Origin of the sequence: Paenibacillus woosongensis, from assembly GCF_009725165.1 — a bacterium.
GTDB classification, from domain to species: domain Bacteria; phylum Bacillota; class Bacilli; order Paenibacillales; family Paenibacillaceae; genus Fontibacillus; species Fontibacillus woosongensis.
The window spans coordinates 57,672-115,342 of sequence record NZ_WNZW01000012.1 but is presented as its reverse complement, the minus strand read 5'-3'; the positions used below and the strand labels follow the sequence as shown (position 1 = coordinate 115,342).

Here is a 57,671-nt window from a genome sequence, read left to right as displayed (position 1 = left end):
AGATATCCGATTAAATAATCCATAGCTGTAATTCCGTTAGAAGTTTTGAGCCAGCCGAGCAGTCGGCTGGTTTTTTGCAATAACTCAAACGGATGGATTTTTTTGGAATAAGGAGGATTTTGAGCGAAGGACGGCGAATTTAATTAAAGGTGTTAAGAAAACGTTTATTGTAGTGTATGTTATGGCTTCTATCGTCGAACTCATCATCTTTACATAGGACAAAACCAACGAATCATTATTCATAAATCATTGAGTCAGGCAGAGATAGGGGGGATATGATGCATACGGAAGAATTCGGAAAGTTACTTAACAAAATCGTAAAAGACTATCAGAATCATTTGGAAGAGGAGCTTGCGCCAACCTTAACCACATCCCAATTGTCGGTGCTTGAAGTATTAGAGCAGAATGGCCAGTTGAAGCCGTCGGATCTGATTCCGTTTCTAGCAACGACCCCGGCCGCGGTAACGATGCTTCTGGACCGGATGGAGAAGGCAGAGCTGATTCGCCGCGACCGGGACGAGGAAGACCGGCGGATCGTCTGGATATCGATTACGGAGAAAGGCAAGACGGAGGCCGACCGGGGAATTTCGATCCGTCACGCCTATTTGGACGGTGTGCTCAGCCGCATTTCTACGCATAATCAGCAGCTGCTTGTTTATTTAATGGGTAAAATTTCAGGAATGAAGTAGGTAATTTCTTAGAGACGTGTGATCCTCTATCCGAAGGGTCACACGTTTTTGTTGTTTTATATAGGGCTAGTAAAAATATTGCACGATAATCCTATGCCGGATCGAGCAGCCTTCCTTCTTATACTTAAGTTATGAATTAGCTTTTCTAGCAGGAGGAGATTGGGACGCTATCTCTAGGTCAACTGAAGATTATTATTTGACCCGACCAAGCCAATTATTTAGGGGATGGCAAGCATCTGTTGTTAGTCTAGTCCGAGGTAGATGGTCACGTTGTGGTAACCTGAGGGAATATACGCGAGTTCACATCCGAATTAGAGGGGGCTAGCAAGGTAGCTACTCTCTAACTCGAATCCCTAATTTTACGAAAATATCATAAAATTCGTCGTGATGTGCTAAGCGCATACAATATATAACTATTGGGTAAAAATAAGGAATTAGCTTGCAAATAATCAAGATTATTTTAAATCTCACCTACCCAAAGGGGTAAATAGAAGGGTAATTAAATATTCTAAAGTTGGTAAATACCATTACTCATATAGAAAGGTAGAACACTATAAGAAAAATGGGCAAGGAAAGAAAATCTGGGGATCAACTTTTTAAGGAGATATTATGAGATTAAAATGGATGATGTTGTTGGGCTTTTGTTGTCTTTTAATCATAAGTACGCTTTTTGTGTTGAAATCACAAAAAATACAGTAAAGAATTGGGATCAGTTAAAGGAGATCGGGAGAGAGGCATGCTGGTGCGAATTCTAAAGTCTCCTGATGATGCTATACATTTTGATGAAATCAACCTAGATGGGTTTGATTGGAAGAATCACAATCTAATTGTAACTAAAGGTTGGAAGTTGAAGAAGGTTTCATACAGCACTTTTCAACCAACTAGTAGAGTAAAGGAAAAGTTAGTGAAAATTGTATTGCATGAACAGAGTGATGATAACTTGCTGTGTTATTATCAGATTAAGAAGATAGATATCTTTTTAGATGAGCATTATGCAAATGGTGGAATAACATTTGAATAGGTTTAATCTTATTAACCACATGCGAGTGTAATAACTCCATGTGGTTTCTTTCTACAAGCAAACTCTTGAACTTGCTTCGATGGTGAATAGGATTTTTAGGAATTGCCGTATCGGATCAGCGTGTGAAGGGGTGCAAGTAGACGTGCGCATTGATGCTTCCGTCTACTTGATAGTTTATTTCATGATGAAAATCAGAGCAGCCGCGCCAGCTCCTCGTAGGTTTGCCTGTTCCACAGGCTCCAAGGAGCTTCATCCGGCGGCAGGGAGGTAATATGAATCTGCTCCTTCGATACCGGATGCGGGAAGCCGACATACAGTGACCACAGAGCGATCTGCTGGCCCGGCTTGTTGAAGGCCTGGCCATACTTCTGGTCGCCGTACAGCGGGCAGCCGATATGGCTGAGCTGTACCCGAATCTGATGGGGGCGTCCGGTGAGCAGGGTAACCCTAATCAGCGTCAGATTGTCGCCTGCAGCTGTCCCAATGACCTCATAATCAAGAATGGCCTCTTTGCCGCCAGACGTTCCCTTCGTGACGACCGACACGGTATTCGTACGCTCATTTTTCAGCAGTGTATTCGTTAGACGTCCTTGCTGCTTTAGAGGCGTGCCGTGCACGATGGCAAGGTACGTCTTGTCGAAGCTGCGGCTGCGGACGGACTCCGATAACCGGGAGGCGGCCTTTGACGTCTTCGCAAAAATCATTGCGCCGCCGACGGGCCGATCCAAGCGATGGACGAGCCCTAAATATACATTGCCTGGCTTCTGATAACGTTCCTTGATATCCTCCTTCAGCAAGGACAGCAGGTCAGGATCGCCGCTGGCATCCCCTTGGGTCGGGATGTTAACCGGTTTGACGATCCCCAGCAGATGGTTATCTTCGTATAAAATATCGAAGTCCGACTCCATCATATTCCGGCCCTCGTTGTTGTTCTTTGTAGTCATCGGTTAATCCTCCCAGCGGCCAAGGATCCCGCAAGGAAGGTTCAGTCCCGAATTCGTAATAGGCAGCCCGATTTCGCCGGCGGAAATACTTCCCCCGTAGCGCTTCTTGACAGTCATCGACAGAATGTTATGAAGCACGGTTGGCGAGATGCCTGTCGTATAGGAATTGATCAAGAAGAAGAGAGGGTTGTCCGACAGAATGGACAAACACGACTCCACGAACGGATACAAGCTGGTCTCTAGCTTCCACATCTCGCCGCCAGGCCCCCGTCCATAGGAAGGAGGGTCCATGATGATGGCGTCATAGCGATTTCCGCGCCGCTGTTCACGCTGGACGAATTTGAATACGTCATCCGTAATATAACGGATTGGCCGTTCACTAAGACCGGATAGGGCGGCGTTCTCTTTAGCCCACTGCACCATGCCTTTAGCCGCGTCAACATGCACAACGGATGCGCCTGCGGAAGCAGCTGCAACCGTAGCGCCTCCCGTGTAGGCAAACAGGTTAAGCACCTGAATTGGCCGTCCGGCGCGCTGAATTTTGTCCATCATCCAGCTCCAGTTTGCCGCCTGCTCTGGGAATAGACCCGTATGCTTGAAGTTCGTAGGCCGAATGTAAAACTTAAGCTGCTCGTACGATATTGTCCACCGCTCCGGGATTTGCTTCTTCATCTCCCATTGCCCGCCGCCCGAGGAGCTGCGGTGGTAATGGCCATGTACATTTCTCCACTGTTGTGATTCGTGATGAATCGGCCAGATGATCTGCGGATCAGGGCGGCGTAAAATGATGTCCCCCCAGCGTTCCAGTTTCTCTCCGCCCCCGGCGTCAATGATCTCGTAATCTTCCCACTTGTTTGCTACATGCATGAGTTCATCCATCCTTCCAATATCCTCTAGAGGCATCCTATCAAATGAAAACGGACAGGCCGTTTCATATGGCGCTGCTTACGCTTGTAAACCTACGGATGTTATTGTACCTCATTATTCCATCTCCATGCTACCAATTAAAGAAATAGCAGTCTGAAAGTTGTGTCAAAAAAATATTTCAATAAAATTTAAAAATTCCTGTTGACGTGTAAGCGCTTTTAAAATACAATAAAAACGTATTAGCAAAACGTTTTAGCAAAACGTATTAGCAGTGCATGATCCTGAATGGTGTGTTAATTAATTGATTTAATCTCGTTTGAACCTATACAATGGATTAGGATATTTTGCCAATATGAAGAAAATGATGAGGTGTTATAAGCATGGCAAGCATTAAGGAAATAGCCCAACTTGCTAAAGTATCGCAAGGCACGGCCTCCATGGTGTTGAATGGCAAAGGGGACAAGTACCGGATATCCGCCGCAACGCAAGCGAAAATATTAGAAGCTGCCCGAGAGCTTAACTATCAGCCGAATATTTCGGCGAGACGATTGCGGAGCGGAGGGGAAACGGTGCTGCCGATCATCGCCCTGTTCTGGACGCTGGATACGCGGACAGCGCTTGTCGGCCGGTACCTGAAAGGCTTTCAGCACGCCCTTAACGAGCTGGAGGATGAGTACGAGCTATTGATCCAGCCATACGTTGGCACCAAGTTGAATGAGGTGAGAAGCTTAGTAACAGGAACCCGGTTTAACGGGGCGATCATTGCGAACTCCACGGAGGAGGATGACGAGTTCCTTGAGCAGGCTGATTTGAACGTTCCGATCGTGCTGCACCAACGCGAATCCAGCAAATATTCATCCGTAAATGTCGATAGCCGCAGAAGCGGCGAGATGGTTGCGGAGAGGTTGTATAAGCGGAACCACAAAAAGGTGGGACTGATTATCCCTGACGTTTCCTCCAAGGCAATCATGCTGCGCAGAGAAGGATTTTTGGATAAGGCGGCCAAGCTAGGATTGGAAATCGATGAAGAGCATTTGATGTATGAAGACTTCTCAGAGCAGGGCGGGTATGAAGCGGTGATGAGAATGAAGGAGCAATCCGGCTTCATGCCGACAGGTGTATTTGCGATTAGCGATCAGATGGCTGTAGGCGCACTCAAGGCACTGAATGAAATCGACATCAAAGTGCCGGAGGACATGGAAATCATTGGCCATGATAACGACGAAGTAACCAATTATACTATACCTACATTATCTACAGTTCATTTGCCGGTAGAAGAGATGGCGAAAGAGAGCTTGAGAATGCTGACGGATATGATGCTGTACAAAACGAATGTGAAGGTTCATAAAATGTTCGATACGCATATCGTGACCCGCAAATCCTGCGGAGAGTAACCCGGTGAGAACCGGCGGTACATCAGCTTGGTTATACGTCTAACCGGGAGGAGCGGCAAATCGTCTTCTCCCTGGTTAGCACCAAATATAAGGCATTACTCTATAATTCACAACCTGAAAGGGGGTGAGCGTTAAATCTGAACCGCATTAAAGAAAGCGCTTACACTTATAGTTTGACAGGCAAATCTTCATTAATCTTGAGAATCCTTAGAGGGGGATGTACATGAGAACAAAGAGATGGCTTGCAAGTTTTCTTACTGTAATGTTGTTGGCTTTACCGTTGGCAGGTTGTGCGGCCGACCCCAAACCACAAGCGACGAACTCACCGGCCTCGGCAAATGACGGCGGCAGCGGTAAGGTTGTGAATATTGATTTCTGGGGCGGATGGACAGGACCTGACCTCAACACGATGGAAGGACTAGTTAACAAGTTCAATCAGGAACAAAGCGGCATTCATGTTGAATTTACTTCCCTGCAATGGACTCCGCTGTTCACCAAGTTTTTGACGGAAATGAAAGGCGGGAATCCGCCGGACGTATTGGTCATGCATCCATTTGAGCTGGGACAGTTCGTTGAGATGGGCGTCCTGGACAACGCGCCGATCGCCAACGTCGGCATGGAGACGGGAAATTATTCTTCCTTTGCCTGGGGCGGAACTTTCTATAAAGGCGAGCAATATGCGGTTCCGTTAGACGTTCATATGCACGGACTTTACTATAACAAGGATCTTTATAATGAAGCGGGAATAACGCAGCCCCCGATGACCGGCGAAGAGCTGATCGCGACAGCCCAGAAGCTGACGGTCGACAACAAAGGCAAGCGTGCCGACGAAGCAGGCTTCGACGCGAACAATATCGTGCAATACGGACTTGGTTTCTCTATGAACCACCATGTATTCTATCAAATCTATGCTCTATTGAATCAGCAAGACCATAACCCGTTTACCGAAGATATGAAAGCGGTTGAATTGGATGAAGAGAAGATGGCGAAGGCGATTGCCTTCCTGCAAGACCTTGTATTTAAATACAAAGTCGTGCCTAAAGGCGAGAAATCCCCGGTCGATGATTTCATGGGCGGCAAAGTAGCGATGTTCGTGGACGGACCATGGCAAATGCCGAAGCTGGAGGAATCCAATATCCAATGGGCAAGCGCTCCTTATCCTAAAGTGTTTGATAAACCGGCTGCTTGGGGAGCTGCAGAAATCCTTACTTTCCCACTGAAGAAAAACAATGATTCCGATAAGGCCAAAGCAGCGATCGAATTCGTTAAATGGCTGGACAATAACTCCGGCGAATGGGCGAAATCCGGGCAGCTTCCATCAAGCAACGTCGGCATGCAAACCGCTCAGAGCATGGAAGGCCGGGAAGCGTTCATTAACAGCTTAGACAGCAGCGTTCTGCTTCCATCGCATCCGAAGGCGGCGCAAATCTTCTCCAGTACAGCTCCGAGCCCGATATTGACAGCCGCTCAGGACGCTATTCTGAACAACAAGGATCCACATGATATCGCCAAGCAGTTAAAGAAAGATATGGACAGTCTGCTGCAAGAGTAGCATCTGTTGCTCGCGAGCAGCCACTGAAATTGACACAAAAATGAACCGATACGGCTGGTCAGAAGAAAATTGCGCATGGTTGATTGACCACCATTGTAAGATGCCAGGCACCGCACGCAGGGATCCTTGCCGTATCGGTTTCATGTACCACTCTATTAAGACTAGTAATATCACCATAGTGGTAGAAAGGTTGACGACTTCATGAAATCACAAGGAAAAGTCGCGGCGCTGTTCTTGCTGCCTTATCTGCTCGTATTCCTTGTCTTTCGCTTTGGACCGAGTATAGCAGGGCTGTTCATCGGCTTTATGAAATGGAATATCGTCGGCGACGCCGAGTTTGCCGGATTAGCCAACTTCAAGAAGCTGTTCAATGATCCGATATTTTGGGTCTCTCTGAAAAATACACTGCTGTTTCTCGTATTGACATTGCCGCCGCTGATTGTGTTCAGCCTCCTGATGGCCGTGCTGTTGAACCAGAAGCTGCGCTTCCGCAACGCTGTAAGAACGATTTCAATCATTCCCTACGTGTTGATCCCGGCCGTCGTCGGTATCATTTGGAACTGGCTGTACGATAACAACTTCGGGATTCTCAACTACTATTTGAAGCTGGTTGGCCTTGGGCCGATTGAATGGCTGACGAGTGAGAAGTGGGCGTTATTCTCAATTGCCCTTGTTACTGTATGGTCGTACCTCGGCTACAACATGATTCTATATCTTGCCGGTCTGCAGGATATTTCCGCGGATTTGTACGAGGCGGCCAAAATTGACGGGGCCACGGGCACACAGGCATTCATGAGGATTACCTTGCCGATGCTGAAGCCGATTACCTCGATGGTGATCACACTTACCCTCGTGAATACGATTCAAATATTTGACCAAATATTCGTCATGACGAACGGCGGTCCGGGAACGGCTACGCTCACATTGGTGCAATATTTATACGGAACCGCATTCCAGAACTACAATCTCGGCTACGGCTCTGTGCTTGGCATCGCGACATTGGTCATTTTAATCGTATTTGTGCAAATTCAATCCAGATTGCTGAAGCTGGATGACTAGGGGAGGCTCACGGCATGAAATTAAAAAACACTTTGATCTACATTGTCATGGCGTTTATCGGTGTCATATTCCTGTTTCCCTTGCTATGGTCAGTCGTTTCTTCGCTGAAGCCGGAAGCGGAAATTATGAACTATCCGCCGAAATGGATCGCCGATTTCACGCTCATCAATTATAAATCCGTGCTGGCCCAGTATCCGTACACCGGCTGGATGATGAACAGTTTGATCATTACCGTATTGTCGACGTTGTTTGTGCTCGCGTTGACGACGCCTGCAGCTTATGCGTTTGGGCGGCTTAACTTCAAGGGGAAAAAGGTGATTTTTACGCTCATCGTCTCCATGCTGCTTATTCCGATTCAGGCCTACATCGTTCCGTTATTCCTGCTCGTTTCTGAATTGAAGCTGCTGAATACATTTGCCGCGCTCATTCTGGTTGCTGGCGCGAACGTCATCAGCGTGTACATCTTGACCAGCTTCTTCAAAGGAATCCCTAATGAGCTGGAGGAAGCCGCGAGAATCGACGGCTGCAAGGATTTCGGGATCTTCTGGAAGGTGATGCTGCCTTTAACGAAGCCAGCTGTGTCCACGGTCACGATTCTGATGTTCATCTCGAACTGGAACAACTTCCTGTGGCCGATGATCGCGATTCGCGCGAATGCCTTGAAGCCATTGACGGTAGGGATTGCGCAGTTTATGGGCGGAGCGAATTCCACCGCGCAATTCCAGTATGGCACTTCGCTTGCCGCGGCCTGTATGGCCATCATACCGTCTGTTATCGTGTTCTTGTCTTTACAGCGTTATTTCGTAGAGGGAATTACAAATTCCGGGATCAAAGGCTAGTCAACCAGGCCGCAAATGCGGCAAGTTGATTTCTCAGGAGGGAATTACGGACATGTTCAATGAGATCACGAATGAATTGATCATGGGAACGGACAAACCGTTTGCCAGCTGTCATGCTTCACATTTGGCGGTGCTGCCTGGCGGCGATATCCTCGCCGTCTGGTTTGCGGGGAGCAAGGAAGGCGCGGATGACAGTGCAATCTGGTGCTCCCGCAAGACAGGCGGGAGCTGGTCGCGGCCGCTGCAAATAGCGGCGGGAGTAGAGGAGCCCTGCTGGAATCCGGTACTTATGAATCTTCCGGGCGGCGAGCTGATGCTATTCTATAAAATCGGCCGATGGATTAAGGAATGGCGAACGCTCTATAAAATCTCCAAGGATGAGGGGAGAACCTGGTCGGCGGCGAGTGAGCTCGTTCCTGGTGACCGGGGAGGCAGAGGCCCAGTTCGCAATAAGGTGATCGTTCTCGCGGACGGCACTTGGGTCGCTCCGGCTTCTGCCGAGGACGGAATCTGGACTTCGTTCGCTGATCGCTCGCAGGATCAGGGCTTGACCTGGCAGCGGAGCGAGGAGATCGGCATCGCTGGTATTCAACGGAGTGACATCCAAGCGGTAAAGAGCGATATTCCGGTGTCGGAGCAGTCATTTTACGGCCGGGGGGTTATTCAGCCATCGGTATGGGAGTCCGAGCCTGGCCAGGTTCATATGCTGATGAGAAGCTCGGAAGGATTCATTCACCGCAGTGATTCGCAGGACGGCGGCGTCCATTGGAGCGCGGCGTATCCAACGAGCGTTCCGAATAATAACAGCGGGATGGATGTTGTCCGCATGGAGGATGGAACCCTGGTGCTTTGCTGCAATCCTGTCGGCGTCAATTGGGGACCGCGCACGCCGCTTGTATTGATGGCGTCCACGGATAATGGGCTGACCTGGACCCAAGAGGCTATGCTGGAAGACGGCGAGGGGGAGTTTTCCTATCCGGCAGTTCTTGCGTATGGAGACCAGCTCTACCTGACTTATACCTGGAACAGAGTCAATATTGCCTTTAGAAAGTTTAGCAGAAGGGCGAAGTAATACGGTTATTGCTGTAAACTATGGTACAAATTTCACAGCGGGAAATAGCAGTGTTTAGCAGTGGAGCAGCGGATAGGAATTGTTGTTATTGACTACGTGCGTGGAGGGACATAGATGTTGAATCAATTACAATCACATATACCGGACGGTGTATGGCCAACCATGGTTACGCCGTTCAAGGAGAACGGAGAAATCGACTTCGTTGCCCAGGAGCGGGCGGTTGAATGGTATATCCGGCATGGTGTAGACGGTCTGTTTGCAGTTTGCCAATCGAGTGAAATGTTTCACTTAAGTTTGCAAGAGAGAGTGAAGCTGGCCTCTTTTATTAAAGAAAAAGCAGCCGGACGCGTGCCTGTTATAGCTTCAGGCCATATTTCCGATGATTTTGACGACCAGGTTAAGGAACTGACGGCCATGGCTGCAACCGGGATCGATGCTCTTGTGCTGATCACGAACCGATTGGCGAACGAGGATGAGCCGGATGAGGTATGGAAGGCCAACTTAGAGAAGCTGCTCAGCAGGCTGCCGGAAGATATTCCGCTAAGTTTTTATGAGTGTCCATTTCCCTACAAAAGAATTATTTCACCCGAGCTGCTGCAATGGTGCGCAAGCACGGGGAGATTCCACTTTCTGAAAGATACTAGCTGTGATACGGATAATATTCGGCAGAAGCTCGAAGCCGTACAGGACAGCTCTTTGAAAATATATAATGCGAATTCAGCGACGCTGCTGGAGACGCTTCGGCTTGGCATCGCAGGGTATAGCGGGGTGATGGCGAACTTCCATCCGGACTTATACGTATGGCTGCTGAAAAATTGGGAGAATGAGCCGAAGCGGGCGGAGACGCTCACGAATCTCCTCAGTATGACCTCTCTAATCGAAAGGCAATTATACCCGGTCAACGCCAAGTACTATTTAATGCTGGAAGGCGTCTTTGATAACTATTACTGCCGGGTGAAGAACCATCGGGACTTTACGGCAACGAACCGTTTAGAAATCCGCCAGCTGCATCAATTGTCCAAGCAGTTGTCCGGGCAATTCATTATATAACAGGAGGAATGATCATGAGTACACCAATGATTGTAAACCGTTTGGAGGGCGCTATGCCCAAAATAGGCATTCGTCCGGTCATTGATGGACGGCGCGGCGGGATCCGCGAATCACTGGAGGAGCCGACGATGAATCTGGCTCTCGCTTGCGCCCGCTTTCTATCGGACAATCTCCGCCATGCTAATGGTTTGCCTGTGGAATGCGTAGTAGCGGATACGACGATTGGCGGGGTGCGGGAAGCGGCCAGCACGGCCGAGAAATTCCGCCGGGAAGGCGTGGGCGTAACGATTACGGTAACTCCGTCCTGGTGCTATCCGCTGGAGACGATCGATACCGATCCGTGGATGCCGAAGGCGATATGGGGCTTTAACGGAACGGAGCGTCCAGGAGCGGTCTATTTGGCGGCCGCGCTTGCGGCCCACAACCAGAAGGGATTGCCTACGTTCAGCATTTATGGACGGGATGTGCAGGATATTGGCGATGATACCATCCCAGAGGACGTACAGGGTAAATTGCTGAATTTTGCCAAGGCCGGGCTTGCTGTAGCGACGATTCGCGGCAAATCCTATTTGTCGATGGGAACGGTGTCAATGGGGATTGCCGGCTGTATTGTGGACGAAGGCTTCTTCCAAAACTATCTTGGCATGCGCAATGAATATGTGGATATGACTGAGTTTATCCGGCGGATGGAGCGGGGGATTTACGATAAGGAAGAATATAAGCGCGCGCTGGAGTGGACGAAGAAGCACTGCAAGGAAGGGGAGGACGTTAACCCGCCGGAGCGCCAAAGATCTGCAGGGCAGAAGGCGCAGGATTGGGAGACGGTAGTCAAAATGGCGCTCATAGCCCGCGACCTCATGGTCGGCAATCCGAAGCTGGCGGAAATGGGCTACGGCGAAGAAGCAGAAGGGCGGAATGCCATTGCCGCAGGATTTCAGGGACAGCGAGCGTGGACGGATCATTTGCCGACCGGTGACTTTATGGAAGCTATTCTGAGCAGCTCCTTTGATTGGAACGGCATTCGCGAGCCGTTTATGCTGGCCACGGAGAATGACAATTTGAACGCGATCACCATGCTGCTCGGGCATCAGCTGACAAATGCCGCGCAAATTTTTGCCGATGTGCGTACGTACTGGAGCCCGGAAGCCGTCGAGCGGGTGACCGGCAAGAAGCTGGAAGGACAGGCAGCAGGCGGAGTGATCCACCTGATTAATTCGGGCCCGGCTTCCCTGGATGGCACAGGCCAGCAGTCGCTGAACGGTCAGCCGGCTATGAAGCCGTTCTGGGAAATCAGCGAGGAGGAAGCCCAGAAGTGTCTGGATGCGGTAGCCTGGTGCCCGGCCAAGGATTTCTTCCCGTCGGGCGGATTTTCCACGGATTTTACGACACGGGGCGGTATGCCGCTGACAATGGCTCGGATCAACCTGATCCATGGCATCGGCCCGGTGCTGCAAATTGCCGAGGGGTATTCTGTGGAATTGCCGGAGGATGTGCATGACGTGCTGGACCGCCGGTCTGATCCGACATGGCCGACGACATGGTTCGTGCCGAGATTGACTGGATCGGGGGCATTCAAGGATGTTTATTCGGTCATGAACCATTGGGGCTCCAACCACTGCGCAGTCAGTTACGGCCATATTGGCTCCCAACTGATTACGCTTGCTTCGATGCTGCGTATTCCGGTAAATATGCACAATGTGCCTGAAGAGGATATTTTCCGGCCAAGCGTATGGTCAGCTTTCGGCGCAGACGATGCGACCGGAGCGGATTACCGGGCGTGTGCCGCCTTTGGTCCTCTATATAAATAATCGCCAGCGGGGGAGATGGGAGAAATGAAAGAGGAGCAAGAGAGAAGGAGGCAAGAAGCATGAATATGGATGTTCGCTATGTTCTTGGAATCGATTATGGCACCGAATCGGGACGTGTTGTGCTTGTGGATGTCCGCGACGGCCGGGAGGTTGCCTGGCATGTGACGCCTTATCCTCACGGGGTTATGGATGTCGAGCTTGCGGGAACTGGAGTCAAGCTGGGCGCGGAGTGGGCGCTGCAGCATCCTCGGGATTACGTGGAAGTGCTGCGGCACTCCGTTCCGGAAGTATTAAGGATTTCCGGCGCCTTGCCGGAGCAGATCATTGGCATCGGGGTTGATTTTACTTCCAGCACCATACTTCCCATAGATCAAGAAGGCAATCCGTTATGTTATGCCGAGGAGTACCGTCATGAGCCGCATGCCTATGTGAAGCTGTGGAAGCACCATGCGGCCCAGCAGGAGGCCGATCTGATCAATGAACTTGCCGCTGCGCGGGCAGAGAGCTTCATTGGACGGTATGGCGGCAAGGTGTCCTCGGAATGGATGACGGCGAAGGCTCTGCAGGTGCTGCGGGAACGCCCGGATATTTATGATGCGGCAGATCGCTTCGTGGAGGCTGCGGATTGGATCGTATTTGTGATGACCGGGATGTTGAAGCGCAATAGCGGCTGCGCGGGTTATAAGTCGCTTTGGCATCGGCAAGAGGGATATCCGCAGCGGGATTTCTATCAACATCTGGATTCGCGGTTTGCCGCCTTCGCCGAGACGAAGCTCCGGGGAGATATCGTGACACTAAGCGAGTCTGCGGGCGTGCTTACGGAAGAGGCGGCTGCAATGATGGGCTTGCGCCCAGGCATCGCCGTGGCGCCGGGCATCATTGACGCTCATGCGGCTGTGCCCGGCGCCGGCGCGACATCACCTGGGGATATGGTGCTATCGATGGGAACCTCGTTATGTCATTTGCTGCTAAGTGAACAGGAAATTCAAGTGGAAGGCATTTGCGGTGTCGTAGAGGACGGTATTATACCTGGGTTGTATGCATATGAAGCGGGACAGCCTGCCGTTGGAGACATGTTTGGATGGTATGTGAAGCAGGCCGTGCCTGCTTATGTAGAAAGGGAAGCCGGGCAGGCGGGCGTCTCTGTTCATGAATGGCTGGAGGCGGGAGCGGCTAAGCTGCTGCCTGGCGAGAGCGGGTTAATCGCGCTCGATTGGTGGAACGGGAATCGTTCAAATCTGGTCAATTCCGAGCTGAGCGGCATGATTGCCGGGCTGACGCTGCAGACGAGACCCGAGGAAATATACCGTGCATTACTGGAAGCAACAGCATTCGGCACTCGCCATATTATTGAGGCTTTCGAAGCTGCCGGGGTTGAGGTGAAGGAGTTGTACGCCTGCGGCGGCCTGCCGCAGAGAAACAAGCTGCTAATGCAGCTGTATGCGGATATCACAGGCCGGGAGATCAAAATCGCCGCTTCAACACAGACTCCGGCGCTGGGAGCCGCGATGTTTGGAGCGGTAGCAGCAGGTTCCCTGCGCGGCGGCTACGACACCATCGAGGAGGCGGCCAGGCATATGGCTCACCTCCAGGAGAAGAGCTATACACCAACTGCCGTGCATCAGGCTATGTATGATGAGCTCTATAGGGAGTATCGTCGGCTGCATGATTATTTTGGCCGAGGCGGCAATGAAGTTATGACTAGGTTAAAGCAGCTGCAAAAAAAAAGGCCATGACCTCTTCCTGACTCCTTGAAGACAAAATGACAGCAAGCGTTTGAAGAACCGCATCCGGGAAAGGAAGGAACAGCCATGATGCTGGGGGATATCAGAAACCTGGATCAAGAGAAGCATTTATACCCTTCCGCTGTGCGAAGAGGGCTGGAATACATTAAGCTGCATCAGCTAGAGAATGCTTCGCCAGGCAGATATGAACTGGAAAGCGGAAAGATGTTTGCTATTGTTCAGGAATATACGACACAGCCGGTTAGCGGTCAGCAGTACGAATCTCACTACAGCTATATAGATATTCAGTATTTGGTGAGCGGTACGGAACGGATTGGCTGGAAAAGATACGATGACCGGCTGAAAATTAGCCTGAACCGCTTAAGCGAAGACGATATACAATACTATGAATCCGAAGCGGAAAAGGAATTCGAAGCTGTTCAGCGGAGAGAACGGAGGGCGGGACAGGATGAAGGCAGTGACTTGATCATGGAGCCGGGACTATTCGCCGTTTTCTTTCCAACGGATTTGCATCGCCCATGCGGCCACGTGCACAGAGAGAGCTGCATTCGCAAAATCGTCATCAAAATACACCGAAGTCTCGTCGGGTTGTAAAGCTTAGAACCGAGCTCTGTAACCGTTAAATATATGAACGACTAGCCCCGATATTTTCACATTTGTCATCGTCTATATCACCATCCTTCGCTCAAAATGAGGACATTCCATGCACATTCCTGGCTTGACAAGTTTATTCCAGCGAGTTAGCTTTGTAAATATTATAGGGCAGCAATCTAAGCCCATCATTAAGAATAGGGACAGAACGGAAACCAGTTAAGTCAGGGAGGCGTTGTAGATGAGTGATTCGAACCGGTCGGAGGGTTTTAGTCAAGTGATTGAGATGCAGAATGTAACATGGCGGCGGGACGGCAAAGTTGTGCTGGACGGGATAGACTGGCAGGTCGCGCCTGGCGAGAATTGGGCTTTGTTTGGGCTGAACGGGTCGGGTAAAACGACATTGCTTAATATGATCAACGGGTACATTTGGCCGACAACGGGCACGATTTCCGTACTGGGGCATAAATATGGCGAAGTGGACGTCAGGGAAATGCGTAAATCGATCGGGTGGGTCAGCTCTTCTCTGCAGCAAAGAATTCATGCATCCGAGAAGGTGCAGGATCTGGTTGTGAGCGGGAAATTTGCATCGATCGGGTTGTATGAAAAGCCGTCCAGCGAGGATTTTGACCGGGCGGAGGCATTGATGCATCAGTTAAGATGCGGCCATTTGCTGGATCGCACATATCAGACCTGCTCCCAGGGCGAGCAGCAAAAGCTGCTCATTGCACGGGCATTGATGGCAGAACCCAAACTGCTGATTTTGGATGAAGCTGCGAACGGCCTCGATTTCATCTCGAAGGAAGGGCTGCTGGACAGCATTCAGGAGCTGGCGGTACAGCCCGACGCTCCGCATATGATCTATGTTACTCACCATACGGAGGAGATCGTTCCGGCCTTTGCCAAGACGCTGCTTCTCCGGCGCGGTGAAGTGTTCATGCAGGGTAATACGAAGGAGCTGTTCCGCGGGGATACCTTGTCAGACTTCTTCGAACTGCCGGTCGATGTCACTTGGAGAAATGACCGCGCCTGGCTTTCTAGAAAGTAAAAGTTTCATGTGAAGTAATTGAAAAATAGAACTTCCATTATTATTTGGAAGTTCTATTTCATTGTATAGTCTTATTTAACTAAACTAAAGCACCTCATAGTTTATTTGTAGACCCTCACAATCTTAACTCATTCACCAGCTTAGATGGACGCTTCTTCCGCCAGAGGTTATTGTTATATTACCTACGGTAATCGCTCCTACAGCTTCACCATTAAAAATTTTATCAATAGCAGCAGCTGTCTGATTGACATCCCCACTTCCACCTAATTTATTAGCAACCTCTGCGGCAACAGTAAAATTATCGAAACTGCCAGAATTGAAAACAACTAATATATTATTAACATAAGCTTGGTTAATGCCGTTACCTCCGGCAAAATATTCGTTAATATCTCCTTCAAATTTAGCACCAGTATTTTCATAAATACTCTGTACTTCCGCAAGCACGCTGCTCGGCTGATTAGGTTGTATTTCAATTTTCCCACCGATAAATACCGTTTTTGTGGATGGTTCCCACTGAACGTCTTCTCCTAATGCTTCTCCAATAAATCGCAATGGAACCATTGTACGATTCTTGATCGTTTTTGCTTCCACGTCTAATTTGTGCAGCTGATCATTGATTTTAGCATGATTAGAACCAATAATTAGTTCAATCATTTGATTGTCTTTTGTAGCGGTCACTTTTTTCTCTACCTGGTTCCAATTCACTCTAGCACCTAATGTTTCAAAAATGCCGCGCAACGGGACTAATGTTCTTCCTTGATATAAAACGGGTGGTTGATCATATTGTTGCTTCTCTCCATGGATAATAACTGTAATTTCCTGTGCAGCAGATTGAGTTTGTGTTGGCCATAAAACGATTGAAAAAATAAGCATGGATAATAAAAGAATCAGTTTTCGTTTCATTCTTTCTCTCTCCCATATTTATTATTTTATTAACTTATTATATTACCACGTTTTTGAGGGATAGAATTGCACTTCACGGTCCCTTGTGACTAAAACAAATACTTATTCGTTCCTAAGGCCGTTTCTTGTGCTATCTCCACGTTTACGGGGCCTTCCGATTCAAAGTCTGGACAATGATAACCAATTCTTGTTTACGTTCAGATATTTTTGAAGGGAGTTTTGTTACCTTTTGCCTGGTGATGCGTATTATCCATTAACGGCGCCAAGACAGCCGGCGAGCGATACACATAATGTGGAGGGGATCTATCATGGAAGCAGTACCTAACAAACCAAGGAAAAACACGGGATACAAAGGGATAGCTGCAATCGCAGTGATCGTGATTTTGGCATTTGTAGGGATGAACAGTGTGACGCAGGTGCAGTACGGCCATGTTGGGTTGTATAAAACTTTTGGAAAACTCAACGACAATATTTTGTCGCCCGGCATTCATTTGAAGATTCCTTTCATTCAGACGGTGATTCAGGTAAATACCCAGGTAACGAAGACGGAAACGGATACGACCGCATCGTCCAAGGATTTGCAGCCGGTATCGACGCATGTCGTCGTCAACTATTCCGTCAATAAAGAGTCGGCCTACAATTTGATGAATAATGTTGGGGGAGCTTATGATTCGGTCATCATTAACCCGGCGGTGCAGGAAGTCGTCAAGGAGGTTACCGCACGGTACCCCGCTGAGGACTTGATCGCAAAGCGTGATATCGTAGCCGGAGAGATCAGCGAGCATTTGACGGCAAGGATGGCTAAATACGATTTGATTGTAAATGAAATCAATATTGTGAACTTCAAGTTCTCCGAAGCGTTCGACAATTCGATTGAAGCGAAGCAGGTCGCTCAGCAGCAGGCGCTGAAGGCGGAGAACGATTTAAAGCGGATTGAAATCGAAGCGAAGCAAAAGATCGCCCAGGCTCAAGCTGAGGCCGAGTCCCTCAAGCTGAAGAAGCAGGAGGTTACGCCAGAACTGGTACAACTGAAGCAAATCGAAGTGCAGGAGAAGGCTCTCGAGAAGTGGGATGGACGTCTGCCTGCAGTGAGTGGCGGAGCTACTCCGTTTATCGATATTCAATCCTTTGTGAGTCAAAATCAGTAAGCTGTTGCTGATTATACGGAAGGAAGTACATGGACCGTCAAGCTGAGGCTTGGCGGTTTTTCATTTTAGCGAAAAATGCGCGCAGATAAGAGTGAATGCGTGTTACGGAATACGGCAATCGTGCGGAAATACCAATCAGCCGCCAAGAGGGTCGAGAGAATGATGTAACAGCCTCACGGCCCCTTCATGGAACTGGAGTCTTTCCCTTCATAAATTTAACTCTGGTTTAGTTACTGTACCTGGACGTTCAGGTTACAGATTTCTAACTGTTGCTAGATGGTCGCGAGTTAGTTAACTAGATGTATTTCATGCAGTTAGTTTATCGGTTTTGGCTCTGTCGAGGAGAACTAACTGCAAAACCTGCATTTAGTTTTAAGCTATTTCGGCGAACAGGCTCTTAGCAGGCAAACTAATTGCATGTTATACATTTAGCACATGTTTTTCTGACAAAAAGAGCTTAACTAGCTGTATAAAATACATTCCGTTTTAAAATGATCCGTGTATGGGTACTTGCGTGTTACATGAGCTTCTGGAAGGTGAAGAAAATGTATATGGGTACAGGTTACTTGCCGATGTCATTCCACGGGGAGGCTTCAAGAGACCGGATCGTAAGCGGCCCTCACCAGTTATGGCAACTGGATGCGAAGTAAATACAAGAGGCATGTTGGTTCCTAATATAGCAATTATCAAAATTTGTATTGCCAGATTGCTAGATTTCTTATATCCTCCGTAGTAGGTCGAAAGAACCAAAACATCATGCGGAGGAAATCAAGTGACTAGAAACAGCACGAGCTATAGTAACACCAAAAACATTAGTAAAAGCACTAGTATAAGCACAAACACTAGCAACAGCACAGATACTAGTAACAAAGGCTGCAGTATAGGTGCATTCGGCGTCAACACTAGCAGCACTGGCCCTTATGGCGCTAATACTAGCAGTGTCAGCACTAGTAACGCCGACATCAGCCTCTTCAAAACTAGCAACACCAACAAGAGCAGCAGGCGCATCAGCACCGTGAACAGCTGGCATAACGCCAAGTTTTGGCTGCCCATCCTCGCTGCCATGCTGTCGTTGGCGATGTTAAGTTCTTTTACGTCTGCAAGCAGCGGGGATATCGTGCGAAGTGACACAGTTATGAGCTATGAGAGGATGACCTCGCATATTGCCGATTTGGCGGAGCGTTATCCGGAGACCATCGAATATAAGTCAATCGGCACAACGCCGCACGGCCGGGAGATTTGGGCGGTGAAATTGGGTCAGGGTGAAGCGGCCATTTTCATAAACGGATCGCATCACGCCAGGGAATGGCTAACGACGACGATAAATTTGCAGATGATCGAGCAATATGCCAAAGCTTACAGGGCAGGAACGGCGATCGACGGCTATGATGCGAGGAAGGTGCTGAACGAAACGACAATCTGGTTTGTGCCCATGGTCAATCCGGATGGGGTTACGCTTCAGCAATCCGGGCTTACGGCTTTTCCGGAGAAATCGAGGAATGCGCTGCTGCAGATGAACCAGGGCAGCAAAGATTTTACGCGCTGGAAAGCCAATGCCCAAGGCGTAGATTTGAACCGCCAGTATCCCGCAGACTGGAGTACGATACATAACAACGCGGCTGGGCCGAACTGGATGAATTACAAAGGGGCCAAGCCGCTGCAAACGACGGAGAATCAAAGTCTCGTAAATTTCACTTATGAGATTCAGCCGGAAATTGCCATTTCCTACCATTCAGCGGGGCGGATTCTGTATTGGAACTACAAGACAGCTCCGGCCAACCTGGCGCGCGACCGGAAGCTGGCCCACAGCTTTGCTGCCAAGACTGGATACAGCCTGGTCCAGCCGACGAGTAATCCTTCCGGCGGAGGGTACACGGATTGGTTCATCACGACATTCGGGCGTCCCGCTTTCACGCCGGAAATCGGCATTAAGACAGGCGAAGCGCATCTGCCGCTGTCCGCATTTGCCGAGGAATGGAAGCGAAATAAAGGGATCGGCATATGGCTTGCGGACGAAGGCTATAGACTGTGGCTGAGCCGCAATTGCAACCGGGCCGAGCAGCCGCTGGAAGAGGGGACTTTGACCCTAACCGAGGCGCGGGACGTATACAGCGAGCCGAATTTTCTGTCTAAGGCAACAACCCGTTTAAGTCCGCAAACCTTGCAAGCAGCGGCGAAGGCAGGCAACTGGTACAAAATCCAAACCGGTGAAGGTATGGGATGGATTTATGAACCTCATCCGCGGCTCGGTACGGCTGCCGAAGTGGATGCCAGCATAGAACTTAAACAGGATACCGTCTTTTATGAACAGCCATTCGACCGGACGGCAGAGAAGGGCAGACTTGCTCCGATGATGGTTCAGGCCAGCAAAAAGTGGGATGACTGGTATTTGGTCATGACACCGATTGGCGAGTACTGGATAGAGTGGGCGAACTAGCCGGTAGGTTTATGCAAATTTTATTGGATGAGAAGTGCTTAAGCGAAATGCTTAAGCATTTTTCGTTTTATTTTTGCGGGATTTTATTCCGTTGGCGGTCCAGTAGATCACTGGAATCACAAATTCAATAAAGATGAGCAGCGGGGGCAGCCCCTCAAGCAGCAAGTAATTTAATTCGATTTGGGAGCGAACGATCAGCATGGATAGAATGCAGGAAAAGGCTGTAAACGAAAGGGCGAGCGGTTTGTGATCCGGCAGTTTCACTAGCAGGGATATGGCATAGACGGCGATGAATATCATAAAAGAGACCTTAATAAACAGACTGGTCAGCCACAGGATGATTAAAATAGGGTCCAATGTTTCCACAAATGACCCGGTACGCAGGGAACGAACGAGATCCAGGTCGGGATAAGTCAGATTAGCCGCTAGCTGCGGACCTAGAATCATCAGGATCGGGATAATGTGAGACAGAATAATAACGGTCGAAGACAGGATGGTAAGAGCCACTGTCCGATAGACCTTTTTAGGTGTCTTAATGTAAGGCATAATCAGAAACAGGAAAGCAAACTCCCCAAAAATCGTGACGCAATCGTAAACGGTCGTGCCGACCTCTTTTAGATCCAATTGGTTAATCAGAGCGGGAAGCACTTCAATGCGCATGGCTTGCGTCACCATGAATGGAGTGCCGACAAAACCTAGAATACTAATAACAAAAATGCCCAGAGCTGCCCGGAAAATAGTCGTGACTCCGGAACGTACGCAATAGGCCACGCAGGACCCGAACATCAGAGCGATCAGCCATGATGGAGTTCCTGGCAAATAAACCTGAATGAGAAAATCCTCTAGTTCGCGAAGATTGAGCGCGGCGAGGAGCAGATTCATAACAGCAATCACCAGAATAAAAAAAGCATGCGGCACTTTGCCCACAATACTGCTGCCGTATTGGATGATCGTCTCGTTAGGACGAATTACGGTGACTCTGTAGGCAGGATACAGAAAAGGGATGCTGACCAAGCCTCCAATAATGATGCTTACCGGTGTGGAGTAGTGGCTGTTCTGGATGTACAAGCCCGATAAGAAGGCGATAGTCACCGTAAAAATATACAGATTATACATAGAAAATATTTGTAATCTGGTAATCTTATCCATTTATTGTTTCCTCCCGAGATGCATGCGGCATGTTAGAGCCATTGGCCCAAAAAACGGTATAGCCTGTGCAGGGCTTCTTCAAAATTCCAGTAATCCTTAACAAGGAAATAAACCTCCAGCAAAATGAGCAATATGGCCATTATCGTGATAAGCCGCCATAGCTTGGCCGTGCCATCATGACGCTTGCGCCAATCGAACCATTCATACAGCGCAATTAGAACAAAAACTAGGGCAGTCACAATCATGTGCCTTCTCCCCATTCCGTTCTGATTGACCGAAAGGCTTCACCGGTTCCGCGAATTCTAATTTTTACTGCAGCTTCGATGTCCAGCCCTTTGGCGTAAAATTCATTCCAGTTCGATTGATATTTATCCCAAATGTCAGGATGCTTCCATTTAATATAATTTCCCAATTGGAAAACATCAGCTTTGGCGGTGCGCGTCTTGTTAATCAGCTGCATGATCCGGCTTTTAATTTCCCGGTCCAGCTCTTTTTGCAGCAACATCAACTGTTCATCGTTCTGAAGATCAAGCTTGGAGTCGGAGGCCTGGACCGATGCTGTTCCTCTGGTTTCCAAGCGGATCCCGGGTGTATCATCCCTGACTTTTGCTTTAAACTTCGTGGTGATGTCTTCCACGTTGAAAGTGATCTCCTTCCCATCGGTAGGCGACTCTACGCGGATCGTCATTTCACGGATGTTGGAATAGAGCAATAAGGAGGTTTGCATCTCTACCTTATTTAACTGCTGGCCGATCATTTTTCCTTTTACAAACATAGCCGCTCCGTCAACGCCGAGCCAGATTTGGCTTTTCTCCTTTTTGGCTATTGTTTCTGGGGCTTTACTGAAAGACAGCGTAGGGATAAGAATATCCCCCGAGCCATATCTGGCAAGAAGAACGTCCCTAAGTGTAGCATCGATGGTCATCCGATGGGTAATATAGGAAGTTAGAATGACTGAGACGAAGCGCTCGAATGTCGTTGGGGTTTCCACCAGTTCCAGCACTTTTCCCGGAGTTACGAATAGATTGGCGCTAATATGGAAGTTGATACGCCGGCTGATAAATTCCAATACCGGATCGAGGCCATGCTTCGCCAGCGTGCTACCGATAACGAGTAACCGCGTTTGCCCAAAGGTAATTCTCCTTGATAAATCGTTTTGAATGTCTTGCAAGGCCTGCGGCAGCGTTGGCCCTGTTTTTGTAACATAGGCGAAAGGTTCCCTGCTAGAGCCGCCAGACCCGCCGACTTCTCCGGGAATCATGCGGTTCGGGAGGGGGAAGCCGAGAGTCAGTTCGAAATCTCCATCATCCGTCAGATCAACCAGTATCAGACTAACGAACGCCCGGTCATTGAGCTCTACCGAGGACCAGCAGCCGCTTGTAGTCAACACGATAATCATGGATAGTATGACAAGAAACAGTCTGGTTCTCAGCTTGTACAAGGCTCACTCCTCCTTTTGTTTCACCCAGCCGCGGGGATTTTTCTTCTGGCGTTGTTCATTAGGGGTTAGTGCTACAGGGCGTTGCTGCATCGCCCACCATGGGGCGCGGTATAATGTATCGTTCAAATCCGCTTTGGCTAATGGCGTGAGCGGGTACAAATAAGGTAATCCGAATGATTTGAGGTTAAGCAGATGGATATAAATAATGATCAGCCCGCAGGTAATGCCGAACAAGCCTAGCATCGAGGCTAAGGCCATGATCGGGAAGCGGAGCAGCCTGATCGTCAATCCAAGGTCGAAGTGCGGAATAATAAAGGAAGCAATTCCGGTCAGCGAGACAATGATAACCATGGCTGCCGAGACGATCCCTGCTTGCACTGCGGCCGTACCTATGATCAGCGCGCCAATAATCGACACAGCCTGTCCGATCGATTTCGGAATGCGAATGGAGGCTTCCCGCAGCGCTTCGAAGGACAGCTCCATAATGAACGCTTCGACAAAGGCGGGAAAGGGCACGATTTCTCTTGCCGCAGCGACAGTCATCAACAGCTTGAAAGGAATCATTTCCGGGTGAAACGTAGTAATGGCAATGTACAAAGACGGCAGCAGCAGGGAAGCAAAAAGAAACAAGAAACGGATCCAGCGAATCCAGGTGGCGGCGATATATCGCTGAAAATAATCCTCCGAAGTCTGCATCAGCATAGTTAGTGTGACCGGAGCAAGAATCGCGGAGGGAGTCCCGTCGACGATAATCGCTATACGTCCCTCCAGCAGCGATGCGCTGACGATATCAGGCCGCTCCGTATATTCAACCTGCGGAAATGGGGAGTAGGGCGAGTCCTCGATGGTCTCCTCGAAGGTCGAGGATCCTAAAACTGCATCAATATCGAGATATGACAGTCTTCGCTTGAGTTCCTGAATCAGCTCTGGCTTGCAGATTCCTTCAATATAGGCGATGACGAATCTCGTTTTCGTCTTGGTGCCGAGGCTATGCTCTTCCATCTTAAAATTTCTGCTCTTCAATCTTCTCCGCAGCAGCGATAGATTCATATCCAGACTCTCATTAAAGGATTCCCTCGGTCCGCGGATGACCGATTCGTTCGGCGCTTCTTCGATCGCCCGTGTAGTTAAGGCAGATACGGAAGGGAAAGTCATGATTCGGGGCTCTCCCTCAATCATGAGGACCACTCCGAAGCTAAGGACGGTCGTAATAGCCTCGTTGGTCTCCGTGACAATTTTGATTTCGGAGACGGATATCGCTTGGTCGTCAAACAGGTACCGAATCAGGTCGCTGTCCTCTGATCCGCTATAATCCAGCAGGCTGCGGAGAATAACCTCTTGAATCGTCGTCTGGTCTGCCGTGCTTCTCAAGTAGACCAAGGTACAACGATCGCCTGTTTTAATTTTGAATTGGCGAAAGACGATATCCGAACAATTCTCAAGCTGCTGCTTCATCCATGGGACGCGGTCATCCCGCTGCTCTACGCTGCTGGAAGGAGAAACTTCGCTATCTGAAGTCAAATTTGCAGGTAATGCCTTGTGTACATGCTTTGGGAGTTGAACGGAGCTGTTGTTTTTGCGTTGTCTCCGCAGCAGTCTTAACCATAATGACATAGGCTTGGCTCCTCCTTTTTGGAATCTGCAGGTAATATAAAGATTTGCTTAACGCTGATTTTTTATTCCGCATTGCCCTTGCAAACTGTTATTATAATTAAGGAAGTGAACGATGATGGATAGCAAGAGCCTGAAAGGACAGGGATCATCAGGCTAGATTGGAGGCATATATGAGAATGTCCTATCAGCAAATCAAATGGTTAATCCTGGCCACACCTACGATAACGATCGGGATTTGGGAGTTTGTACGGCATGAATATTTACTGTCTGTTATATCGATGGAACTGGGGAACTGGTTGTCCCCGGTGATCGTATTTCTGGTATCAGTATTATTGCTGACCCAGCTGTTCAAGATGATGGAGCAAATCCAGAAGGAGCTGAACGAGGCAAAGGAGCTTAAGGCGGCCTTGGAAGAACGGGAGAAGATCGCCCGCGAGATCCATGACGGAATAGCACAGTCTTTGTTCCTCTTAAATGCTCAAGTAAGCAAAGTGGAGAAGGCTCAGGTGAGTGATCAGGTTACTTTTGAGAAGCTGAAAAATAATATTCATCGTACGAATACCTATGTTCGCGAAGCGATTGCGAATTTACGCCATCCTGCCGCGCCGGACTCCATCTCCTGGATGCAGGGAATCGACAGCTTGATCCAGGAGCTTCAGAGAGATTCGGATTTGCGCTTTAAAATAAGCTGGAGCATTCCGGAGGAACGGCTATCGTTGCGGGATAAGATTGAGCTGCTTGCATTGATCCGCGAATCGCTCCTTAACATCCATAAGCATGCGAAGGCGAAGGAGGTGCATATTGAAGGCCATGTCATAGACGGGGGATGGCAGTGCTCCGTCACCGACAACGGGGTAGGCTTCGACATGAACGGCAATCCGGGCAGCCATAGCTATGGCATCAAAATCATGCGGGATCGGGCGGCCATGATGGGTTGGGATTTCGGGATCGAAAGCAGCGGGGGACAAACGATGGTAACGATTCAAAATCACGGATAACTTGACGAGTATTGTCGCAAGACATATAATGAGAACGATTATCAGTATCATTGGTGAATTATGGGAGGAATATATTTTGTATGCTTGCAGCATCAGCTTAGTGAATGTACATATGATGATGTCAGGCGTGCGGACCGCTTGCGGTTCAAGCACGAAGGGAGAGCGGGAGAGCTTCTTATGACGGAAATGTTAGAAACTACGCAGACGGAGAGAAATCTGCACATACCAAAGAAGCGGACAAGGCCGCTAGTCGTCTCTTTGATCCTGTTCGGGGGGATATTCGCTCTTATATTTGGAATTATGCTGTCGGTATCTTTCGGCGCAGCGGATATTGATTTCGCGACTGTATGGGAAGCGGTTTTCCGCTACAATCCAGAGCTGACGCAGCATCAAATCATTCAGGAAATCCGCCTGCCCCGTGTACTTGGCGGAGTCTTGGTCGGTGCAGGCTTCGCCGTTGCCGGCGCGTTGATGCAGGGAATGACCCGCAATCCGATGGCGGATTCCGGGCTGCTCGGCCTTAATTCAGGCGCAGGCTTTGCCCTGGCTATATGCTTTGCTTTTTTTCCGGGGCTATCGTTTGGTATGCTCATTTTATATTCCTTCCTGGGCGCGGGAGCGGGCGCCGGATTGGTCTTTGGAATCAGTTCGCTGGCCAAGGGAGGGGTCACTCCCGTGCGTCTTGTGTTGGCTGGGGCAGCGGTCAGCGCTTTGCTGGTAGCTCTGAGCGAAGGCGTTGCGCTGTATTTCCGGGTTGGCCAGGACCTGGCCTTCTGGTACGCGGGCGGTGTGGCCGGAACAAAATGGTTTCAATTGAAAATCATGCTTCCCTGGATCGGAGGCGCGCTGCTCGGCGCGATGATGCTGTCGCGTTCGATTACGATGCTAAGCCTTGGGGAAGAGGTGGCCGTGGGTCTCGGGCAGCGGACAGGGCTGGTCAAGCTGGCAGGGACGGTCATCGTGCTCATCCTGGCGGGCTCGTCGGTGGCCGTCGTCGGCTCTGTCGGTTTTATCGGGCTGATTATCCCCCATTTGACCCGGTTCCTGGTTGGCGTCGATTATCGGACCATCATCCCTTGCTCGGCCATCCTTGGGAGCCTGCTGGTTGTCTTTGCCGATCTCGCGGCAAGAATGATCAATGCCCCGGCGGAAACACCGCTGGGCGCCCTTATCGCGTTAATCGGCGTGCCCTTCTTCCTCTATCTCGCACGCAAAGAGAGGAGGGAGTTATAGATGGAACCAATACAGGGATTATCTCAGGCTTCTGGCAAACGCAGAACGCAGCGCGGCATCTTAGTGGTGGCGATTTTGGGCATTCTGATCGTCTGTGCTTTTATTGTGAGTATGAACACAGGATTCATCCGGCTGTCGCCGCTTGACGTGCTCAAGACGCTGTTCGGCATGGGAACGGATAAGCAATCGCTGATCTTGTTCGACTTCCGGCTCCCGCGCATCGTCATTTCCGTGCTCATCGGCGCTGGGCTGGCCGTCTCAGGCTGCATCCTGCAGGGGATATCCCGCAATCCGCTGGCGGATCCGGGCATCCTTGGCATCAACGCTGGCGCCGGGCTGATGGTGATGCTTTATGTTTCCTTTTTTCCAACGACATCGTTTCGTTCCATATTTCTGCTTCCGCTGCTTGCGCTTCTCGGTGCGGGGTTGACCGCTGCGCTCATCTACGCGCTGTCGTATAAGCGGAATGAAGGCGTGTCGCCGACAAGGCTCATTCTTACCGGGATTGGCGTAGCGGCTGGTATCAGCTCGGCGATGATCGTGCTGACGCTGAAGCTTGATCCGCAGAAGTATCAGTTTATGGCGACGTGGCTGGCGGGCAGCATTTGGGGCTCCAATTGGAAATTCGTGCTTGCACTGCTGCCATGGATCGTCGTGCTGCTTCCGTTGGCGTTCTACAAAGCCCGGGTGATGAACATTCTGAACCTGGGAGAGAACTCGGCGACAGGGCTTGGCATACCGGTGGAGAAGGAGCGGCTGCTGCTGTTAGCGGTAGCGGTTGGACTGGCTGGCTCGTCCGTTGCGGTTAGCGGCGGTATCGGCTTCGTCGGCCTGATCGCGCCCCATTTGGCGAGGCGGCTTGTCGGACCGAAGCATGAGCTGCTGCTGCCGGCATCGGCTATGACCGGTGCGCTGCTCGTCATCGTTGCCGATACGATCGGGCGCTGGCTGATGCAGCCTACGGAGATTCCAACAGGCATCGTTGTGGCCGTTATTGGGGCCCCGTATTTTCTCTATTTGCTGTCAAAAGTTAAAGGTTGAATCGCAGAAGCTGTGGCTTGCCCGGGAGAAACAAGCGGGAGGTCACAGCTTTTTTTATTGGAGAAATAGCCCTTGATTAATTTTGGGAAAACAGGTATATTACAAACACGCACTATATTTTGTATTAACGTCGGACTATGCACACCATATATAGTGTGGTGCTTGGAGGATTAGGAATTACTCCAATTTGAATGATGCTGCCGATGGCTCATCTCCTGCGGGTGGGCTATTTCTTTACGGGAGGGAAAAGCAATGCTTGTGGTTTATGATTCGAAGACGGGTAACGTCAAACGATTTGTCAGCAAGCTGGATGTAGAGCATGTCCAGATTCGAGACGGCTTGGTCGTTGATCGGCCATTTGTACTCATTACATATACGACAGGCTTCGGCCAGGTTCCTCAATCGACCCTGAAATTTCTTGAGGACAACGGAGAGCTGCTGCAGGGCGTTGCCGCAAGCGGCAATACGAACTGGGGCGTTCGCTACGGACTGGCCGGGGATCAGGTTGCACAGATGTACTCGGTCCCTTTATTGATGAAATTCGAGCTTAGCGGCACCAAGAAGGATGTCGAGAGATTTATACAGGAGGTTAAGCAAATTGACTACACTCATGCCAACTCAACCCGTTTCACAAACGCAAATTCCCAATTGGATACAGCTTAACAATGAAATCATGGTGCAAAAGAACGGGCAGTTCCAGTTCCATAAGGATCTGGAGGCAGCCCGCAGCTATTTCGTCGATTATGTGAATCAGAATACGGTGTTCTTCCACGACCTAAAGGAGAAAATCGACTATCTGATCGAGCATGACTACTACGAGGCGGAGCTGTTTGCAAAATACGAATTCGCCGATGTGAAGAAGCTGTACGAGGATCTCTATGCGCGCAAGTTCCGTTTCCCTTCCTTTATGAGCGCATTTAAATTTTATAATAACTATGCGATGAAAACGAATGACGGCTCAAAGTTCCTGGAACGTTATGAGGATCGCATCGCCGTAACGGCGCTGTTTCTCGGCGACGGCGACATCAAGAAAGCCGGGGAATATGCAGATGTCCTGATCTCCCAGGAGTATCAGCCAGCAACGCCAACGTTCCTGAATGCGGGCAAGAAGCGCCGCGGGGAACTGGTCAGCTGCTTCCTGCTGGAGGTCGATGACTCGATGAACGCGATCGGGTTTGCAATCAATTCCGCGCTCCAGCTTAGCAAAATCGGCGGCGGCGTCAGCCTGAATCTCAGCAAAATCCGCGCAGCCGGCGAGCAAATCAAAGGCCTGGACGGCAAAGCGAGCGGCGTGCTGCCCGTGATGAAGCTGTTCGAGGATGCGTTCTCTTACGCGAATCAATTGGGCCAGCGGGACGGCAGCGGGGTCGTCTATCTCAATTTGTTCCATGCGGACATTCATGAGTTTCTGGATACGAAGAAGATCAACAGCGACGAGAAAATCCGCATCAAAACATTGTCCCTTGGCGTTGTGGCGCCGAACAAGTTCTTTGAGCTTGTGGAGCAGGACAAGGATATGTATCTGTTCTATCCGCATACCGTCTACCAGGAATACGGCGTCCACCTGGACGATATGGATTTGACGGCGATGTACGATGAGCTCGTAAACAACCCGAAGGTCCGCAAGAAAAAAATCGTGGCGCGCGATCTGATCATCAAAATCGCACAAACACAAATGGAGTCGGGTTATCCGTACATTATGTACGTGGATAACACGAACGAACAGCATGCCCTCAAGAATATCGGGCGCGTGAAGTTCTCCAATCTGTGCAGCGAGATCGCGCAGCTGAGCGAAGTGTCGACGATCAACGACTATAACCAGGAGGATGTCATCCAGCGCGACATTTCCTGTAACCTGGGCTCGCTGAACATCGTCAACGTGATGAAGAACCAGCGGATGCGCGAGACGGTTCACCTGGCCATGGACGCTCTGACCGAGGTCAGCGACCGCACCGAACTGGAGATTGTGCCTTCCGTAGCCAAAGCGAATCGGGAGCTGCATTCCGTCGGCCTTGGGGCGATGAATTTGCATGGATTTTTGGCGCTGAACCATATTCCTTACGAATCCAAGGAAGCGATTGATTTTGCGCGTACGTTCTTTATGATGCTGAACTACTATTCGATCGAGCGCTCGATGATGATCGCCCGGGAGAGACAAGTGACGTTCAAGGACTTCGAGCAGAGCGAATACGCAAGCGGAGCTTATTTCAAGCGTTATGAGGACAATGACTACTCTCCGCGCACCGATAAGGTGAAGGCATTGTTCGCCGGCCATCATATTCCAACCCGCGAGGACTGGCTGCGGCTGAAGGAAGATACGATGAAGCACGGGCTGTACCATGCTTATCGCCTGGCGATTGCGCCGACGGGCTCGATTTCTTATCTGCAGTCGTCGACGGCTTCAATTGCCCCGATTACGCAGCGCATTGAAGAGCGGGAATACGGCGATTCCAAGACGATCTACCCGATGCCATTCCTGAACGAAAGCAATTACTTCTTCTATAAAGAAGCTTACGATATGGATATGTTCAACCTGATCGATCTCGTAGCCGAAGTACAGGTGCATATCGACCAGGCGATTTCCACAATTCTGTACGTGAAGGATAACCTGACGACAAGAGACTTGGCGAAATACTATATTTATGCGCAGAAAAAAGGGCTGAAGACCCTCTACTACACTCGCACGAGAAAAAGAACGATCGAAGAGTGCATCAGCTGCGTTATTTAATGGAGCAGGCTGCGTGGATGCGAGAAATGCAGCAATTGAACGGAGAAAATGGTGCAGCATTGGCATTGTGGCCTGATAGCAATGCAGCTAGGAGGATAACGAATAATGACGAAGTTCGAAGCGGTAAACTGGAACGCGCCGGAAGCGGATTATACGGAAATGCTGTGGACGCAGAATACGTCGCAATTTTGGCTGGACACGGAAATTCCGGTATCCAAGGACCTGAAGTCCTGGACCGAGCTGAGCAGCGCAGAGAAGAATACATTCATGAAAGTGCTGGGCGGCTTGACGCTGCTCGACACAGAGCAGGGGAACGTCGGCATGCCGCTGATTGCGCAGCATGTGGAAGGGAAGCAGAAGAAGGCGATCCTGATTTTCCAGGCGGCGATGGAGGAAATCCATGCGAAGAGCTACAGCACGATTTTTACAACCGTGGCCAGCAGCGAGATGATCAGCGAAACCTTCCAGTGGGTACGCAGCAATAAATATTTGCAGTACAAGACGCACCGAATTGATTCCTATTACCGGGATATCAAGCAGGGCGAACTGCTGAGCCTGTATCAGGCCATGGTTGCCTCGGTGTTCCTGGAGAGCTTCCTGTTCTACTCGGGGTTCTTCTATCCGTTATATTTGGCGGGACAAGGGAAAATGGTGGCGAGCGGGGAGATCATCAAGCTGATCATCCGCGACGAGAGCGTGCATGGCGTATTCGTTGGCCTGCTAGCTCAGGAGGTATTCCAGCAATTGAGCGCAGAGGAGCAGGAATTCGCCGAGAAGTTCGTGAACGACCTGCTGATGGATCTGTACAAGAACGAGCTGGCATATACCGAAGAGTTATATGATCCGATCGGCTTGACCCATGAAGTCAAGAAATATATCCGTTACAACGCAAACAAAGCGTTAATGAATCTGGGTATTGAGCCGGCTTTTGAAGAGGAAGAGATCAATCCGGTCGTGCTGAACGGAATCCGTACGGAGACAAGCACGCATGACTTCTTCTCCACGAAGGGTAAGGGGTACCAGAAAGGTACCGTCGAGCCGCTGCGTGACGATGACTTTGCATTCCTGGACCAAAGGGTGAAGAAATCGAATATTTGGTAATCGCATTGGCTGTACTTGCGGTTACAATAAAACATCCCATTACACTAGGCTGTGTGATGGGATGTTTGCTTGTTGGTGGAGTATTTGTGAGATGAGCTTGTTCGCTCGATCAGTCCATCGTTACATGGCACTTTCGCCGCTGTCGTGGCTGATCTGCCACTCGGTGCCGAACTTGTCCTTGACGCTGCCATAGCATTTGCTCCAGAACGTCTCCTGCAGCTCCATGCGCACCGTGCCGCCTTCCTTCAGCTTATGGAATACGGACTTGACCTCTTCGAGATCATCGCTGATGAAGGCTAGGGTGATGTTGTTGCCCTGCACGTAAGGCATTCCCGGAAATACGTCGGAGAACATTACGTTGCTTCCTTTGATGTTGATGCGTGCGTGCATGACTAGATCCTTTGCTTCATCGGGAAGTTTGTACTCCGGATTCGGCGGCGCTTCTGCAAAGGTCATGATATGCGGTGCTCCGGTGTTAAATACATCGGCGTAGAATTCTACAGCTTCGCGGCAGTTCCCGTTAAAATTGAAATACACATCAACAGCCATTTGCCACACTCCTTATTGGATTAGGATGATGCTTGACTTCCTTATTGTAGCATTTGGCGGAATGGAAATAAATTATGTTGAATTTTAAATTAGATTTTAAGTGTTGTGGTAATATGAATTTTTTGGTATATTACTCCTAGGAACATATGTTTGTATTGTCATATATCCGAACGAGCTGCCGCAGAAAATGTTTCTTAAAATCAATATTTTCTATACAAACTAAGTCGCTGAATAGCGGCTTTTGTTTATTGAAATCTTTGTTAGCGATAGCTTCGCTATAACCCCTCATTCTGGACGATTTTGTAATATAATGTAATGTAATAGAAAGGAGGCAGCCAAGTGAAAAGCTTCTTGGAAGATCTCTATTACGGAAAGCTGTACCCGGGCGAGCAGATCGTTTCCAATGATCCCAAATATCGTGCGTTAAACCGCGAAATATCGGAGATGATGCAGATGTGGAGGCAGAAGCTGTCGGAGGAGGATTTCAGGCAGCTTGAAGCGATGCTGGATCTACAAGGGGAGTCGAATTCGATTCACAATATGGAGACCTTTGTCCAGGGCTTTAAGCTGGGGGCTTCCATGATGATCGAGGTATGGAACGGGAAGGAGTAGCTTGATCTTAGGAAGTTCGTTGAGAAAGAACGGACTATTTGCCTAAAATACATAAACCGATACATACTATGATACACGAAAGCGATACAACCGCTGCCACCACTGCAACCACGGCAAGGGACTGTCCCAGAAGTCATTAGATGACGGAGGGACGCCTCTCTTTTTAGAAGGTTGTCCGTCTTAGTCGGAATCACATTCTCCTTGCCTGCATCCGGTTCTTTAGCTATCTTTTATCAGCTCTAGAACTCGAACACTAAATGGAATTCATGTATCTAATTATGCTCTAAACGAATGTTTCAGGGGAGTAGATGGATTTGATGCAGCTAGAATCAAGAACCCAGCCTATAATGGACAATTCCCTTCTTCTAACGACATGAACTCCATTTAAATCAGCTTTTCTTTCCTTGCTGTAGAAACTAACAACTATAAATCCATTTAGAACGTGAAATCGGCGATTCATGCTCGGCGTAAAGAGGATGTGGAGAGTGTGATTGGTCACATCAAGGATCAAGGGCAGCCGGCCGTTCGCAAAATGTTTTGCTGGTGATGGTGTTCCAAAGATTGCTTTTGGGACGGCCTCATAGGTTGTGCAGAAACTTTTTAGCAGCAGTCCGCGTCATATTTCTCATAGCAAGAAATTTTTGTAAGTGGTGAGGAGAGATTCAATGAATATTAAGCGCGGAAAATTTGGACGCGGCCGAGCAGCGCTCGCGGGAATACTGTTGTCTCTGTCCATGCTTATGCCTCTTACTGCTCAAGCAGCCCAAACGGAGCAGATGCCGAGTCAGAAAGGCAAATGGTTATCCGATGTCGTGGCGATCTCAGCAGGGGACTATGCCGTATATGCGATTAAGAAGGACGGAACCGCTTGGGCATGGGGAGGAATGAGAGACCGGGGATTGCTGGGAAACGGATCGATGGTTCCGGTCAAGACTCCGGTACGGATGCATATTGACAAGGTGAAGGATATCGCAGGCGGGCACATGCATACGCTGATATTGCGAAAAGATGGCACGGTGTGGGCCACCGGAGATAATAGCGATGGACAGCTTGGCATTGGTACGACCTCGTATCAACCTGTTCTTGAACCGGTTCAAGTTACAGGTTTGGACAATATTGTCGCTATTTCAGCGAACGGTAGTCAGAGTTTGGCGCTTGGTGCGGATGGGACGGTCTGGCAGTGGGGAAGAAAGAACAGTGTACATACACCGTCGCCTGTACCTGCGAAGCTGGAGGGGATCCCTGTCATTCAGGCCATTGCTACAGGTCATTTGACAGCCAGTGCCCTAGACAAGGATGGTCAGGTCTGGATCACCGGAACGGCTGTGACGGACATGAATCCTGATCGCCAATGGGAACCGACTGCAGTACAAGGCGATGCGATGGGTAAGGCAACAGCTGTTGCGACAGGAAGCCAGAAGGCAGCAGCACTGCTGGAAGATGGGACGGTTGCCATATGGAAAAGCTCTAAAACATACCCTACAGCGGGCGATTTATTAAGTCCCACAAAAGTGAAGCATGCTGACCAACTTACGCGATTGGAAGGGGGCAGCTTCTCGACGTTTAGCAGCATTAAGCAGGATGGCACAGTATGGGTTTGGGACAGCTTTATGGATGAGAACGAGTATACAGCTGTTCAGGTTGAAGGCATCACAAATGCAATTGATCTGGCAAATACGAGCATGCGGGAGCAGTATGCGCTGCTGAGAGACGGCACGGTGATGAAATGGAATTATTACGGCGGGTCAAGCAAGCCGTCCAAGCCGCAGCTCGTCGAGGATTCCATTCACGTTGAGATCAACGGAGACAAGCTAGATTTCACTTATCCACCGGCGCTTGTTAACAATGTGAGCTATGTACCGCTGCGCGGTGTTTTTGAGCATTTGGGGGCTAAGGTCACCTGGATGAATCAAACGAATACCGTTCACGTCAGCAAAGGAAGCATGAATGTCGTTATTAATCTATATACGCTGAACACGACGATCAACGGGAAGCAAATCTCAGACGACCTTAAGCCGTTCAACGAAAACTATACGACGATGGTGCCGCTGCGTTTCATCGCCGAGGCGCTGGGAGCCAAGGTAAACTGGGCCAAGGAGCAGCATACGGTCCGAATTGAGCTGCCGAATCCATAAGGTAGGAAGGCAAGAAGGACATCCTCATCAGAACGAGGGTGTCTTTTTTAATGTGGACAGATCGCCATCAGACGGGCCTACACCCGGGTCTGAGCCGGAGTGGTAAGGGTTGGTTCCTCTCTACTTTCCCGCCCCTCCTTATCTCGACGCCGCTCGCGGAGCAGCAGGGCTAGGGGCAAGCTGAGCAGCACCAGCAGGGCCGCAACAACAAAGGAGTCGTCGATGCCTAAAGTGTAGGCGGACAGGCGAATCCACTCAGCACTGGGGGTGGCGGCCGATTGCTGCAGCACGGTAATATGGAGGTTCTGACGCGCATAGAACAGCGAGGTGAACAGCCCAGGGCTAGAGCGCCGAAAATTTGCCGCAGCCAGTTAATTAACGCCGATGCGTGGCTATACCATTCCGCCGCGGCGGCATGCATCCCCGCATTCATTGCCGGGGTCATCGACAGGCCGATGCCGATGTAGCGAACCGCCATCCAGAATGCGACGTAGGCCAGGTTCGTATCGAGCGCCAGAAAGCTGAATTGCCAGGAGGCAAGAACGATGAGAACAGCCCCGGCAATGACCAGACGGAACGCACCGATCCGCGGGTACAAGGCACCGGCGAGCAGTGTCGCCGCGCCTGAGCTCAGGGAGGGCAGGAGCAGCAGCAGTCCGACTTCAAAGGGGGACATCCGGTGGATTTCCTGTAAATACAGCGGGACAAAATAAATGCCCGAGTACAGCCCGATGATCAGAATGGCAGAGACCAGGATGCTCGACATAAAGATGCGGCTTCGAAAAAGACGCAGATGCAGCAGCGGCGCTTTGATCCGCAGTTCGTGCCGGACAAATAACAGGGAAGAGGCAAGGCCAAGGATCAGCATGAAGGCGGAGCGGTAGGACCAGAGGCCCCACTGATGAATGTTGCTGAAATAGAGCAGCAGAGCCAGGCTTCCGCATACGGCATACATTAGTCCCAGGCGATCCAGCGGGCCCGAAGCGAAAGGCGGGTCGCGGGGAATCCATTTCATGCCCATCCATAAGGTGAGGATGCTTACCGGGACGAGGACAAGAAACATCAAGTGCCAGTTATGCCCGAGCAGCCAGCCGCTGATCGTGGGCGCCAGCGCCGGGCCGAGAATGCTGGAGGCTGACCAGAAACTAAGGGCGACGTTGCGCTGCTGCTTCGGAATGGCCTGAAAAATAATCGTCAGCGTCACCGGTTGAATGATCCCGCAAAAGACGCCCTGCAGAATGCGGAACGCAATCAGGCTGTAAATGCTCCAAGAGACTGCGCATAGGGCCGAGCTGGCCATCAATCCGGCGATCGAATACAGGAATACTTGCTTATGGCTGAACCGGTCGCCCAAATAGCCGCTTAGCGGAATGATCACACCAGTTGCTAAAGTGAAGCCGGTCATGAGCCATTGAACCGTCGCCAGATCGGAATCGAAAATATCGATAAAGGCCGGCAGGCCGACGTTCATCGAGCAGGTGTTATAGACGGAGGTGAATGAGCCGAGGATGAGGACGTAGAGCACAGGTTTCTGTCGCAATGCAATCACTCCTTGCTATCCATGTTTTAAACGAGGGAGGGCTATAACAAATAAAAAAAGAGACACGGGCTGCCAATGCGTGCAGCCGATGTCTCCGGACGTCCGGTCGAAAACTTACGAAATAACTTACGAAATGTTCTTAAATTGAGTCTTATCGTAGCAGTTCGTGCAGGGGCTGTCAATGCGAGGAATTAGCTTCATTAATGCACCGAAAAGCGCTGAAAACCATGAAATTTTTGTGAAAAAATGGTTGACACCAGGCCAGGGGGAGGGTAGTATGTTCAATAAATCTTAGTAATCAGATAGGGATTTAACCATAAATCCATCGACCGGACCACCGGAGAGACCGCCATCAGCAGATGGGTGCGTCTCTTTTTTTTCACTCATCAGCTAAAAATGGCGGCTGCAACATGTCTGATTCGCATGATCACCAAGAATTGAAGGGGGTTGTCATTTATGGATCGTTCACTTCTTAAACCGGTAAGCTTGGTTGCGGCTTGGCTGCTCGCGGCTGTTCTGATTGCAGGGTGCGGCGATAAAGCGACGTCAGCGGCACACACGGCAGCTCCGGGCGACTTGGAGGTAACCGAGCTGCGCTATCAGGGCAGTGTGGGCGCCGTGACTTTTCCAGAGCTGGCTGAGGATCTGGGATATTTGGCTCCGCTCAAGCTGAAATTCATTGGCACGACCATTAGCGGGCCACAGGACATTCAAGCGGTGGTCACGGGGGATACCGACTTTGGCGGGGCGTTTAACGGAGCCATTGTGAAGCTGATTGCAGCCAAAGCGCCGATTACGCCTGTGATCTCCTATTACGGCGTCGATGACAATACATGGTCCGGCTATTATGTGCTGGACGACAGCCCGATTCAATCGGCGAAGGATTTGATCGGGAAGAAAATCGCGGTGAATACGCTCGGAGCGCATCATGAATTTGTCATCAAGGAATATTTGCGCCGGGAGGGGCTGACCGAGGCGGAGATCGAGCAGGTGACGCTCGTCGTCGTGCCGCCGGTGACCGGGGAGCAGACACTCCGGGCAAGCCAGGTGGATGTCGCCACCCTAGGCGGGGTGCTTCGGGATAAAGCGCTTGAGCGGGGCGGGATCAGGCCGCTATTTACGGATAAGGATTTATTCGGTGTTTTCAGCGCAGGGAGCTATGTGTTAACGAACAAGTTCATCCAGGACAATCCGCAGGCGACGCGCAAGTTCGTCGAGGCGACGGCCAAGGCGATCGAGTGGGCCAGGACGACGCCGCCGGATGAAGTTAGAGCCCGCTACGCGAAGATCATTAAGGAACGCGGAAGGAAAGAGGATGACAGCAGCATTAAATACTGGAAGAGTACCGGGGTGGCGGGCACCGGTGGACTCATCGCCCCTGAGGAATTCGAGACCTGGGTCAACTGGCTGGTTCAGGATGGCACGATCGGGGAAGGCGAGGTTGACGGAAGACGAATCTATACGAATGAATTCAATCCATACCGGGATGGAGGGGAGCTGGCCAATGACAACGGCAAAAATTAGCATCCAGCACGTGCATAAGTCTTTTCGGATTCAGCGGAATCTGGGGCATCTTCAGGAATCATGGCAGCCGGTCTCCGCGCTGCAGGACATTCATCTGGAGGTGAAGCAGGGAGAATTCATGGTCATCGTTGGGCCGAGCGGCTGCGGGAAATCGACGCTGCTCGATCTGCTGGCCGGAATCACGAAGCCAAGCAGCGGACAGATTCTGCTGGACGGCAAGGCCATTGCCGGGCCAGATCTGGACCGGGGGATCGTTTTTCAGCAATATGCATTATTCCCCTGGAAGACGGCGCTGGCCAATGTGGAGTTCGGTCTGGAAGCGAAGGGTATCGGCAAAAAAGAGCGGCGGGAAGCGGCGCTGGAGTATATCCAGCTCGTCGGCTTATCCGGCTTCGAGAATCGCTACCCGCATGAGCTGTCGGGAGGCATGAAACAGCGGATCGCGATTGCGAGAAGCCTCGCATACGATCCCGAGGTGCTGCTGATGGATGAACCGTTTGCCGCGCTGGACGCGCAAACCCGGGAGACGCTGCAAAGCGAGCTGCTGCGCATTTGGGAGGCGACGAAGAAGACGATAATTTTCATTACCCACGGGATTGAGGAGGCGGTCTATCTCGGGCAGAGGGTGGCGGTGATGAGCTCGCGGCCGGGACGGATCAAGGAAGTGATCGAGGTGCCCTTCCAGGGCCGATCCTCGGAGGAGGACTTACGGGCTCACCCCGAATTCGTCAAGCTGCGCCATCATATTTGGGATTTGCTGAAGGATGAGGTGCAGCGTGCGCAGGAGCAGGAGAAATCGAGCAGTCTTCATTATGAGCAGCACAAATTAAAAAACAAAGGAGGGGCTTGAAATGGCAGGTTCTAGCACAGGAGAAGCGTTGGTTCGCTTCGAGGCGGAGCAGAGGGCGCCGGGGCGCAGGTTGAGTCTGGTCAAACGGTCGGCTAGTAAGTTGTACCGCGGGATTAAATCTTCCATTGCAATCTTCGCTTTTCTGCTGCTGTGGGAATTAGCGCCGCGTCTGGGCGTCGTCAATGTGACCTTTCTGCCGCCATTAAGCACAGTGGTCTCGGCCTGGTGGCAGCTGCTGCTCTCGGGCGATCTTGCCGATCATTTACTAGCCAGCTTGCTGCGGTCGGTCGGCGGATTCTTCCTGGCGGTTGCTGTCAGCATACCGCTTGGCCTGGCCATCGGCTGGTGGAAAGGGGTGGCCGAATTTCTAAATCCGCTGCTGGAAATGTTCCGCAACACGCCGGCGCTGGCGATTCTTCCCGTCTTCATTCTGCTGCTCGGGCTCGGAGAAACGTCGAAAATCGCCATCGTCTTCTACGCCTGCGCCTTTCCGCTGCTGCTGAACACGATTAGCGGAGTCCGGAACGTCGATCCCCTGCTGATCAAGTCGGCGCGCTCCATGGGTTTATCACCGGTAAACTTGTTCCGCAAGGTCATCCTTCCCGCATCGGTACCTACGATCTTCGTCGGCATCCGCCAGGCGGGGGCGAGCTCAATTCTCGTGCTGGTGGCGGCGGAAATGGTCGGCGCAAAATCCGGGCTCGGCTATCTGGTGCAGTATACGCAGTTCAGCTTCCAGATTCCGCAAATGTATGCGGGCATTCTGACGATTTCGGTCATCGGCCTGATCGTAAATTATCTGCTCGTGCATCTGGAGCGGAAGCTGACATCCTGGAAGCAAACGTATAGCGAATAAAAGATGAAGTGAAGAGAAGCGATGAAAGGATGAAGAATATGGGGAAAACCAAGCGGCAAATGAATCTGAACGTGTTTCTTATGAACGCGGGCCATCATGAAGCGGCCTGGAGGCGTACGGATACACAGGCGGAAAGAATTACGGACATCCGTTATTTCCAGCGGCTGGCCGAGATCGCCGAGCAGGCGAAGTTCGATTCGTTATTTCTGGCCGATATTCTGGCCGTTGGCAAAAATGTGCAGCACGGCGTGTCCTCCTTCGGTCTTGAGCCGTTTACGCTGCTCTCAGCGCTGGCGGCGGTCACTGAACGGATCGGTCTTATCGGCACCGTGTCGACCACGTATAACGAACCGTTCCACGTCGCGCGCAAGTTTGCGTCGCTGGATCATATCAGCCAGGGACGCGCGGGCTGGAATATCGTTACGTCGGGTAATGAAATCGAAGCGGGCAATTTCGGACGCGAGGGTCATCTGGAGCACCGTAAACGTTATGAACGGGCAAGAGAGTTTCTGGAGGTAGCGAAGGGCTTGTGGGACAGCTTCGAAGAGGACGCGATCATCATCGACCGTGACACTGGTCAATTTACGGACAGCGCGAAGGTGCATGCACTAAACCATGCCGGACCGCATTTCAGAGTGAAGGGGCCGCTGAATGTGCCAAGAAGTCCGCAAGGGTACCCGGTGCTGGTGCAGGCGGGTTCCTCCGAGGATGGCAAGGAATTTGCCGCCGAGCATTCGGAGGCGATCTTTACCGCCCAGCAGACGCTGGAGGAAGCGCAGAGCTTCTATAGCGATGTCAAATCCAGGCTGGCCAAATATGGACGGCATCCCGACGAGCTGAAAATACTGCCGGGCATTTGCACGATCATCGGCGCAACAGAGTCGGAAGCCAAGGAGAAGGAGCAGGAGCTCAATGAGTTGACGATTCCTGCATATGGCTTGAATCAGTTATCCAGCATGCTGAAGGTGGATTTGTCGGGGCTTCCGCTCGACGGGCCGCTGCCTGAGCTGCCGAATATAGAGGCGATTAACGGGAACAAGAGCCGGTTTCAGCTTGTGGTCGATTTGGCCAGACGGGACAATCTCACGATCCGGCAATTGATCCATCGCCTAGCAGGCGGGCGCGGACATCGCACCTTCGCCGGAACTGCGGTGCAAGTCGCGGATCAGCTGGAGGAATGGTTCACCCAGGGAGGGAGTGATGGCTTTAATGTGATGCCGCCGTATTTGCCCGGCGGTTTGGAGGATTTTGCCGCTCAGGTCGTCCCGGAGCTGCAGCGGCGCGGGCTGTTCCGCACCGAATATGCGGGCCGCACCTTGCGGGAGCATTACGGGCTTAAGCGGCCCGTCAATCCCTATGCCGCTAGGCCGCTCGTATCCCGGCTCGCGGGCTGCTAGGGAAGGTGAAGCGATGCATTGATGTTCTGTGCTGCAACATCGCGGGGTTTGAAGGAATGGAATCATCCAATAATCTAATGGAGGGAATGCCCAATGAGTACGGTAGGTAAAAGCCAAGCGATTGAAGGAACAACAGTGGAGGTCGTGCCGGTAGCAGGCCGGATCGGCGCAGAGATTCGCGGTGTTAAATTGTCCCCGGATTTGAATCAGGCCACAGCTGCGGCGATCCGTAAAGCGCTGCTTAGCTACAAAGTGATCTTCTTCCGCGGGCAGCAGCATCTCGACGATGCGGGCCAGGAAGCGCTGACGGGCTTGTTCGGAGAGGCGGTGGCTCATCCGACGGTACCGATCAAGCAGGGAACGGACTATGTGCTGGAGCTCGATTCACAGCATGGCGGACGGGCGAATTCCTGGCATACGGACGTCACATTCGTGGATGCGTATCCGAAGGCTTCCATTCTGCGTGCTGTCGTCGTTCCGGCTGCCGGCGGTGATACCATATGGGCGAATACGGCCGCAGCCTATGAGCATCTGCCCGAGAACTTGCGCAATCTTGCCGACCGCCTGTGGGCCGTTCATTCCAATGAATATGACTATGCCGCCCAGCGTGAGAATGTCTCAAAGGAAGCGATCGAGCATCATAAGAAGGTGTTTGCGTCCACATTATTCGAGACGGAGCATCCAGTCGTGCATGTCCATCCGGAGACGGGGGAGCGTTCGCTGATTCTGGGCCATTTCGCTAAAAAAATCGTCGGCCTGTCCTCGGCGGACTCCCAGGCGATCATCAACTTGCTGCAGAGCCATGTGACCCGCCTGGAAAATACAGTGCGCTGGCGCTGGTCCGTCGGGGACGTCGTGATCTGGGATAACCGCGCGACCCAGCATTATGCGATCAATGACTACGGTGATCAGCACCGGGTCGTGCGCAGGGTGACCGTGGACGGGGAGGTTCCCGTCAGCATCGACGGCCGCAAAAGCGTCACCCGTGTGAAGGAGTAGACCGGCACAATAATCAATTTGGGATTAGAAACAGCAAGGCCGTGAACCGAATTTCGGTTCACGGCCTTGTTTAATAGGACGTCTTCCCGGCATGCGATTCCGCGATCGAAAAAGAAACCGTCGTCCCTTCGCCCAGCTTGCTATCGATCTTTAACCCGCTTCCGTAAAACTGCTTGAGCCGTCTGTCCGTATTGTGGAGGCCGATCCCTGTACGGGCATCGGCCTGCCGATGGAGAATATGCGCAAGCTTCGCCTCTTCGATGCCGATCCCATTATCCGATACACTCACTTTGACCTCATGCCCGCTTTGTGTGATGGAAATGGTCACTTCCCCGCCTGAGGCACGGCTAAGGATGCCGTGGATGACCGCATTTTCGACGAGGGGCTGGATCGTAAGCGGCGGTATTTGGACTTGAATAGCATCCTCGACATTCCAGACGACCTGCAGCCGGTCGCCGAAGCGTTCCTTCTTAATATACAAGTACGACTGCACCAGGCTGAGCTCATGCTCCAGGGGAGCGGACTGATCGGAGTTCTGGAAATCGATGCTGAGCCGAATGTAATTATTCAGCTCCTCTACCAAGGCGTCCATGCGGTCGGGATCCACTTTGCTGAGCTCGGCAATCGCCGTGAATGTATTCAAGATGAAATGGGGCTTGATTTGCGCCTGTAGCCAGGCCGCCTCCATTCGCAGCCGTTCGTTTACGGAGCGCTTTAGTTTTGTTAGTGATTTGACCCGCGATTTCAGCTCGGCCGCTTTCATCGGCTTGGTCACGTAATCGTTGGCCCCGGCCCGGAATCCGGCTTCGATATCTTCGTCTCTGCTGCATGCCGTCAGCAGTAGTACGGGCAGCTCGGAGACGGAATAGCGCGACCGAATCCGGGCGGTCAGCTCATACCCGGACATGCTTGGCATCATCACATCACTAATTACTAAATCATAGCTGCGTTGATCAAGCAGAGCTAGCGCTTCCTTGCCGCTGGTAGCCGTGACTATCTCATAAGGCTCGGCCGCAAAAATGCTCTCCAGCACCTTTAAATTGACAGGGTCGTCATCGACAGCGAGCACCAGGCTAAGGCCGGGCAGCGGGGAGGGCTGAGGATGTGACGGATGCGAAAGCGCGGAGGCCGGTACGCTAGCAGCGGCCATTTGCTCGAATCCAGTTGCAGCGCTTTCCAACGCACCACGTTGATCTTGTCCCCATAATTCCTGCTTCGTATGATCCTGGTCAGCCGATCCGCTCTGCTGCCCGGAAGAGACAGCGAGCTTTAAGGTGAAGGTGAACACGGAGCCTTTATTTGGCTGCGAGCTGGCTTTCATCGTTCCGCCATGCATTTCGACAAGCTGCTTGCAAATGCTTAGCCCGAGTCCAAAACCGCCTCCAGCCACAGGATGGGCGGCTTGCTCATAAGGCTCGAAAATTCTTTCGAGCACATCGGCATTCATGCCGATGCCGGCGTCGCGAACGGAAATGATGGCCCAGCCATTCTCCGCCCGGGCTTCGACAGCTACTTCGCCGGCATATGAATATTTCACGGCATTATGCAGCAGGTTGATCAGAATTTGAATCAGGCGGTTCTCGTCGGCGATGACGAGGGGGAAACTTGGCTGAACCTGGTTGCTCAAGCGAAGCGGCTTCCCCTGGGTCAAAAATTGCAGCATATCAATGACCGTGGCGGCCACGCTATGAAGCGAGACATGCGACTGCTGCAGAGTAATACGGTTCTCCTTGATCCGTGCCAGGTCCAGCAGATCATTAATCATGAAGGACATGCGCCGCCCGATCGTTTCCAGCAGCTCCAGATCTTTCGCGCTTTTTAATCCCATGGTATCCTTTTCCCTGTCGGAGACGGACTGCGAGATGTTCAGGATGCCATGCAGCGGATTGCGCAGCTCATGAGCGACCGTGGTCAGGAAATCGTCCTTTTGCTTGTCGGCTCTTTGCAGCTTCGTGGCCAGCTTCCGGGATTCGTCCATCATTTGAAAATAACGCTTGAACCAGTAAGATGCAAAACAAATCGTGGCAATTATCAAATCGAACGGGTACGAAACCATATGCACACGAAGGAAATACAAGACAAACAGCCAGATCAGGCTGTTGATCGACGCAATGGCAGCAAGCAGCAGAAAGATATTATCCCGGCTGCTGCTGAGCGTGGACCTGAACAGCACCACGGGAGCCAGCAGGCAGGGGATGAACATGGTTACAATATAGACCCCACGCAGCATGAAAATTGTGGAGGCAGGCAGCAGCAATATGGAGATATAAACGGCGATGCAGGCGATGATATAAATAAGAGAGCCTGTCGTTCTCAGCCAATAAGGCAGCCGGAAACGAATCGATTGCAGCAGGAAAAAACCGCCGGAGATCATGGTTAGAAACAGTATTTTAATACTCCATTCATAGTTGAAAGGAATCCATGCAAACAGCAGTCGCTCGCCATCAACCAACGTTCCAAGCACGATGCAAGTGATCATTCCAGAAAAGTAGAGAAGGCGCTTGTCCCGGTTGCCGACGAAATACAACACTACCCCATACAACGCATGGATCATGTAAGCGACGCAGGCGAAACGGACCATATCGGCGGCAAAGAGCTTATCCCGGTCCAGGACATTTTCCAGTCCAAACTGTATGGAGCGGACGATGCCGCCCTTCGTTGTATCGTCAAAGTTCGCCACCTGAATGACGAGATCAAGTAAGGCTCCGTTTTCCAGGTTATAGTATGCGGTATAAGGAATATCGAGCGGCTTGTAGGCCTGTTTGCGGTCGGCTGGCTGTCCGGATTGGCCAACCCGCTGGCCGTTGACATACACTTCGGAAGAGCTCGAAATGCTGGGAATATGGAAGCCGAAGGAGCGGCCTTTGTCCGGATCGACGTGAATCCGCAGCCGGTACGTGCCGAAGCCTATGTTCGGATTATCGCCCGTCATCGCTGGCATACGCCAGCTTACGGGAACTTGTATGTATTCGGGTTCTGCGGCTATTGACTGAGGGAGATCGTTATTCTGGATCAGAAACATGTTCGGATAAAACTCCCACTGGCCGTCTACGATGATCGAATGATCTGTAATTGGATCCCAGTTCCTCAAATCGAGCTCTCCATGAACAGGGACCGGGTGAGGCGGCGTTGCAAAGAAATGCAGCCATAGGACGCGGCAGCCCGTCAGCATGAACAAAAATATAAGAGAAATGAAAATTAATTTTCGCTTGGGCATGTTTACCATCCTATTTCGACATAGTTCGCTTAATTCTTAATCTAGCATATCATAATATCCTCATTTAATAAGCTGATATACGATTACGTCAAGGTTAAAAAGTTATGGATAATATAGGAGCGGTGGGACTAGGACAAAAAGTACAGCTCCGGGTATAACGGCTCAAATCTGTGTATTCTAGCAAAATAAACTTGAAAAATAGATGTTGATATCGTATATTTTTATTAACTCGATAGACCATAATTTCCCAAAGATATTATTTGGTTTCCAGAGAGTTGAGTGAGGTCCAGAAGGCGACCGACTATCAAATGAATTAGGAAAGTGTTTATCGCTAAAGGGTGATCTCGGTTTATGGAATCCTTCGCTTTTATGGCTTTCTCAACGATCGAGGGTCTAGGCATATTCGCGCTTATGATGACCATCTTCAAAATCAATCCGCTCCCATATGTTTGGCAGGCTTTGTTTGTTATTCTGCTGATGTCGCTGCAAAGCTACTTACTGCGCAGCGAGCTTTCCCTCTATTATTTAGCGCCGATTACCAATATTATGTTGTTCATATTTTTTGTAGCCACCGTGGTGAAAGAGCCCTTGGTTGGGGCCGCTGTTATTACGCTTACCGGTTATACGGCATTCAGTTTGCTGCAGACGATGATTGTGAGTATCGTCTTCGACTCCATTATTGAATCGCAAAGCGTTCAAATTTATGGTTATGCGTTGCAGACCTCCAGCGCGATTACAATCGGGCTTGTGTCCTGGCTGCTCTACAGGCTTGGCATCGGATTTACCTGGAACTTCGAGAAAGTCAGGTTCAAGCGGGAGGATTTGATCGTCAGCTCTACCATCTTCATGGTGCTTATTTTCTTTACGATTATCCTTTACCGGAATGAGATATGGTCTAATCTATTATTCTTCTCGATTACGCTCTCCTTTTTTCTATATTATGCGGTCAGGAAGGAGAAGAAGGATCATGATCAATATGATGGCTAATCGAATTGCTGTGCAAATCAAGCGAACCGCTCCCGATCATCCGGCCTCAATTGCCGTTCTGCGGTATTCCATCGCCCTGCTCTTGAATGCTGTGCTGATCATCACTTTGACGCTGCTGCTGTCGGCTTTTACCGGCAGGACGCATGAAGTATTGATTATTCTTGTGTCATTTGCTCTTCTTCGCCAGGTTTCGGGCGGAATCCATCTGAATTCCGGCATGAAATGTGTGCTTGCAACTACTGCGTTATTTACCATGCTGTCCCTCATCGAGCTCAGCGCTTTCTATATGGTGATCCTTAATGTGATCGCTGCGATGCTTTGCCTCCTTTTTGCCCCATCCAGAATACAGCAGCAGACGCGTATTCCTGTTCAATATTATCCTTTGCTCAAATGGATATCTGTGCTGATTGTATGCTCCAATTTTCTAATCATGTCACCCGTACTTAGCCTTTCCTTTGCTGCCCAGTCGATGCTGTTAATCAAACTAAGGAGGTGAGAATGATGAAAAAAGTAGCCTATGCCAGTGCTTCCATGTTGTCTCTCTTCGCTGCATTTGTTGTTTCTACGGCTAGCTTCCTGTACATTTATCAAGGCGAAACACCAGAAGAATTGCTCAAATAATTAAGCATGGTACCAGTAAATTTCTAGTTGTCATGCAAGAAGGTTGGGAAATCGAAGCAATGCAAAACTTAAACGCATACGATGCAAATCAAGAAACCCGGTAGCACTATGGTAGGACGCTGCGGGGTTTCTTGGTGTTTTAGAAGGACAAAAATCATGAAGGCTCATGATTCAATGAACATAGAGGGGATACAATAATGTATAATCTTTTAGGAGATTATACAACTCTTAATCAAGTAAGCTGGTTGAGCTATGGAGGAAAGGAAAGAGATATGCTGAGATTGATACTAGAAAAGTATCCGCCGGAATATAACGGGAGGATACAGCAGGGAGCCAGCGGCTGGAATAATACGACTTACTTTGTCGAAGGCAGGTCGCGCCGCAGTGTCCTGCGGATCTATGAAACCCACCAGGATTTAGAGAAGATCCGGTTCGAGCATATAGTGCTGCAAGCGCTGAACGACGAGCGCACATTGAATTACCAGGTTCCGCGTCCCGTTCGGACGAATTCCGGAGAAACGACGGTTCGGCTGGAAGACGGAACAGAACGATATGCATGCATGTTTGAGTACATAGAAGGAACAAGGCTGCAAGGAGATGAGAGTACAGCGGCCCAATCGTTTGGAGAAGCAGCTGGAGAAATACTATCGCGATTGGCGGAAATTGACCCGGGAATGCAGCCGTCTTACAGGCCGTATTATGAACTGCCCCAGTCTTATCCGATATGCACCCGCGAAGCCGTGCTGGAGTTTTGCCAGCAGCCGCCTCCGCCATATATGGATTTGCGGGAACCGCTCGGGGAGCTGGGACTAGCCTATCAGGGCGTGCTTGAGAGACTGGATGGACTGGAGAAGCTGCCGCAGCAGCTCATCCACGGAGATCTCAACTATTCCAATCTGCTCGTAAGTGAGGATGATCCGGCGCAGGTAACCGCATTGCTCGATTTCGAGTTCTGCACGAAGGATGTCCGGGCGATGGAGCCGGCTGTCATCATTTCAGGGCTGCTCGGCCAGGGCGAGGACAAAGACCGTGAGGCTGTCAACCGGTTCTGTCAGGGGTTTGGCAGTAGGGTCCGCCTTACAGGGGAAGAGCTCGAGGCTGTCCCGGTGCTGTTGCGGCTGCGTCAAATCGATGTGTTTCTGCATTTTATGAGCCGGTTTCTGCAGGGGACCGACGGTCCAGAGGTGCTGCGTGAGCAGATTCGCTCCACTTCGGCAGGGCTTCGGCAGCTGGAACGCCATGGCGAATGGATTAAGGAAAGCCTTGTGCGTTACATTCAAGTTTAAAGGGCCTCACTATGACGTGGGGCTTTTTTTTACATATCCAAGCTCATGAACCAGGGCTCTTATCACGATATATATCTTATATTGGTTTTGGAGCACCCCCATAAACAGCTATGATATACACGTAATAGGAAGTGATGACCATTGATGGACAGGCCACTAGAACAGATACTGAAGAAAGTCCAGGAAGAGGGCAGCACAGCAGAAAGGAATATGCTGATTGAGCATTATCGTCCATTTATCCTTCGCACGGTTTCGCATGTCTGCAAGCGGCAAATCGGGTGGAACCATGACGAGTCAAGCGTGGGTCTGATCGCTTTTAACGAAGCGATTGATCGTTATAACGAAACACTGGGCAAATCATTTGATAATTTCGCTTTTATGCTGATTCGCAATCGTCTTGTGGATGAATTTCGCAAACAAGGAACCATCTTGCGCTCTGAGAGTGTCATTTACGACCATGTTCAGGATGAATTCGCGCAAACCGCACTGGAAATCGCCAGCGCCATGGAAGCCTACGAGCGGGAGCAGACGGCGTTCGAATTGGCGCAGGAGCTTATGCTCTATGATGAAACGCTGCAGGAATACGGTGTATCCTTAGAGGAATTAGAGGATTATTCTCCCAAACACCGGGATTCCCGCCAGCAATTTATTCAGATGGCCAAGCTTTTTAGCGGGCATGCGGATTGGGTCGAAATTTTACATACAACAAAGCGTCTGCCGATGAAGGAGATGCTTGATTTTTTTAAGGTAAGCCGTAAAACATTAGAAAGAAACCGCAAGTATTTGATCGCGCTTGTTCTCATTTATTCCAGCGAGGAATTTGAGCGGATTCGCAGTACCGTTTCATTTGCGGATGTAGGGGAGTGATCATGATGCAAGGAACCGTAATGAAAATAACAGAACATTGTATCGTTGTCCTCTGTGAGGACGGGACTTTCCGGAACCTGCCGCATCCGCCGGTCATGCCGGGCTTGGGGGAGAAAATCTCCGTTCCTGTAATGGCGGCGCCGGCACATGGGAACAGGTATATGCGCTTTTTGAAAAAGCAGTGGATATATGCTGCATCGTTGATTCTGCTGCTGGGTGCTGTGTTTATATTCAACTACTTGCAGGGTGCTAAGCAGCCCGTTACGTTCGTAGCTGTTGACATCAATCCGGGTCTGGAACTGGTTGTTAATAAGCATGGGCGGGTCGATCAGGTGAACCTGCTGAATGAGGACGCCATGCTCCTGCTGTCTGGGAAGGAGCTGGAGAACGAGGATGTGTACGAGGCGCTGCAAATGATTTTTGCCCAGGCAGAGCAGCAGGGTTACCTGGATCCTGAATCGGGGAAAAAATGGATTTGGCTGTCGATTGTCGGTGTTGGAGAAGCCGCATATGCGATTGATCCGCATAAAATTACCGTTCAGGACAAGAGCTATTATGTTGAAGTGTTTGCGTTAAACGAGCAGCAGCGGGAGAAGGCGCAGCAAGAACAGCTCTCACTGAACAAATATATCGTGAAGGAGCGGGCGGCAGAAAAGGGCATTCCGCTAAGCGCGGAGCAGCTGCGGAGCCAGTCCATATTGAGCTCGCTTCAAGAGGCAGGGGTCGATCCGCTGGATTTGTTTGATGAGGGGCCAAAGACGGAGCATATTGCAGCATTAGACCAGCAAGTGAAGGATTCAAACGAAGATAGCAAGGCTGTTGCTGAACCGCCTGCGCGGCAGACGAGCGTTCAGCAGGAGCCTATTCTGGAGGAAGATTCCTCCGCTAATCGCGTTCAGAGCGAAGCGGCAGGGAATGGCGAGATCCCCGAGGACAGCAGAAGGGCACAAGGGGCGGATGAACGTAATTCCGTTGCTTCTGTACAACAGCAGCCAGGTACATCTGCCGTTCAAGCTCAGGAAGAGCCTGCCGCTGAGAAGACGGGCAAATCGCCGCAGGCTGGTTCACAAGATATAGTCCAGAAGTTGAATCTGGAGATCAAGCTGGCCGCAGATGGAAAGGTCAAGCTCGACTATAAGACTAAGGATGGCAAGCCAGAAGCAAAGCTCGAAAGAAAAGTGAAGCAGAACCAGGAGAAGCAGCAGGGTCCGCAAGCCGTTAGCTTTGCCGAGAATCTTATTAAGCAATTGGACTTGAATGAGCAGAGCGACCGAAAGGCCGTGCAAAACCTGCTGCTATCAGCGCTGAAGATCGAAGAGGATGGATGGCTCGAACTGCAATTCGAGGCGGAATACTCGAATGGCGGCACACTCAAGTTCCAACTCGAAAATCCGCTGAAGGCTCAGATAAAGGCAGAGGAAAAAAAGCAGGAACAGGAGAGGAAGGAACAGGAGAAAGCAAATAAGAAGGCAGAGGCGCAAGATAAGAACAAGGACAAAGACAACGAAAAAAATAATGACAAATACAACGGTAATGCGAAGGGGCAAGGGGAAAAGCCGCAACAGGCAAACAAGCCGCAACAAGCAAATAAGCCGGCCCAGTCCGGCAAGAAGAACGATAAAAATAATGACGATGATGACGATGTTGATTAAGTTTATTTGAAGCGCCCCCCATAAAAAGACACCTGCCTCCGTAATAACAGATGTAGGGCTTTGAGATCATCATTAATCGAGAGGAAGGACTTCATGAAAAATTTAAAGGGTTTGCTTTGCTTGCTGTTAGCCGGATTTCTTATCTTCGGACAATCTGGCCAAATTATGGCGCGGGAATTTAAAGATATTCAAGAAGCGGAATGGGCTGCGGGATACATAACGAAAATGCAATCGAAAAAAGTATTGCAGGGCTTCGAGGACGGCTCCTTCCGTCCGAACCAGCCAGTCACCCGCGTCGAAGCAATCGTTACGGCCGTCCGTTTGATGGGACTCGATGGCGATGCCAAATCGAAATCCAGCGAAACTCAGCTTCATTTCAAAGATGCAGATCAGTTGGATAAGCGATACTCCTGGGCCAAAGGTTATGTCATCGTAGCGCTGGAGCAGGGACTGTTTGATGCGGCGGAGGACAAAATTCTGCCGGACAAGCCGGCTAGCCGCGTATGGGTATCGAGCCTGCTGGTCAAATCTTTGGGGCTTGAAGAGGAAGCTCTAAGTCAAATGACGAAGATTCCTGATTTTAAAGATGCGAAGGCGATTCCCGCAGGCGCTGTCGGCTACGTGAATGTTGCCGTTGCCCAAGGGATTGTGAGCGGGTATCCGGATGGTACATTCAAGCCAAATAAGAACGTGACACGTGCGGAGATGGCGGCACTGCTGGATCGGACCAATGAAGGACTGCTCCAGAATCAAGGAGCGATCTCCGTAAGCGGTACGGTAAAGGAAATTCAATTTTCGGCTGGAGCAGCGGACAGCAGCAATAACTCCGTTCAGGGGAAAATCAAAATCGAGACCGTAAACAAACAATTGTTATCTTACGGAATTTCCTCTGAGCTGCCTGTGAAGAGCTACAATAAGCTTATTTTGGCCAAACAAATTGCCGTCAACGATACCGTGAAATTGATCGTAAAAGATGGCAATGTGGTGGAGGCTGAGCTTGTACCTGCGAAAGAAACCGTTTCTAAGGAAAAGGAAAAGGAAAAAGATAAGGAAAAGGATAAGAAAACCGAAGTAAAGCCGAGGCCGGAACAAAACGCAGGCGGGATTGAGGAATTCGAATTTGAGGCCGAGCTGACAGGGAAGCAAAAAGTACAGCTGGAATACAAGCAGAAAAAGGGAGCTGCCCAGGCCGAGGTCGAAATCAGCGCCAAAAAAGACAAGGAAAAGCTCAAAGGCCAGCAAGCCGTGCAGTATGTAGAGAAGGTTCTTGGCGAAGCTGGCTTAACGGACAGCATGAGCAGCAGGGAAGCCGCAGAGAAGCTGATGACAGCGCTGGATATCAACAAGGATCAAATCAAAGAGCTGGAGCTCAAAATTAAATTCTCCAGCGGGAAGCAATTGAAGCTCGAGATCGACAGCGACGATAAAGATGATGACGATGATGAGCAAGACAATGACGATAAATAATTATCTGTGTACAGCTTGGGTGCCGTGAAGGCGCCCTTTTTATGTCTCAGATCGTACATGGCGCATCTGTAGCAAATCGAGCATCCTGGGCATATGTTGAATAGACGTTTACCCATTCAAGGAGGATGCTATGATGATCGATCCCGTTCTGCAAGATCCGAATTTGCGCCTGGCGGCGGATTCCAATCAGGTGCTGAACTATCAGCGCGATCCGCATAATTATATTACCCAAGTATTCGGGGAACAGCTTCCTGCGATAAAAACCGGATTTTTCAATGTACATTTAACGAAAGGCATCATTATCCAGCCGCATTGGCATACAAATGTCAACGAACTGGTATATGTTATCCATGGAGAGGTAATTACCTCCGTGTTTGATCCATTTACGCAAAGATTGATTTCCTACCATTTAAAGCCCGGGCAAGTCTGTATGTTACCCAAAGGCTGGTTTCACTGGATTATCGCGGAAAGCGATCATGCCCACCTGCTTACGATTTTCGATCAGCCTACGCCGGATATTGTGTATGGCTCGGATTTTCTGCGTTTCCTGCCGGCAGAGGTGGCGCAGCGTGCCTATGGCATTCGTGCAGAGGATTATGCACGAGCCGTTGCGCCCATTCGGGAATCCGTGATTTTGGGGCCGCCAGTCGGCTACGGGGCAATGATAGCCAATCAGCCCTATTCGGAAAGGGGTTAATCCAGATTATAGCTTTTTTATATAAAAGCATCACGTTCGTCAAGCTCCGATCCGGCGGTGAATGTGGTGCTTCTTGGTGTGCGTATGGTATCTTTAAGTTGAGCGGAATTCGCCATATTTGATAGATTCGTTGAGAGGATCATGCACTCAAATGAAAACAATAATACAGGAGCTCCCGCTGTCGCCGGGCGTATATCTCATGAGAGATTCGCGGGGAACGGTCATTTACGTTGGCAAATCCAAAAGTCTGAAGAAAAGAGTTCAATCATATTTTTACAACAATAAATCGCACTCCCCCAAAGTGAAAAAACTGGTTCACCATGTCAAAGACCTGGAGCACATCGTTACCGATACGGAGTTTGAAGCGTTTATGCTGGAATGCAGGCTCATTCAGGATATTAAGCCGATGTATAATCGGAAGATGAAAAATCCGCTAGGTTACAGTTACATCGTATTGCGGCAAAAACGCGATTGGCGGTGGCTGGAAATTACAGATACGCTGGATGAAGGCGGTCAAGACCGGTCTCGTTTTTTTGGTCCTTATACAGCCAGCAGAAATAGCCTTGAACAGGCGGTGGCAAAAATTGAGGAATGCTGCAAAATCGCCTGCAATCATAGGCCAGCAGCTGCATCGGCAAATACTCCATGCTTGAACTATTCGCTTGGCCTCTGTCTCGGCAAATGCCTTGGCGGCGCAAATGCCCGGCGATTCGATGAAGTCATGGATCGGTTCATTGGCCTGCTTCAAGGGAATGATCGAAGTTTATATGATGAAATGGAGCGTAAAATGGCGGAGGCCGCCGAACGTTTCGATTTTGAGCAGGCTGCAAAGTACAGGGACGGCATGGAGGCGGTGAATTTGCTCTTAAGCAAACGGGAAGTGATCGCGTTCGCGGCAGAGAATCACAGCATCGTTGTCTACGAGCATTTAGACAAAGATACGATAAAGCTATTTCTAATTAAGGGGAACGTTGTGCTGCACAGTGAGCGGTGCTCTGTGGCTTCTAGAGCGGATATCGAATCGCTGCAACAGAGAGCCAAAGCCTTGATTCTGAGCTATTTCACGAAAGATACGGAACCCGATGCTGCCGAGGTAACCCGGGAAGATATCTATGCCGTACAAATCATCTATAGCTATTTGCAGAGCAGCGCCTGCCGCTATCTCCTTATTCCCGGCAGCTGGGTAGAGGCGGATGAACAAAGCGAACTCGAAGCGGCGCTGCGGGAATTTTGGGCTTAACTGCCGAACTGGCTGGGGTGCACTGTATGGCAGCCCACGGGATCGGGGAGGCTGGATATAAGCACTTTAATGCCGAAGGGAGGAGCATAATCATGCATAGGGAAGGGGAACCTGTGGTTCGAACGGGGATGTTGATTCGCCGTCCGGTAGAGGAGGTATTTGAGGCAATAGCCGATCCTTCGATCACAACAAAATTCTGGTTTACGAAGAGCAGCGGAAGGCTGGAGGCCGGCAAGCGTATCCGCTGGGAATGGGAGATGTACGGCGTCGGGACAGATGTGGACGTGCTGGAAATCGAAATAAACCGCCGTATTTTGCTGAATTGGTCGCCGCCCGACATCAATTCCGTGGAATGGGTTTTTACGCCGTTCAGCGATAGCGAAACCTATGTTAGTGTTACGAACTCTGGATTTAAGGGTGACGGGGACCAGGCTGTACAGGATGCCCTTGACTCGATGGGCGGATTTACAATGGTGCTCTGTGCATTAAAGGCGCTGCTGGAGCATGGTATCGTCCTTACGGTTGTAGCGGACAAGGCTCCTCCTGAACCCGTTTGATACACATGTCAGGTAAGAAAAGATGCACTTCCTTTATGGCTGGCAACGGCTATGAAGGAAGTGTTTTACTTTTTCCCGGAAAGGCGGTTTTTCGTAAATCGGTAAAGTTAGACGCATTCCCGTCCGTTCGTCTCGATTTTTACTGGGCTGTTAAAATCAGCGGTCCGTCCGGCGTGACTGCGATCGTATGCTCATATTGCGCAGTCAGCTTGCCGTCGGCCGTTCTCGCTGTCCACTGGTCGTCGTCGATCGTAATACGAAATGTACCTTCGTTGAGCATCGGTTCAATCGTAAACACCATGCCTTCCTTTAACCGAATGCCTTTGCCGGCTACGCCGATATGCTCGTAGTTCGGCTCCTCATGCAGGCTCCGCCCTATCCCGTGCGCCAGCAGATCACGCACGACCGAAAACCCGTTCGCTTCCGCATGCTGTTGAATCGCTGACGTTATGTCGCCGAGCCGGCCCCCGGGGAGCGCCCGGGCGATTCCCAGATCCAAGCATTCCTTTGTCACCTTCATTAATTTTTGCGCCTCCGGCCGGATTTTGCCTACCGCATAGCTCCAGCACGAATCGCCGAACCATCCGCCGTATTCCGCAACGATGTCGAGCTTCAGCAAGTCTCCGTCCATAAGCGCCCGGTTCGAAGGAATGCCGTGGGCCACCACATCGTTGACCGAAGTGCAGGTTTCGGCAGGGAATCCGTTGTACCCTTTCGTAAACTGCTTGCCGCCCAGCTTGGTGATGTGTCTGGCCACAAAGTCATTGATTTCCCGGGTGGTGATTCCAGGCTCGATCAGTTTGGCCACCTCGCGGTGGCAGTCTGCAACGATTTGGCCTGCCTGCTTCATCTCTTCGATTTCTCTAGTTGATTTTAAAATGATCATCTTTTGTTTGCTCGCTCCTTCTCAATTCTATAATTTTAGAAACTGGGCGATATCTCTGGCCTCCTCGTGCAGCTTTCCGCGGCGAAACGAAAGCGAGGCGCAGCCGACCAAGGCGGCCAGCAGCATTTCCGCGCGCTGTAGCCGATACGGCGGCTCAGCTGCGTTTCCGTGCGAAGCGGCAGCCCTGTCCGCCGCACGCCCGCTTTCCAGTAGCGCCGCCAGCGGTGCGAGCACCTCCCGGCGAAAGGCGGCCGAGAGCGGAGCCGATCGCGCTTCATGCAGCGAGGCAAAGCCCTCGCCGGCCAGCTTATACAGCAGGTACAGGGCGTGGTCCTCCGCCCAAAGCTGCAGCAGCCGCACGACGGCGGCGGCGACGGGGCTAAGCTCTGCGGCAGCGTCCGTTTCGCGGTCTCCGCTTCGGGAATCCACGGCAGCCGAGTTCCCGGTGTCTGCGGCAGCAGCCAAGCCGAAATGCCTGCCCGCCGGATCCTTCAGTGGAGCTTCTAGCCATCCCCCGGCCCGCTCCAAAGCATCCAATAGCAGATCGTGGAGCAGATCGCCCTTATTGCTGTAATAATGGTATACCGTACCATAGCCGAGTCCCGCCTGTGCGGCCACATCGCGGATTTCCAGTAAAGGCCCTTTACACAGAAACACATCGGCAGCGGCTTTGCGGATTTGCACCAGACGCCGCAGCCGGATCTCTTCATTTTGTTCCTTCGTGCGTGGAGTCATCCCGCCGTTCACCTCTTTTTTTTGACCTACTATTATGTCAATATAAAACATCAGCTTGCGAATAACAAGAGATAAGTTGGAGGAGTTCCGGCCCAACCTAGATATCGGCGCTTAACCAAAGGGTTAGCCTCGAACGGCGACCTGTTTGGAGTAAAGCCACGCTAACGGTTGTCATAGCGTTTAATCGGCCCTAAAAACGAAGGTTTCTTTTCTAACGGTTGTATGCGCGCTTATTCGGTCGAGACAGCCCTGCAGTGTACAAAAAAATGGGAAATAGGTTCGCTGGCAACCGTTACATTTTGTGAATGCTAATGTTAACCTACATAACGTCGCTCACAACCATTAGATTATCTCCAGCTTTTACGCACGCACTCGCATCTGCCCTCGGGTCAAGCATTGATTTCGGTTTTGAGCCGGTATTCCGGTTAGTCCAGGGTTGGTGCTTAAGCTTAGACATAAGTATGGGTCTAAGCCTAAGCATATCCATCTTTCTTTCTTTTACTAGTTTACAGAGTCAGGGATCATTGACTGAAATTATTACGGAAACAGCCATCAGAGTAAATAAGTTAATTGTATTTATTTAACATAAATGGTGTAGTATTCTTTGTGTGAAGGCACCCAATTAAGATAAAAGATAGGAGGACAGATCCACATGAACGAAATGATCCAGGTTCATCATGATTATCCATACTCTCGGACGGATAAGGAGAAGCTTGAGCGGGGAAAGCGGGGCAGGGCGGTAATGTTCGTTGTCTTGATGTTTGCGCTCCTGCTCACGAACACGGCAGTTCCAGCCGGAAGCGCTTCAGCGGCGAGCGATTTGGATTTGGCTTACCGCTGGGCGCCCGTACACATTCAAGATACGGACAGCAGCGATTATGACGCAGATTATATAACGGCCATCGATTTTGATGGGGATTGGGACACTTCGAACAATTGGGAGAATCAATCCGTAGATCCCGGACGTCTCAAAGGCACAGCGTATTATTCAATCGTGGAAACCACGACGCATTGGTTTATTTTATATGCCTTTTATCATCCTCGCGATTGGACGGATTTTCCCTTCTTCGGCCTCGATGAGCATGAGAATGATTTGGAGGGCGTTTTGACGGTCGTTCGCAAGGATGGCACGGAATATGGCCGGCTGGAGGCGATGGTAACGGTATTCCATAAGGATTTCTACTCTTTCAAACCCAGCGACAGCACGTACACGAACGGCCAGGAGACGATTGATGGAGCAGTACGCTACCTTAATTATGACGGAATGAATCATCCGGTAACGTTCCAGGAAGCTAAAGGCCATGGCATTAAGGCTTGGGATGGAACCAGCTATGCGAATACCGACGTAATCTATTATTATCCGAGCAGAGACGTTGCCGGCGTGCCGAAGGGAGGCAATGACCGTGATGTAAAATATAAGCTCGTAGATATATTTGCGCCTAACGGGATGTGGGACCACAGGTTTGATCCGAAAACCTTTTCCAGCTGGGGAGCGTTCAACGGCAATAACGGCACAGGAGGCGCT

Annotated in this window: 54 protein-coding genes (2 of these 54 cut by a window edge); 41 read left to right on the top strand and 13 right to left on the bottom strand. The window is 50.5% G+C overall.

The features are described 5' to 3' along the window. The 3 genes from GNP95_RS21250 to GNP95_RS21240 all read left to right on the top strand — a co-directional run. Positions 1-18: the end of a branched-chain amino acid aminotransferase gene (locus tag GNP95_RS21250; RefSeq protein ID WP_155612832.1), read on the top strand. Its footprint begins 1,050 nt before the window's first position; only the last 18 of its 1,068 coding nucleotides appear in the window; its start codon lies beyond the left edge, outside the window; the stop codon is at positions 16-18. A gap of 260 nt (positions 19-278) precedes the next feature. Then, positions 279-689 (top strand): MarR family winged helix-turn-helix transcriptional regulator, encoded by a 411-nt coding sequence (locus GNP95_RS21245; RefSeq protein WP_155612831.1) that lies wholly within the window; start codon positions 279-281, stop codon positions 687-689. Positions 690-1,425: 736 nt separating this feature from the next. Beyond that, complete coding sequence (locus GNP95_RS21240; protein WP_155612830.1) at positions 1,426-1,710, top strand: hypothetical protein; 285 nt, start codon at positions 1,426-1,428, stop codon at positions 1,708-1,710. A 191-nt stretch (positions 1,711-1,901) separates the two neighbouring features. Here GNP95_RS21240 and GNP95_RS21235 read toward each other — a convergent pair whose 3' ends face one another. Together GNP95_RS21235 and GNP95_RS21230 are read right to left on the bottom strand one after the other, a co-directional pair. Then, positions 1,902-2,654, bottom strand: coding sequence for an RluA family pseudouridine synthase (locus tag GNP95_RS21235; RefSeq protein ID WP_230873935.1), 753 nt, complete (start codon positions 2,652-2,654; stop codon positions 1,902-1,904). A 3-nt stretch (positions 2,655-2,657) separates the two neighbouring features. After that, complete coding sequence (locus GNP95_RS21230; protein ID WP_155612829.1) at positions 2,658-3,521, bottom strand: class I SAM-dependent methyltransferase; 864 nt, start codon at positions 3,519-3,521, stop codon at positions 2,658-2,660. Positions 3,522-3,901: 380 nt separating this feature from the next. On the opposite strand from GNP95_RS21230, the gene GNP95_RS21225 reads away from it, so the two are divergent. From GNP95_RS21225 to GNP95_RS21180, 10 genes are all read left to right on the top strand, one after another. Continuing rightward, positions 3,902-4,915 (top strand): LacI family DNA-binding transcriptional regulator, encoded by a 1,014-nt coding sequence (locus GNP95_RS21225; RefSeq protein ID WP_155612828.1) that lies wholly within the window; start codon positions 3,902-3,904, stop codon positions 4,913-4,915. A gap of 223 nt (positions 4,916-5,138) precedes the next feature. Continuing rightward, complete coding sequence (locus GNP95_RS21220) at positions 5,139-6,467, top strand: extracellular solute-binding protein (protein WP_155612827.1); 1,329 nt, start codon at positions 5,139-5,141, stop codon at positions 6,465-6,467. Positions 6,468-6,668: 201 nt separating this feature from the next. Next, the gene (locus GNP95_RS21215; protein WP_155612826.1) at positions 6,669-7,526 is read left to right on the top strand and encodes a carbohydrate ABC transporter permease; all 858 of its coding nucleotides are present in this window, start codon (positions 6,669-6,671) and stop codon (positions 7,524-7,526) included. A gap of 14 nt (positions 7,527-7,540) precedes the next feature. After that, positions 7,541-8,365: a carbohydrate ABC transporter permease gene (locus GNP95_RS21210; RefSeq protein WP_155612825.1), complete on the top strand. Its 825-nt coding sequence runs from the start codon at positions 7,541-7,543 to the stop codon at positions 8,363-8,365. A 52-nt stretch (positions 8,366-8,417) separates the two neighbouring features. Beyond that, positions 8,418-9,437: a sialidase family protein gene (locus tag GNP95_RS21205; protein WP_155612824.1), complete on the top strand. Its 1,020-nt coding sequence runs from the start codon at positions 8,418-8,420 to the stop codon at positions 9,435-9,437. A gap of 114 nt (positions 9,438-9,551) precedes the next feature. After that, the gene (locus GNP95_RS21200) at positions 9,552-10,487 is read left to right on the top strand and encodes a dihydrodipicolinate synthase family protein (protein ID WP_155612823.1); all 936 of its coding nucleotides are present in this window, start codon (positions 9,552-9,554) and stop codon (positions 10,485-10,487) included. 14 nt (positions 10,488-10,501) lie between these two features. Continuing rightward, the gene (locus tag GNP95_RS21195; RefSeq protein WP_155612822.1) at positions 10,502-12,295 is read left to right on the top strand and encodes an L-fucose isomerase; all 1,794 of its coding nucleotides are present in this window, start codon (positions 10,502-10,504) and stop codon (positions 12,293-12,295) included. A gap of 65 nt (positions 12,296-12,360) precedes the next feature. Next, positions 12,361-14,031 carry a ribulokinase gene (locus tag GNP95_RS21190; protein WP_155612860.1) on the top strand — a complete coding sequence of 557 codons (1,671 nt, stop codon included), beginning with the start codon at positions 12,361-12,363 and terminating at the stop codon, positions 14,029-14,031. A gap of 75 nt (positions 14,032-14,106) precedes the next feature. Continuing rightward, positions 14,107-14,634: a NanQ anomerase/TabA/YiaL family protein gene (locus tag GNP95_RS21185; protein WP_155612821.1), complete on the top strand. Its 528-nt coding sequence runs from the start codon at positions 14,107-14,109 to the stop codon at positions 14,632-14,634. Positions 14,635-14,872: 238 nt separating this feature from the next. Beyond that, positions 14,873-15,679, top strand: a complete 807-nt coding sequence (locus GNP95_RS21180) for an ABC transporter ATP-binding protein (protein ID WP_155612820.1) — start codon at positions 14,873-14,875, stop codon at positions 15,677-15,679. A gap of 132 nt (positions 15,680-15,811) precedes the next feature. Here the strand turns inward: GNP95_RS21180 and GNP95_RS21175 are convergent, their stop codons facing one another. Further along, on the bottom strand, positions 15,812-16,582 hold the full coding sequence (locus tag GNP95_RS21175; RefSeq protein ID WP_155612819.1) for a copper amine oxidase N-terminal domain-containing protein: 771 nt from the start codon (positions 16,580-16,582) through the stop codon (positions 15,812-15,814). 308 nt (positions 16,583-16,890) lie between these two features. Here GNP95_RS21175 and GNP95_RS21170 point away from each other — a divergent pair, with 308 nt between their 5' ends. Together GNP95_RS21170 and GNP95_RS25855 are read left to right on the top strand one after the other, a co-directional pair. After that, complete coding sequence (locus tag GNP95_RS21170; protein WP_155612818.1) at positions 16,891-17,730, top strand: prohibitin family protein; 840 nt, start codon at positions 16,891-16,893, stop codon at positions 17,728-17,730. 491 nt (positions 17,731-18,221) lie between these two features. Then, positions 18,222-18,380 (top strand): hypothetical protein, encoded by a 159-nt coding sequence (locus GNP95_RS25855; protein WP_196427271.1) that lies wholly within the window; start codon positions 18,222-18,224, stop codon positions 18,378-18,380. Positions 18,381-18,484: 104 nt separating this feature from the next. Here the strand turns inward: GNP95_RS25855 and GNP95_RS21165 are convergent, their stop codons facing one another. Next, positions 18,485-18,760 carry a hypothetical protein gene (locus GNP95_RS21165; RefSeq protein ID WP_155612817.1) on the bottom strand — a complete coding sequence of 92 codons (276 nt, stop codon included), beginning with the start codon at positions 18,758-18,760 and terminating at the stop codon, positions 18,485-18,487. Here GNP95_RS21165 and GNP95_RS21160 point away from each other — a divergent pair. Further along, on the top strand, positions 18,746-20,167 hold the full coding sequence (locus GNP95_RS21160) for a M14 family metallopeptidase (RefSeq protein ID WP_330163548.1): 1,422 nt from the start codon (positions 18,746-18,748) through the stop codon (positions 20,165-20,167). The two genes, GNP95_RS21165 and GNP95_RS21160, sit on opposite strands and share 15 nt — an antisense overlap. 51 nt (positions 20,168-20,218) lie before the next feature. On the opposite strand, the gene GNP95_RS21155 is transcribed toward GNP95_RS21160, so the two are convergent. The 4 genes from GNP95_RS21155 to GNP95_RS21140 are packed head-to-tail and all read right to left on the bottom strand — an operon-like array spanning position 20,219 to position 24,371. Continuing rightward, complete coding sequence (locus GNP95_RS21155; RefSeq protein WP_155612816.1) at positions 20,219-21,316, bottom strand: GerAB/ArcD/ProY family transporter; 1,098 nt, start codon at positions 21,314-21,316, stop codon at positions 20,219-20,221. Between the two features lie 32 nt (positions 21,317-21,348). After that, positions 21,349-21,561 carry a hypothetical protein gene (locus tag GNP95_RS21150; protein ID WP_155612815.1) on the bottom strand — a complete coding sequence of 71 codons (213 nt, stop codon included), beginning with the start codon at positions 21,559-21,561 and terminating at the stop codon, positions 21,349-21,351. Continuing rightward, positions 21,558-22,757 carry a Ger(x)C family spore germination protein gene (locus tag GNP95_RS21145; protein WP_155612814.1) on the bottom strand — a complete coding sequence of 400 codons (1,200 nt, stop codon included), beginning with the start codon at positions 22,755-22,757 and terminating at the stop codon, positions 21,558-21,560. The genes GNP95_RS21150 and GNP95_RS21145 overlap by 4 nt, the downstream gene beginning before the upstream one ends. A gap of 3 nt (positions 22,758-22,760) precedes the next feature. Continuing rightward, positions 22,761-24,371 carry a spore germination protein gene (locus GNP95_RS21140; protein ID WP_155612813.1) on the bottom strand — a complete coding sequence of 537 codons (1,611 nt, stop codon included), beginning with the start codon at positions 24,369-24,371 and terminating at the stop codon, positions 22,761-22,763. Positions 24,372-24,541: 170 nt separating this feature from the next. Between GNP95_RS21140 and GNP95_RS21135 the strand changes: the two genes are divergently transcribed. From GNP95_RS21135 to nrdF, 7 genes are all read left to right on the top strand, one after another. Then, positions 24,542-25,369: a sensor histidine kinase gene (locus GNP95_RS21135; protein ID WP_230873934.1), complete on the top strand. Its 828-nt coding sequence runs from the start codon at positions 24,542-24,544 to the stop codon at positions 25,367-25,369. Positions 25,370-25,397: 28 nt separating this feature from the next. Then, positions 25,398-25,550, top strand: coding sequence for a hypothetical protein (locus GNP95_RS25850; RefSeq protein ID WP_196427270.1), 153 nt, complete (start codon positions 25,398-25,400; stop codon positions 25,548-25,550). Then, the gene (locus GNP95_RS21130) at positions 25,547-26,602 is read left to right on the top strand and encodes a FecCD family ABC transporter permease (RefSeq protein WP_155612812.1); all 1,056 of its coding nucleotides are present in this window, start codon (positions 25,547-25,549) and stop codon (positions 26,600-26,602) included. Before GNP95_RS25850 ends, GNP95_RS21130 begins: the two co-directional genes overlap by 4 nt. Next, the gene (locus GNP95_RS21125) at positions 26,603-27,643 is read left to right on the top strand and encodes a FecCD family ABC transporter permease (protein WP_155612811.1); all 1,041 of its coding nucleotides are present in this window, start codon (positions 26,603-26,605) and stop codon (positions 27,641-27,643) included. It abuts the gene before it with no gap. Positions 27,644-27,895: 252 nt separating this feature from the next. Next, positions 27,896-28,306, top strand: coding sequence for a class Ib ribonucleoside-diphosphate reductase assembly flavoprotein NrdI (nrdI, locus tag GNP95_RS21120; RefSeq protein ID WP_155612810.1), 411 nt, complete (start codon positions 27,896-27,898; stop codon positions 28,304-28,306). Then, positions 28,254-30,371 carry a class 1b ribonucleoside-diphosphate reductase subunit alpha gene (gene nrdE / locus GNP95_RS21115; RefSeq protein ID WP_155612857.1) on the top strand — a complete coding sequence of 706 codons (2,118 nt, stop codon included), beginning with the start codon at positions 28,254-28,256 and terminating at the stop codon, positions 30,369-30,371. The genes nrdI and nrdE overlap by 53 nt, the downstream gene beginning before the upstream one ends. Positions 30,372-30,476: 105 nt before the next feature. Beyond that, complete coding sequence (nrdF, locus tag GNP95_RS21110) at positions 30,477-31,472, top strand: class 1b ribonucleoside-diphosphate reductase subunit beta (RefSeq protein WP_155612809.1); 996 nt, start codon at positions 30,477-30,479, stop codon at positions 31,470-31,472. Positions 31,473-31,592: 120 nt separating this feature from the next. On the opposite strand, the gene GNP95_RS21105 is transcribed toward nrdF, so the two are convergent. Beyond that, positions 31,593-32,021 (bottom strand): VOC family protein, encoded by a 429-nt coding sequence (locus GNP95_RS21105; protein WP_155612808.1) that lies wholly within the window; start codon positions 32,019-32,021, stop codon positions 31,593-31,595. Between the two features lie 339 nt (positions 32,022-32,360). On the opposite strand from GNP95_RS21105, the gene GNP95_RS21100 reads away from it, so the two are divergent. Both GNP95_RS21100 and GNP95_RS21095 read left to right on the top strand, forming a co-directional pair. Then, positions 32,361-32,633 carry a DUF6809 family protein gene (locus GNP95_RS21100; RefSeq protein WP_213591989.1) on the top strand — a complete coding sequence of 91 codons (273 nt, stop codon included), beginning with the start codon at positions 32,361-32,363 and terminating at the stop codon, positions 32,631-32,633. Positions 32,634-33,298: 665 nt separating this feature from the next. Continuing rightward, the gene (locus GNP95_RS21095; RefSeq protein WP_155612807.1) at positions 33,299-34,768 is read left to right on the top strand and encodes a stalk domain-containing protein; all 1,470 of its coding nucleotides are present in this window, start codon (positions 33,299-33,301) and stop codon (positions 34,766-34,768) included. A gap of 226 nt (positions 34,769-34,994) precedes the next feature. Here the strand turns inward: GNP95_RS21095 and GNP95_RS21090 are convergent, their stop codons facing one another. Then, positions 34,995-36,308, bottom strand: a complete 1,314-nt coding sequence (locus GNP95_RS21090; RefSeq protein WP_155612806.1) for a DHA2 family efflux MFS transporter permease subunit — start codon at positions 36,306-36,308, stop codon at positions 34,995-34,997. A gap of 456 nt (positions 36,309-36,764) precedes the next feature. Between GNP95_RS21090 and GNP95_RS21085 the strand changes: the two genes are divergently transcribed. The 5 genes from GNP95_RS21085 to GNP95_RS21065 all read left to right on the top strand — a co-directional run bounded on the left by GNP95_RS21085 (position 36,765) and on the right by GNP95_RS21065 (position 41,934). Next, entirely contained in the window at positions 36,765-37,832 is a 1,068-nt protein-coding gene (locus GNP95_RS21085) for an ABC transporter substrate-binding protein (protein WP_155612805.1), read from the top strand. Continuing rightward, positions 37,813-38,682 (top strand): ABC transporter ATP-binding protein, encoded by an 870-nt coding sequence (locus GNP95_RS21080; protein ID WP_155612855.1) that lies wholly within the window; start codon positions 37,813-37,815, stop codon positions 38,680-38,682. The genes GNP95_RS21085 and GNP95_RS21080 overlap by 20 nt, the downstream gene beginning before the upstream one ends. A 1-nt stretch (position 38,683) precedes the next feature. After that, the gene (locus tag GNP95_RS21075; protein WP_155612804.1) at positions 38,684-39,538 is read left to right on the top strand and encodes an ABC transporter permease; all 855 of its coding nucleotides are present in this window, start codon (positions 38,684-38,686) and stop codon (positions 39,536-39,538) included. A gap of 38 nt (positions 39,539-39,576) precedes the next feature. After that, complete coding sequence (locus tag GNP95_RS21070) at positions 39,577-40,935, top strand: LLM class flavin-dependent oxidoreductase (protein ID WP_155612854.1); 1,359 nt, start codon at positions 39,577-39,579, stop codon at positions 40,933-40,935. A 93-nt stretch (positions 40,936-41,028) separates the two neighbouring features. Beyond that, the gene (locus GNP95_RS21065) at positions 41,029-41,934 is read left to right on the top strand and encodes a TauD/TfdA dioxygenase family protein (protein WP_155612803.1); all 906 of its coding nucleotides are present in this window, start codon (positions 41,029-41,031) and stop codon (positions 41,932-41,934) included. A 70-nt stretch (positions 41,935-42,004) separates the two neighbouring features. On the opposite strand, the gene GNP95_RS21060 is transcribed toward GNP95_RS21065, so the two are convergent. After that, positions 42,005-45,151, bottom strand: coding sequence for a hybrid sensor histidine kinase/response regulator (locus GNP95_RS21060; protein ID WP_155612802.1), 3,147 nt, complete (start codon positions 45,149-45,151; stop codon positions 42,005-42,007). A gap of 351 nt (positions 45,152-45,502) precedes the next feature. Between GNP95_RS21060 and GNP95_RS21055 the strand changes: the two genes are divergently transcribed. The 10 genes from GNP95_RS21055 to GNP95_RS21010 all read left to right on the top strand — a co-directional run bounded on the left by GNP95_RS21055 (position 45,503) and on the right by GNP95_RS21010 (position 54,525). Continuing rightward, entirely contained in the window at positions 45,503-46,138 is a 636-nt protein-coding gene (locus tag GNP95_RS21055) for a hypothetical protein (RefSeq protein ID WP_155612801.1), read from the top strand. Then, a complete protein-coding gene (locus GNP95_RS21050) occupies positions 46,119-46,634 on the top strand; it encodes an accessory gene regulator ArgB-like protein (RefSeq protein WP_155612800.1) in 516 nt (171 codons plus the stop codon). Before GNP95_RS21055 ends, GNP95_RS21050 begins: the two co-directional genes overlap by 20 nt. A 2-nt stretch (positions 46,635-46,636) precedes the next feature. Continuing rightward, the gene (locus GNP95_RS21045; protein ID WP_074048639.1) at positions 46,637-46,759 is read left to right on the top strand and encodes a cyclic lactone autoinducer peptide; all 123 of its coding nucleotides are present in this window, start codon (positions 46,637-46,639) and stop codon (positions 46,757-46,759) included. A gap of 272 nt (positions 46,760-47,031) precedes the next feature. After that, the gene (locus tag GNP95_RS21040; protein WP_155612799.1) at positions 47,032-48,045 is read left to right on the top strand and encodes a phosphotransferase; all 1,014 of its coding nucleotides are present in this window, start codon (positions 47,032-47,034) and stop codon (positions 48,043-48,045) included. Between the two features lie 144 nt (positions 48,046-48,189). Further along, positions 48,190-48,912, top strand: coding sequence for an RNA polymerase sigma-I factor (gene sigI / locus GNP95_RS21035; protein WP_155612798.1), 723 nt, complete (start codon positions 48,190-48,192; stop codon positions 48,910-48,912). Between the two features lie 2 nt (positions 48,913-48,914). After that, a complete protein-coding gene (locus GNP95_RS21030; protein WP_155612797.1) occupies positions 48,915-50,564 on the top strand; it encodes an anti-sigma-I factor RsgI family protein in 1,650 nt (549 codons plus the stop codon). 93 nt (positions 50,565-50,657) lie between these two features. Beyond that, on the top strand, positions 50,658-52,031 hold the full coding sequence (locus GNP95_RS21025) for an S-layer homology domain-containing protein (RefSeq protein ID WP_155612796.1): 1,374 nt from the start codon (positions 50,658-50,660) through the stop codon (positions 52,029-52,031). 133 nt (positions 52,032-52,164) lie between these two features. Further along, on the top strand, positions 52,165-52,728 hold the full coding sequence (locus tag GNP95_RS21020) for a cupin domain-containing protein (RefSeq protein WP_155612795.1): 564 nt from the start codon (positions 52,165-52,167) through the stop codon (positions 52,726-52,728). A gap of 151 nt (positions 52,729-52,879) precedes the next feature. Then, positions 52,880-53,968: a GIY-YIG nuclease family protein gene (locus GNP95_RS21015; RefSeq protein ID WP_155612794.1), complete on the top strand. Its 1,089-nt coding sequence runs from the start codon at positions 52,880-52,882 to the stop codon at positions 53,966-53,968. Between the two features lie 92 nt (positions 53,969-54,060). Beyond that, complete coding sequence (locus tag GNP95_RS21010) at positions 54,061-54,525, top strand: SRPBCC family protein (protein ID WP_155612793.1); 465 nt, start codon at positions 54,061-54,063, stop codon at positions 54,523-54,525. A 139-nt stretch (positions 54,526-54,664) separates the two neighbouring features. Here GNP95_RS21010 and map read toward each other — a convergent pair whose 3' ends face one another. Further along, positions 54,665-55,411 carry a type I methionyl aminopeptidase gene (map, locus tag GNP95_RS21005; RefSeq protein WP_155612792.1) on the bottom strand — a complete coding sequence of 249 codons (747 nt, stop codon included), beginning with the start codon at positions 55,409-55,411 and terminating at the stop codon, positions 54,665-54,667. Positions 55,412-55,438: 27 nt separating this feature from the next. Further along, complete coding sequence (locus GNP95_RS21000) at positions 55,439-56,146, bottom strand: TetR family transcriptional regulator (protein ID WP_155612791.1); 708 nt, start codon at positions 56,144-56,146, stop codon at positions 55,439-55,441. 652 nt (positions 56,147-56,798) lie between these two features. Between GNP95_RS21000 and GNP95_RS20995 the strand changes: the two genes are divergently transcribed. Next, a protein-coding gene (locus GNP95_RS20995) for a hypothetical protein (RefSeq protein WP_196427268.1) crosses the window boundary here: on the top strand, positions 56,799-57,671 show its 5' portion. It continues 150 nt past the right edge of the window; 873 of the gene's 1,023 nt are visible here — the first part of the coding sequence; its start codon is at positions 56,799-56,801; its stop codon lies off the right edge, out of view.

Excerpts from the sequence above, each read along its gene's own strand:
- GNP95_RS21245 (WP_155612831.1), top strand. The coding sequence starts at position 279 with ATGCATACGGAAGAATTCGGAAAGTTACTTAACAAAATCGTAAAAGAC.
- GNP95_RS21240 (WP_155612830.1), top strand. The coding sequence starts at position 1,426 with ATGCTGGTGCGAATTCTAAAGTCTCCTGATGATGCTATACATTTTGAT.
- GNP95_RS21235 (WP_230873935.1), bottom strand. The coding sequence starts at position 2,654 with ATGACTACAAAGAACAACAACGAGGGCCGGAATATGATGGAGTCGGAC.
- GNP95_RS21230 (WP_155612829.1), bottom strand. The coding sequence starts at position 3,521 with ATGCATGTAGCAAACAAGTGGGAAGATTACGAGATCATTGACGCCGGG.
- GNP95_RS21225 (WP_155612828.1), top strand. The coding sequence starts at position 3,902 with ATGGCAAGCATTAAGGAAATAGCCCAACTTGCTAAAGTATCGCAAGGC.
- GNP95_RS21220 (WP_155612827.1), top strand. The coding sequence starts at position 5,139 with ATGAGAACAAAGAGATGGCTTGCAAGTTTTCTTACTGTAATGTTGTTG.
- GNP95_RS21215 (WP_155612826.1), top strand. The coding sequence starts at position 6,669 with ATGAAATCACAAGGAAAAGTCGCGGCGCTGTTCTTGCTGCCTTATCTG.
- GNP95_RS21210 (WP_155612825.1), top strand. The coding sequence starts at position 7,541 with ATGAAATTAAAAAACACTTTGATCTACATTGTCATGGCGTTTATCGGT.
- GNP95_RS21205 (WP_155612824.1), top strand. The coding sequence starts at position 8,418 with ATGTTCAATGAGATCACGAATGAATTGATCATGGGAACGGACAAACCG.
- GNP95_RS21200 (WP_155612823.1), top strand. The coding sequence starts at position 9,552 with ATGTTGAATCAATTACAATCACATATACCGGACGGTGTATGGCCAACC.
- GNP95_RS21195 (WP_155612822.1), top strand. The coding sequence starts at position 10,502 with ATGAGTACACCAATGATTGTAAACCGTTTGGAGGGCGCTATGCCCAAA.
- GNP95_RS21190 (WP_155612860.1), top strand. The coding sequence starts at position 12,361 with ATGGATGTTCGCTATGTTCTTGGAATCGATTATGGCACCGAATCGGGA.
- GNP95_RS21185 (WP_155612821.1), top strand. The coding sequence starts at position 14,107 with ATGATGCTGGGGGATATCAGAAACCTGGATCAAGAGAAGCATTTATAC.
- GNP95_RS21180 (WP_155612820.1), top strand. The coding sequence starts at position 14,873 with ATGAGTGATTCGAACCGGTCGGAGGGTTTTAGTCAAGTGATTGAGATG.
- GNP95_RS21175 (WP_155612819.1), bottom strand. The coding sequence starts at position 16,582 with ATGAAACGAAAACTGATTCTTTTATTATCCATGCTTATTTTTTCAATC.
- GNP95_RS21170 (WP_155612818.1), top strand. The coding sequence starts at position 16,891 with ATGGAAGCAGTACCTAACAAACCAAGGAAAAACACGGGATACAAAGGG.
- GNP95_RS25855 (WP_196427271.1), top strand. The coding sequence starts at position 18,222 with ATGATCCGTGTATGGGTACTTGCGTGTTACATGAGCTTCTGGAAGGTG.
- GNP95_RS21165 (WP_155612817.1), bottom strand. The coding sequence starts at position 18,760 with ATGCCAGCTGTTCACGGTGCTGATGCGCCTGCTGCTCTTGTTGGTGTT.
- GNP95_RS21155 (WP_155612816.1), bottom strand. The coding sequence starts at position 21,316 with ATGGATAAGATTACCAGATTACAAATATTTTCTATGTATAATCTGTAT.
- GNP95_RS21150 (WP_155612815.1), bottom strand. The coding sequence starts at position 21,561 with ATGATTGTGACTGCCCTAGTTTTTGTTCTAATTGCGCTGTATGAATGG.
- GNP95_RS21140 (WP_155612813.1), bottom strand. The coding sequence starts at position 24,371 with ATGTCATTATGGTTAAGACTGCTGCGGAGACAACGCAAAAACAACAGC.
- GNP95_RS21135 (WP_230873934.1), top strand. The coding sequence starts at position 24,542 with ATGAGAATGTCCTATCAGCAAATCAAATGGTTAATCCTGGCCACACCT.
- GNP95_RS25850 (WP_196427270.1), top strand. The coding sequence starts at position 25,398 with ATGAGAACGATTATCAGTATCATTGGTGAATTATGGGAGGAATATATT.
- GNP95_RS21130 (WP_155612812.1), top strand. The coding sequence starts at position 25,547 with ATGACGGAAATGTTAGAAACTACGCAGACGGAGAGAAATCTGCACATA.
- GNP95_RS21125 (WP_155612811.1), top strand. The coding sequence starts at position 26,603 with ATGGAACCAATACAGGGATTATCTCAGGCTTCTGGCAAACGCAGAACG.
- nrdI (WP_155612810.1), top strand. The coding sequence starts at position 27,896 with ATGCTTGTGGTTTATGATTCGAAGACGGGTAACGTCAAACGATTTGTC.
- nrdE (WP_155612857.1), top strand. The coding sequence starts at position 28,254 with ATGCCAACTCAACCCGTTTCACAAACGCAAATTCCCAATTGGATACAG.
- nrdF (WP_155612809.1), top strand. The coding sequence starts at position 30,477 with ATGACGAAGTTCGAAGCGGTAAACTGGAACGCGCCGGAAGCGGATTAT.
- GNP95_RS21105 (WP_155612808.1), bottom strand. The coding sequence starts at position 32,021 with ATGGCTGTTGATGTGTATTTCAATTTTAACGGGAACTGCCGCGAAGCT.
- GNP95_RS21095 (WP_155612807.1), top strand. The coding sequence starts at position 33,299 with ATGAATATTAAGCGCGGAAAATTTGGACGCGGCCGAGCAGCGCTCGCG.
- GNP95_RS21085 (WP_155612805.1), top strand. The coding sequence starts at position 36,765 with ATGGATCGTTCACTTCTTAAACCGGTAAGCTTGGTTGCGGCTTGGCTG.
- GNP95_RS21080 (WP_155612855.1), top strand. The coding sequence starts at position 37,813 with ATGACAACGGCAAAAATTAGCATCCAGCACGTGCATAAGTCTTTTCGG.
- GNP95_RS21075 (WP_155612804.1), top strand. The coding sequence starts at position 38,684 with ATGGCAGGTTCTAGCACAGGAGAAGCGTTGGTTCGCTTCGAGGCGGAG.
- GNP95_RS21070 (WP_155612854.1), top strand. The coding sequence starts at position 39,577 with ATGGGGAAAACCAAGCGGCAAATGAATCTGAACGTGTTTCTTATGAAC.
- GNP95_RS21065 (WP_155612803.1), top strand. The coding sequence starts at position 41,029 with ATGAGTACGGTAGGTAAAAGCCAAGCGATTGAAGGAACAACAGTGGAG.
- GNP95_RS21060 (WP_155612802.1), bottom strand. The coding sequence starts at position 45,151 with ATGCCCAAGCGAAAATTAATTTTCATTTCTCTTATATTTTTGTTCATG.
- GNP95_RS21055 (WP_155612801.1), top strand. The coding sequence starts at position 45,503 with ATGGAATCCTTCGCTTTTATGGCTTTCTCAACGATCGAGGGTCTAGGC.
- GNP95_RS21050 (WP_155612800.1), top strand. The coding sequence starts at position 46,119 with ATGATCAATATGATGGCTAATCGAATTGCTGTGCAAATCAAGCGAACC.
- GNP95_RS21045 (WP_074048639.1), top strand. The coding sequence starts at position 46,637 with ATGATGAAAAAAGTAGCCTATGCCAGTGCTTCCATGTTGTCTCTCTTC.
- GNP95_RS21040 (WP_155612799.1), top strand. The coding sequence starts at position 47,032 with ATGCTGAGATTGATACTAGAAAAGTATCCGCCGGAATATAACGGGAGG.
- sigI (WP_155612798.1), top strand. The coding sequence starts at position 48,190 with ATGGACAGGCCACTAGAACAGATACTGAAGAAAGTCCAGGAAGAGGGC.
- GNP95_RS21030 (WP_155612797.1), top strand. The coding sequence starts at position 48,915 with ATGATGCAAGGAACCGTAATGAAAATAACAGAACATTGTATCGTTGTC.
- GNP95_RS21025 (WP_155612796.1), top strand. The coding sequence starts at position 50,658 with ATGAAAAATTTAAAGGGTTTGCTTTGCTTGCTGTTAGCCGGATTTCTT.
- GNP95_RS21020 (WP_155612795.1), top strand. The coding sequence starts at position 52,165 with ATGATCGATCCCGTTCTGCAAGATCCGAATTTGCGCCTGGCGGCGGAT.
- GNP95_RS21015 (WP_155612794.1), top strand. The coding sequence starts at position 52,880 with ATGAAAACAATAATACAGGAGCTCCCGCTGTCGCCGGGCGTATATCTC.
- GNP95_RS21010 (WP_155612793.1), top strand. The coding sequence starts at position 54,061 with ATGCATAGGGAAGGGGAACCTGTGGTTCGAACGGGGATGTTGATTCGC.
- map (WP_155612792.1), bottom strand. The coding sequence starts at position 55,411 with ATGATCATTTTAAAATCAACTAGAGAAATCGAAGAGATGAAGCAGGCA.
- GNP95_RS21000 (WP_155612791.1), bottom strand. The coding sequence starts at position 56,146 with ATGACTCCACGCACGAAGGAACAAAATGAAGAGATCCGGCTGCGGCGT.